General features: G+C 62.1%; 50 protein-coding genes and 1 tRNA gene (1 of these 51 only partly in view). 24 read left to right on the top strand and 27 right to left on the bottom strand.

What is annotated here, in order from left to right; translation table 11 throughout:
* Positions 1–534 carry the 5' end (the start) of a glucan biosynthesis protein gene (locus LBW87_RS08075; protein WP_225200941.1) on the bottom strand. Its footprint begins 1,080 nt before the window's first position, so only the first 534 of its 1,614 coding nucleotides appear in the window; the start codon lies at positions 532–534; the stop codon falls past the left edge of the window.
* A 214-nt stretch (positions 535–748) separates the two neighbouring features.
* Positions 749–1,816, bottom strand: coding sequence for a type II asparaginase (locus LBW87_RS08070; RefSeq protein ID WP_225200940.1), 1,068 nt, complete (start codon positions 1,814–1,816; stop codon positions 749–751).
* A 332-nt stretch (positions 1,817–2,148) separates the two neighbouring features.
* Between LBW87_RS08070 and LBW87_RS08065 the strand changes: the two genes are divergently transcribed.
* Entirely contained in the window at positions 2,149–3,648 is a 1,500-nt protein-coding gene (locus LBW87_RS08065) for an AMP nucleosidase (RefSeq protein WP_225200939.1), read from the top strand.
* A 22-nt stretch (positions 3,649–3,670) separates the two neighbouring features.
* Here the strand turns inward: LBW87_RS08065 and LBW87_RS08060 are convergent, their stop codons facing one another.
* A complete protein-coding gene (locus LBW87_RS08060) occupies positions 3,671–4,876 on the bottom strand; it encodes a YbfB/YjiJ family MFS transporter (RefSeq protein WP_225200938.1) in 1,206 nt (401 codons plus the stop codon).
* Positions 4,877–4,976: 100 nt separating this feature from the next.
* On the opposite strand from LBW87_RS08060, the gene LBW87_RS08055 reads away from it, so the two are divergent.
* A complete protein-coding gene (locus LBW87_RS08055; RefSeq protein WP_225200937.1) occupies positions 4,977–5,840 on the top strand; it encodes a LysR substrate-binding domain-containing protein in 864 nt (287 codons plus the stop codon).
* A 410-nt stretch (positions 5,841–6,250) separates the two neighbouring features.
* Here the strand turns inward: LBW87_RS08055 and nhaR are convergent, their stop codons facing one another.
* The gene (gene nhaR / locus LBW87_RS08050) at positions 6,251–7,180 is read right to left on the bottom strand and encodes a transcriptional activator NhaR (RefSeq protein WP_225200936.1); all 930 of its coding nucleotides are present in this window, start codon (positions 7,178–7,180) and stop codon (positions 6,251–6,253) included.
* Between the two features lie 140 nt (positions 7,181–7,320).
* Between nhaR and LBW87_RS08045 the strand changes: the two genes are divergently transcribed.
* From LBW87_RS08045 to LBW87_RS08015, 7 genes are all read left to right on the top strand, one after another.
* Positions 7,321–7,659, top strand: a complete 339-nt coding sequence (locus LBW87_RS08045) for a zf-TFIIB domain-containing protein (protein ID WP_225200935.1) — start codon at positions 7,321–7,323, stop codon at positions 7,657–7,659.
* A gap of 41 nt (positions 7,660–7,700) precedes the next feature.
* Positions 7,701–8,666: a TerC family protein gene (locus LBW87_RS08040; RefSeq protein ID WP_225200934.1), complete on the top strand. Its 966-nt coding sequence runs from the start codon at positions 7,701–7,703 to the stop codon at positions 8,664–8,666.
* Between the two features lie 162 nt (positions 8,667–8,828).
* Positions 8,829–9,557: a transposase gene (locus LBW87_RS08035; RefSeq protein ID WP_225200933.1), complete on the top strand. Its 729-nt coding sequence runs from the start codon at positions 8,829–8,831 to the stop codon at positions 9,555–9,557.
* Positions 9,558–9,745: 188 nt separating this feature from the next.
* The gene (locus LBW87_RS08030; RefSeq protein ID WP_225200932.1) at positions 9,746–14,422 is read left to right on the top strand and encodes a glutamate synthase-related protein; all 4,677 of its coding nucleotides are present in this window, start codon (positions 9,746–9,748) and stop codon (positions 14,420–14,422) included.
* 116 nt (positions 14,423–14,538) lie between these two features.
* A complete protein-coding gene (locus LBW87_RS08025) occupies positions 14,539–16,002 on the top strand; it encodes a glutamate synthase subunit beta (protein ID WP_225200931.1) in 1,464 nt (487 codons plus the stop codon).
* Positions 16,003–16,379: 377 nt separating this feature from the next.
* Positions 16,380–18,182, top strand: a complete 1,803-nt coding sequence (locus LBW87_RS08020; RefSeq protein WP_225200930.1) for a M61 family metallopeptidase — start codon at positions 16,380–16,382, stop codon at positions 18,180–18,182.
* A 217-nt stretch (positions 18,183–18,399) separates the two neighbouring features.
* Entirely contained in the window at positions 18,400–19,494 is a 1,095-nt protein-coding gene (locus LBW87_RS08015; protein WP_225200929.1) for a helix-turn-helix domain-containing protein, read from the top strand.
* A 47-nt stretch (positions 19,495–19,541) separates the two neighbouring features.
* Here LBW87_RS08015 and LBW87_RS08010 read toward each other — a convergent pair whose 3' ends face one another.
* The 6 genes from LBW87_RS08010 to LBW87_RS07985 form a co-directional block, all read right to left on the bottom strand.
* Positions 19,542–20,147: a 50S ribosomal protein L25/general stress protein Ctc gene (locus LBW87_RS08010; protein ID WP_225200928.1), complete on the bottom strand. Its 606-nt coding sequence runs from the start codon at positions 20,145–20,147 to the stop codon at positions 19,542–19,544.
* 123 nt (positions 20,148–20,270) lie between these two features.
* A complete protein-coding gene (locus LBW87_RS08005) occupies positions 20,271–21,221 on the bottom strand; it encodes a ribose-phosphate pyrophosphokinase (protein WP_008110854.1) in 951 nt (316 codons plus the stop codon).
* Between the two features lie 123 nt (positions 21,222–21,344).
* Positions 21,345–21,421: transfer RNA gene (locus LBW87_RS08000), tRNA-Gln, on the bottom strand.
* A gap of 70 nt (positions 21,422–21,491) precedes the next feature.
* Complete coding sequence (gene ispE, locus LBW87_RS07995; RefSeq protein WP_225200927.1) at positions 21,492–22,355, bottom strand: 4-(cytidine 5'-diphospho)-2-C-methyl-D-erythritol kinase; 864 nt, start codon at positions 22,353–22,355, stop codon at positions 21,492–21,494.
* A gap of 18 nt (positions 22,356–22,373) precedes the next feature.
* A complete protein-coding gene (lolB, locus tag LBW87_RS07990; RefSeq protein WP_225200926.1) occupies positions 22,374–23,024 on the bottom strand; it encodes a lipoprotein insertase outer membrane protein LolB in 651 nt (216 codons plus the stop codon).
* On the bottom strand, positions 23,021–24,829 hold the full coding sequence (locus LBW87_RS07985; RefSeq protein WP_225200925.1) for a tetratricopeptide repeat protein: 1,809 nt from the start codon (positions 24,827–24,829) through the stop codon (positions 23,021–23,023). Before LBW87_RS07985 ends, lolB begins: the two co-directional genes overlap by 4 nt.
* 192 nt (positions 24,830–25,021) lie before the next feature.
* Here LBW87_RS07985 and mutM point away from each other — a divergent pair, with 192 nt between their 5' ends.
* Positions 25,022–25,843, top strand: a complete 822-nt coding sequence (gene mutM / locus LBW87_RS07980; RefSeq protein ID WP_225200924.1) for a bifunctional DNA-formamidopyrimidine glycosylase/DNA-(apurinic or apyrimidinic site) lyase — start codon at positions 25,022–25,024, stop codon at positions 25,841–25,843.
* Entirely contained in the window at positions 25,840–26,976 is a 1,137-nt protein-coding gene (mutY, locus tag LBW87_RS07975) for an A/G-specific adenine glycosylase (RefSeq protein ID WP_225200923.1), read from the top strand. Before mutM ends, mutY begins: the two co-directional genes overlap by 4 nt.
* A gap of 5 nt (positions 26,977–26,981) precedes the next feature.
* Here mutY and rapZ read toward each other — a convergent pair whose 3' ends face one another.
* The 6 genes from rapZ to ilvA form a co-directional block, all read right to left on the bottom strand.
* Positions 26,982–27,845 carry an RNase adapter RapZ gene (rapZ, locus tag LBW87_RS07970; protein WP_225200922.1) on the bottom strand — a complete coding sequence of 288 codons (864 nt, stop codon included), beginning with the start codon at positions 27,843–27,845 and terminating at the stop codon, positions 26,982–26,984.
* Between the two features lie 81 nt (positions 27,846–27,926).
* Positions 27,927–28,865: an HPr(Ser) kinase/phosphatase gene (gene hprK, locus LBW87_RS07965; RefSeq protein ID WP_225200921.1), complete on the bottom strand. Its 939-nt coding sequence runs from the start codon at positions 28,863–28,865 to the stop codon at positions 27,927–27,929.
* A gap of 90 nt (positions 28,866–28,955) precedes the next feature.
* Entirely contained in the window at positions 28,956–29,429 is a 474-nt protein-coding gene (locus tag LBW87_RS07960; protein ID WP_225200920.1) for a PTS sugar transporter subunit IIA, read from the bottom strand.
* Positions 29,430–29,643: 214 nt separating this feature from the next.
* Entirely contained in the window at positions 29,644–30,204 is a 561-nt protein-coding gene (locus LBW87_RS07955) for a hypothetical protein (RefSeq protein WP_225201401.1), read from the bottom strand.
* Positions 30,205–30,627: 423 nt separating this feature from the next.
* Complete coding sequence (gene queF / locus LBW87_RS07950; RefSeq protein ID WP_225200919.1) at positions 30,628–31,485, bottom strand: NADPH-dependent 7-cyano-7-deazaguanine reductase QueF; 858 nt, start codon at positions 31,483–31,485, stop codon at positions 30,628–30,630.
* Between the two features lie 27 nt (positions 31,486–31,512).
* Positions 31,513–33,039, bottom strand: a complete 1,527-nt coding sequence (gene ilvA / locus LBW87_RS07945) for a threonine ammonia-lyase, biosynthetic (protein ID WP_225200918.1) — start codon at positions 33,037–33,039, stop codon at positions 31,513–31,515.
* Positions 33,040–33,191: 152 nt separating this feature from the next.
* Here ilvA and LBW87_RS07940 point away from each other — a divergent pair, with 152 nt between their 5' ends.
* On the top strand, positions 33,192–33,683 hold the full coding sequence (locus LBW87_RS07940; RefSeq protein ID WP_225201400.1) for a YqaA family protein: 492 nt from the start codon (positions 33,192–33,194) through the stop codon (positions 33,681–33,683).
* On the opposite strand, the gene LBW87_RS07935 is transcribed toward LBW87_RS07940, so the two are convergent.
* Positions 33,680–34,681, bottom strand: coding sequence for a ZIP family metal transporter (locus LBW87_RS07935; RefSeq protein ID WP_225200917.1), 1,002 nt, complete (start codon positions 34,679–34,681; stop codon positions 33,680–33,682). The genes LBW87_RS07940 and LBW87_RS07935 overlap by 4 nt on opposite strands.
* A gap of 523 nt (positions 34,682–35,204) precedes the next feature.
* Between LBW87_RS07935 and LBW87_RS07930 the strand changes: the two genes are divergently transcribed.
* From LBW87_RS07930 to LBW87_RS07895, 8 genes are all read left to right on the top strand, one after another.
* On the top strand, positions 35,205–39,206 hold the full coding sequence (locus LBW87_RS07930; protein WP_225200916.1) for a DUF3683 domain-containing protein: 4,002 nt from the start codon (positions 35,205–35,207) through the stop codon (positions 39,204–39,206).
* Between the two features lies 1 nt (position 39,207).
* Positions 39,208–39,648 (top strand): HIT family protein, encoded by a 441-nt coding sequence (locus LBW87_RS07925; RefSeq protein ID WP_225200915.1) that lies wholly within the window; start codon positions 39,208–39,210, stop codon positions 39,646–39,648.
* Positions 39,649–39,702: 54 nt separating this feature from the next.
* Positions 39,703–40,134, top strand: a complete 432-nt coding sequence (locus tag LBW87_RS07920) for a gamma-butyrobetaine hydroxylase-like domain-containing protein (RefSeq protein WP_225200914.1) — start codon at positions 39,703–39,705, stop codon at positions 40,132–40,134.
* 84 nt (positions 40,135–40,218) lie between these two features.
* The gene (gene ubiE / locus LBW87_RS07915) at positions 40,219–40,953 is read left to right on the top strand and encodes a bifunctional demethylmenaquinone methyltransferase/2-methoxy-6-polyprenyl-1,4-benzoquinol methylase UbiE (protein ID WP_225200913.1); all 735 of its coding nucleotides are present in this window, start codon (positions 40,219–40,221) and stop codon (positions 40,951–40,953) included.
* A gap of 102 nt (positions 40,954–41,055) precedes the next feature.
* Complete coding sequence (locus tag LBW87_RS07910; RefSeq protein ID WP_225200912.1) at positions 41,056–42,021, top strand: Tim44 domain-containing protein; 966 nt, start codon at positions 41,056–41,058, stop codon at positions 42,019–42,021.
* An 82-nt stretch (positions 42,022–42,103) separates the two neighbouring features.
* Positions 42,104–42,706, top strand: a complete 603-nt coding sequence (locus tag LBW87_RS07905) for an SCP2 domain-containing protein (protein ID WP_225200911.1) — start codon at positions 42,104–42,106, stop codon at positions 42,704–42,706.
* A complete protein-coding gene (ubiB, locus tag LBW87_RS07900) occupies positions 42,706–44,277 on the top strand; it encodes a ubiquinone biosynthesis regulatory protein kinase UbiB (protein ID WP_225200910.1) in 1,572 nt (523 codons plus the stop codon). The genes LBW87_RS07905 and ubiB overlap by 1 nt, the downstream gene beginning before the upstream one ends.
* Positions 44,278–44,360: 83 nt before the next feature.
* A complete protein-coding gene (locus LBW87_RS07895) occupies positions 44,361–45,806 on the top strand; it encodes an MFS transporter (RefSeq protein WP_225200909.1) in 1,446 nt (481 codons plus the stop codon).
* A gap of 4 nt (positions 45,807–45,810) precedes the next feature.
* Here LBW87_RS07895 and LBW87_RS07890 read toward each other — a convergent pair whose 3' ends face one another.
* Positions 45,811–46,737 (bottom strand): LysR family transcriptional regulator, encoded by a 927-nt coding sequence (locus LBW87_RS07890; RefSeq protein ID WP_225200908.1) that lies wholly within the window; start codon positions 46,735–46,737, stop codon positions 45,811–45,813.
* Between the two features lie 125 nt (positions 46,738–46,862).
* On the opposite strand from LBW87_RS07890, the gene LBW87_RS07885 reads away from it, so the two are divergent.
* The gene (locus LBW87_RS07885) at positions 46,863–47,621 is read left to right on the top strand and encodes a 3-oxoacyl-ACP reductase family protein (RefSeq protein ID WP_225200907.1); all 759 of its coding nucleotides are present in this window, start codon (positions 46,863–46,865) and stop codon (positions 47,619–47,621) included.
* Between the two features lie 118 nt (positions 47,622–47,739).
* On the opposite strand, the gene trpC is transcribed toward LBW87_RS07885, so the two are convergent.
* The 6 genes from trpC to rpe form a co-directional block, all read right to left on the bottom strand.
* Entirely contained in the window at positions 47,740–48,540 is an 801-nt protein-coding gene (gene trpC / locus LBW87_RS07880; RefSeq protein ID WP_225200906.1) for an indole-3-glycerol phosphate synthase TrpC, read from the bottom strand.
* A 16-nt stretch (positions 48,541–48,556) separates the two neighbouring features.
* Positions 48,557–49,594 carry an anthranilate phosphoribosyltransferase gene (trpD, locus tag LBW87_RS07875; RefSeq protein ID WP_225200905.1) on the bottom strand — a complete coding sequence of 346 codons (1,038 nt, stop codon included), beginning with the start codon at positions 49,592–49,594 and terminating at the stop codon, positions 48,557–48,559.
* A 26-nt stretch (positions 49,595–49,620) separates the two neighbouring features.
* The gene (locus tag LBW87_RS07870) at positions 49,621–50,196 is read right to left on the bottom strand and encodes an aminodeoxychorismate/anthranilate synthase component II (protein WP_225200904.1); all 576 of its coding nucleotides are present in this window, start codon (positions 50,194–50,196) and stop codon (positions 49,621–49,623) included.
* Complete coding sequence (gene trpE, locus LBW87_RS07865; protein WP_225200903.1) at positions 50,197–51,693, bottom strand: anthranilate synthase component I; 1,497 nt, start codon at positions 51,691–51,693, stop codon at positions 50,197–50,199.
* Between the two features lie 333 nt (positions 51,694–52,026).
* The gene (locus LBW87_RS07860) at positions 52,027–52,707 is read right to left on the bottom strand and encodes a phosphoglycolate phosphatase (RefSeq protein WP_225200902.1); all 681 of its coding nucleotides are present in this window, start codon (positions 52,705–52,707) and stop codon (positions 52,027–52,029) included.
* A 17-nt stretch (positions 52,708–52,724) separates the two neighbouring features.
* Positions 52,725–53,390, bottom strand: coding sequence for a ribulose-phosphate 3-epimerase (gene rpe / locus LBW87_RS07855; RefSeq protein ID WP_225200901.1), 666 nt, complete (start codon positions 53,388–53,390; stop codon positions 52,725–52,727).
* A 216-nt stretch (positions 53,391–53,606) separates the two neighbouring features.
* Between rpe and apaG the strand changes: the two genes are divergently transcribed.
* Positions 53,607–53,981, top strand: a complete 375-nt coding sequence (gene apaG / locus LBW87_RS07850) for a Co2+/Mg2+ efflux protein ApaG (protein WP_225200900.1) — start codon at positions 53,607–53,609, stop codon at positions 53,979–53,981.
* Positions 53,982–54,019: 38 nt separating this feature from the next.
* Here apaG and LBW87_RS07845 read toward each other — a convergent pair whose 3' ends face one another.
* Positions 54,020–54,163 (bottom strand): hypothetical protein, encoded by a 144-nt coding sequence (locus LBW87_RS07845; RefSeq protein ID WP_225200899.1) that lies wholly within the window; start codon positions 54,161–54,163, stop codon positions 54,020–54,022.
* Positions 54,164–54,178: 15 nt separating this feature from the next.
* Between LBW87_RS07845 and LBW87_RS07840 the strand changes: the two genes are divergently transcribed.
* On the top strand, positions 54,179–55,420 hold the full coding sequence (locus LBW87_RS07840; RefSeq protein ID WP_225200898.1) for a murein transglycosylase A: 1,242 nt from the start codon (positions 54,179–54,181) through the stop codon (positions 55,418–55,420).
* A gap of 105 nt (positions 55,421–55,525) precedes the next feature.
* On the opposite strand, the gene LBW87_RS07835 is transcribed toward LBW87_RS07840, so the two are convergent.
* On the bottom strand, positions 55,526–55,963 hold the full coding sequence (locus LBW87_RS07835; RefSeq protein ID WP_225200897.1) for a universal stress protein: 438 nt from the start codon (positions 55,961–55,963) through the stop codon (positions 55,526–55,528).
* A gap of 184 nt (positions 55,964–56,147) precedes the next feature.
* On the opposite strand from LBW87_RS07835, the gene LBW87_RS07830 reads away from it, so the two are divergent.
* Positions 56,148–56,924, top strand: a complete 777-nt coding sequence (locus LBW87_RS07830; RefSeq protein WP_225200896.1) for an enoyl-CoA hydratase — start codon at positions 56,148–56,150, stop codon at positions 56,922–56,924.
* Positions 56,925–57,280: 356 nt separating this feature from the next.
* Here the strand turns inward: LBW87_RS07830 and LBW87_RS07825 are convergent.
* The coding region (locus LBW87_RS07825; protein WP_225200895.1) for a hypothetical protein at positions 57,281–57,465 on the bottom strand (185 nt) is incomplete at its 5' end.

The raw sequence follows: 57,465 nt of genomic DNA, 5'->3' as shown, positions 1-57,465 counted from the left end.
CAGAAAAGCCACCCAGTCGTTGTTGTGCCAGTCTTTCTTCTGCTGGTCGGCCAGGCGGCTTTCCTGGAACCGGAAACCGGCAAAGCCGCTACCGGCCGGCAGGCGATGCGCCGGGCTGTCGGCGGGCATGTCGAAGTAGTCGTCGCTATAGACGATTTCACGCGCGCGGCGCCGGTCGGCTTCGCCTTCCAGCAGATACATGCGTACCGGCACCAGGAAGAACTTGCCCAGGTGGAAGAAGGTCAGCGGGAAGGCGCCCGGGCCATCGGCAAACGGCGCATAGCCGGTCTTGAACTTGATCTTGCCGTGCGCTTCGTAGTCGATCTGGTCGAGCACTTCGCGCGGGATCCTGCTCTGCGGCTGGTAGGCCTTGCTGGCCAGCTCGCGCGCCCGCGCCGTCAGCGCGTCGAACGAAAAGGCTTGCGCCGTGCCCAGCTTGAGTCGCGCCGCGGCCAATGCCTGCGGGCTGATGCCGAGCGCCGACAGCGCGGCGGCGGCGGTGGTGGAAGCGAGGAAGCGGCGTCGATTCAACATAGGGAGACCTGTAGTTTCTTGTTGGAATGGTGGCGGCCAGAACTCAGCCATGCGAACTACAGAGTGGTCGCCTCGCTGATGGTTCCTATGAGCACGGCGCGGTGGTGCGAGGGGAGGCTGGCAAGTGGCGGGGCGGCAGCATTCCCGCTCTTCCATAGAAAAAGCCCGCTGCATCTGCATGCAGCGGGCTTTTTTCAGTGGTACTGAACGCGGATCAATATTCCCAGAAGATCTTCTGGATTTCCTTGGTATCGGTAGTCTTGGTCAGTGCCAGCATCAGCAGGATGCGGGCCTTCTGCGCGTTCAGGGTGTCGGACACGACGAAGTCCAGCTTGTCATCGTCGGCTTCGCCGTTGCGCGCCACGATGCCTTGACCAACGCGGCTGCTGCGCACGATGACCACGCCCTTCTTGCGGGCTTCGACCAGGGATGGCACGACCGTGTTGTTCAGGCTGCCATCACCCACGCCGGCGTGGATGATGCCCTTGGCGCCAGCGGCCACGAAGGCATTCAGGGCGATCGGGTTCATGTTGGCATAGCCGTAGACGATGTCGACTTGCGGCAGTTGGTCCAGCTTGGAGACGTCGAACTGCGAATCGGCGGTGTGCTTGCGGGTCGACTGGCGATAGAAGAACGGCTTGCTGCCCTGGATGTAGCCCAGGTAGCCCAGTTCCGGCGTCTTGAAGGTGTCCAGGGTTGAGGTGTTGGTCTTGGTCACTTCACGCGCAGCGTTGATCTGGTCGTTCAGTGTCACCAGCACGCCCTTGCCGATGGCTTCCTTGCTGCCGGCCAGCAGGACCGCGTTGTACAGGTTGATCGGGCCGTCGGCGCTGATGGCGGTCGACGGACGCATCGCGCCCACGATCACGACCGGCTTCTTGCTCTTGACGACCAGGTCCAGGAAGTAGGCGGTTTCTTCGATGGTGTCGGTACCGTGGGTGATCACGATGCCATCCACATCGCTTTGCGCCAGCAGCGTGTTGACCCGCTTGGCCAGCTTCAGCCAGTACTCATTGTTCATGTTCTCGCTGGCGATCTGGAAAACCTGCTCGCCTTTTACATTGGCGACCTTCTTCAGTTCAGGAACGGCATCGATCAGCGCTTCCACGCCGATCTTGGCGGCGGTATAGCCGACCGTGGTGGTGCTGGTGGCGCCGGTGCCGGCGATCGTGCCGCCAGTTGCCAGAATGGTCACATTCGGGAGTGTCTGCGCTTGCGCAGCGGTCGCTGCCGCCAGGCAGAACAGGATAAGGATTTGGCTGAAGATTTTTCTTGCGAGCATGTGTGCCTCTGTATGTGTGGAATGATTTTTTGGCTCCGCCCCGCTGCCGTGGAGAAAGACTGCGACGGGGCGTGCGCACGTCAGTGCCCCGCAAAGATAGCATCGGCTCGCTTTGCCATCAAAGGTTTTTTTATCCCATGGGAATTGCGCACCTCAAGTGGGAAGAGGTGCACCTGGTGGATGCAGGTTAGCGTCGAATTGGCACCAAAGTGGCGCATCTGTGGCCTCGGGGAAATTCGTGGAGACGGGCCGACTCGGGTAAGATCGAATTGCCCCATGAGTGAGGATGAGCTCGATGGTCCATCGGGGACTTTCATGAACTGGAGAAGAAAATGTTTGCCACGCAGAGTTTTACCGATCCCGAAGCCGCCCTGGCGCGCGTTATCGACATCTACGACCACAACACCGCCATTCTGCGTGATGGCTTTCGCCGTTTTTCAGATGGAGAAGTGCTGTCGCAACGCATACGGGCGCATTATCCGTTCGTCCGCATCACCACCGAAAAGGCGACCCACGCCGACACCCGGCAATCGTTCGGTTTCGTGGCCGGCCCCGGCAGCTACGAAACCACGCTGACCCGCCCGGCGTTGTATCGCCAGTACCTGCTGGCGCAGTTCAAGCTGGTGCTGGAGAACCACCAGGTGCCGCTGGAGATCGGCGAAAGCAGCATGCCGATACCGGTGCACTTCGCTTTTCCCGAAGGGATCCACGTCGAGGGCAGTCTCGATCCCGATCATCTGCGCTCGCTGCCGGATGTGTTCGACCTGCCGGACCTGGCCACCATGGACGACCGCATCGCCAATGGCACCTACGAGGCCGACAACGGCGCCTGGCGCGATGGCCTGCATCCGCTGGCCTTGTTTACGGGGCCTCGCATCGATTATTCGCTGCACCGCCTGCGCCATTACACGGCCACCTCGCCCGACCAGTTCCAGCGCTACGTGCTGTTCACCAACTATGCGTTCTATGTGGATGAATTCATCCGCCTGGGCCGGCAGTTGATGCAGGCAAGCGATGATCCGGAGGTGCGCAAGTATCGCCAGCAGTACACCGCCTTCGTCGAGCCCGGCAATGTGGTCACCTGGAGCGGCAACCAGGATCAACCGGCCGCCGCCGCCAGTGGCGTGGCGCCGGCGCGGCAGCCGCAGATGCCGGCGTTTCACCTGCAGCGCGCCGACGGCAGCGGTATCACCCTGATCAACATCGGAGTCGGTCCGTCCAACGCCAAGACCGTCACCGATCACGTGGCGGTGTTGCGGCCGCACGGCTGGCTGATGCTGGGGCATTGCGCGGGACTGTCGGCGTCGCAGCGCATGGGGGACTATGTGCTGGCGCATGCCTATGTGCGCGACGACCATGTGCTGGATGACGACCTGCCGCTGTGGGTGCCGATTCCGGCGCTGGCTGAAGTGCAGCTGGCGCTGCAGGAGGCGGTGGCCGGCATCACCCGGCTGGAGGGCTACGAGCTCAAGCGCATCATGCGCACCGGCACCGTGGCCTCGGTGGATGATCGCAACTGGGAGCTTCGCGACCATCGCACGCCGATGCTGCGTTTTTCGCAGAGTCGCGCCATCGCGCTGGACATGGAGAGCGCAACGGTAGCGGCCAACGGTTTCCGCTTCCGGGTGCCGTATGGCACGCTGCTGTGCGTCTCGGACAAGCCCCTGCACGGCGAGATCAAGCTGCCCGGCATGGCCAATACCTTCTATGAGCAACGGGTGGCGCAGCATCTGCAGATCGGCATCCGCGCCCTGGAATTGTTGCGCAATCACGGCATCGAGCAGTTGCACAGCCGCAAGCTGCGCAGTTTCGCGGAGCCAGCCTTCCGCTGACATGCCTCATCAGGCTCGGGATTCAAGCCCGCTTCAGGCCCGCTACCGATTCCGGTAGCGGGTTTTTTATTGTCAGCCGATAGTACAGCCCGGCGCCCGCCACCAGCGACAGGGCGGCCACAATCAGGGAGGGCGTGAAGGAACCGCCTTCGGCCAGCGTCGTGGCCAATGGCGGGCCGGCGATCTGGCCGATGCCATAGGCGGCAGTCATCGAACCCATCAGCTTGCTGGCGTGGATGCCGCGCAGGCGGCGCGCCTCGCGCATGCCGAACAAGGTGATGGCGGTGAAGGGAAGCCCTAAAAGCAGGCAGCCAAGCGCGAAGCCGATGGCGTTGGGCAAGATGATGCACAGCATGATCCCGAGCGCCTGCATCAGGTAGGACCAGCACAGCAGCATGCGCTGGTCGCCCTGCACCGGCAGGCGGGTGGCGCCAAACGCGCCGATGGCCACGCCGGCGCCGAAGATGGGCCAGAAGAAGTCGGGCCAGGCCGAGCCGGGCAGGGCCTGGCGCGCAATCACCGGCAAGAAGGTGGCGGTGATGATGTAGCCGAAGCCGGCGATGCCATAACCGATGGTCTGCTGGCGGATCTCGCTCTTCAGTGCAGCGCCGGGTGCGCTGTCGGCCTGCTGGTCTTCATGGGCCGTATGGGCGCTTTCGGGTGCGGCGCCGAAGGTGGTCCAGGTCACTGCGGTCAAGCCCAGTGCCAGCAACGCAAACAGGATCCAGCCGGCGGCGGCATGCCAGTTGGCCGCCACCATGGCGCCGGTCGACAACCCGGTCAGGGCGATGCCGAGGCCGGGGCCGCAGAAAATCACCCCACCCAGTTCCGGGCGCTGCAATTGGGTCAATCGCTGCAGGCACCAGCCGGCGGTGTAGACGAACACATAGGCGCTGATGACACCCGACAGCACGCGCAACGCCAGCCACCACGACGGTGAGTGCAGCAGCCCCATGCCCAGGGTCAATACGACAGTGGCCACCAGGCCGGTGCGAATCATGGCGGTCGTGCGCGCGCTGCGGTGGATGGCACACAGCAAGGCGCCGATGAAATATCCCACGTAATTGGCGGTGGCCAGCCAGCCGCCCATCTGCAGGTCGAGGCTGCCTTCATGCAACATCATCGGCAGGAGCGGCGTGAAGGCGAAGCGGCCGATGCCCATGGCCGCCGACAGGGCCAGCATGCCGGCCAGGCAGGTTTTCCAGGCGGCGCGGCTGTTTGCATCCATGGCGGTTGATTTTTTGTTTGATCGGGAAGCAATCCTAGCTTGTTTTTGCCATCCTAAAAAATGAATAATAAGGATGAATTCATCGCTTTTGGAGATTTTCATGGATCTGGCAGAGCTGGAGATATTTCGTGCCGTGGTCGCGGAAGGCGGGGTCACGCGCGCCGCCGAGCGGCTCAACCGGGTGCAATCCAATGTCACCACCCGCATCAAGCAGCTCGAGCAATCGATCGGCGTGCCGCTGTTCGTGCGGGACCGCCGGCGCATGGTGTTGACCTCCGCCGGCGAAGCCTTGCTGGATTACGCCGAGCGCATCCTCGACCTGGTGCAGGAGGCGCGCCAGGTCGTGGCGCCGCAAAGCCCACGCGGCAGGTTGCGCATCGGGTCCATGGAGAGCGCCGCTGCCAGTCGCCTGCCAGGGCCGTTGTCCGAATTCCATCGGCGCTGGCCCGAGGTGCGGCTGGAGCTGTCCACCGGGCCCAGCGAGAACCTGGTGACCCAGGTGCGCGAAGCCAGGCTCGATGCTGCCGTGGTCTCGGGCGTGATCGATGACGCGATGCTCGAATCGACGCCCTTGTTCAAGGAAGAGCTGTTGCTGGTCACGCCGCGTCTTCATCGGCGGGTGCGCGCGCCGCAGGACGTCACGCTCGATACGCTCATCGTCTTCGAGCAGGGTTGTACCTATCGCCGGCATGCCGAGCAGTGGTTCTCACGCGGTGGTGTCGGCAAGCGGCCGGCGCGGATCCTGGAGCTGGCTTCCTATCATGCGATCCTGGCCTGTGTCGCCGCCGGTGCCGGGGTGGCGGTGGTGCCACGCTCGGTGGTGGCGATGCAGATAGAGCCGCACGGGTTTGCGACCCACTCGCTGGGCCGCGAAGGGCGCGTGGTGACCTGCCTTGTCAGTCGTCGCGAACAGTCTTCGGCAGCCTTGCTCGCCTTGCGCTCTTTACTTCTCGCGAGCGTTTGATATATTGGTTTTCATCAGTCGCAACTATGAAGGCCGCGTAACAATTTGTAAAAAAGACTGCAGCGCTGCAGTGATTTTTTTATATTGAAGTTCCCCCTCCATTCTCCCCCCCGAGAATGGGATTTACCCCACGGACTGCAAAGCCCGTGGGGTTTTTCTTTTGCCGAATCGATTGTGCCGAAACGCATGTTTGATGCGCGTTTGCGGCCTTCTTTCATCGATTTTGATGATGTGCGCGAGTACATCGCAGCGGAATCGTCATCCTCGCAAAAACAACCTCGCCACATGAGAACCCTCAGGTGCTGCCGCCGCCGTGCATGGATGGCGCAAAGGGCGCATCGAGTTAGTGTTTTTGCATCCTTGTTATCGCAGCAGTCAGTTGTAACAGCGTCGATTCAGTCAGCAAGTTGTCAGTTCTCCGGGCGGGTATTTTTCGCGGTGTTACCGATCAGGTTGGCGCGTGCCGCGGATTGAATGGCCAGGACGGCAGGATGGGTCAGGCGGCGTTCGACGGAGATGGCATAGAACTGTTCGCGTACGGCCTCCGTGCGCCCGATCTCGACCAGGCCATATTGCTTCTTGATCTGCGCGGCGATGGCGCTGGGGGCGGCAAAGATACCGGCACCGGCGTCGCCGAACGCCAGCAGCAGGGCGCCATCGTCGAATTCGCCGGCGATCTGCGGGCGCACCTTTTCTTTTTCGAACCAGCGCAGCAGCCGGGGCCGCACGGCGGCATCGTCGCCAGGCATCAGGAATGGCGCGTCGTCCAGGCTGCGTGGAAAATCCTTCTTGTAGCGTCGTGCCAGGGCCGGGGTGGCGAAGAAGCTGGTGTCGCTTTCCCCCAGCAGGTGGTGAAATCCCCTGACCTCGACATTGGCCGGCATCGGACTGTCGGCGATGACGATATCGAGCCGGTGGATCGCCAACTCGGCCAGCAGCACATCGAGTTTGCCCTCGCGGCACACGATGCGAATCGGTTCGTCCATGGCCAGGGCCGCCTCCAGCAGCAGGTAGGCAATCGCCTTGGGCACCGCATCGGCCACGCCCACGCGCAGCTGCAGCGCCCGTCCGCCGGGTCGGAAGCGCAGCGCCTCTTCGAGTTCTTCGCCGATGGTGAAGAGCCGGTCGGCATAGTCGAACACCATGCGGCCGGTGTCATTGAGTTCAAGCCGGCGTCCCACGCGTTTGAAGAGCTTGTAGCCCAGGCTTTCCTCGAACAGGGCGATCTGCCCGCTGACCGTCTGTGCCGTCAGGTGCAGTCGCTCGCTGGCGCGGGCGATGCCCCCGGTCTTGGCGACGGTCCAGAAATAATGCAGGTGCTTGTAGTTGAGGGCGGCCATAGCAAGAAGTCGAATAGTTCGGTTTTTCCGATGTGATATTTCAGTATATTCGAATTTTCAATTGTTTCAGTTTCTCTTAAAGTGGCGCTGTTCCGGGTCGTTCGGCCCGTGATTCTTCGATACTTTCAAGGAGAGATCAGATGAAATGTCCCGTTTGCAGTACCACCGACCTGTTGATATCGGAACGGCAAGGTATCGAAATCGACTACTGCGGGCAGTGTCGCGGCGTATGGCTGGATCGTGGTGAGCTCGACAAGCTCATCGAGCGCTCGGCGGCCGCTGCCGCGCCACCTGCGCTCACGCCGGCACCCGCGCCTCGCGCGGCGCCGCCGCAATATTCCAATGACCAGCGTTTCGGTCATGGTGGTCACAGTGGTCACAGCGGTCACAGTGGTCATGGCCACAGTCATGGTTCGTACGGCTATGATCACAAGCGCAAGAAAAAAGGTTTTCTGGGCGAGATCTTCGATTTCGACTGAACACCAACGCTTTTCAACAATAACGCCAAAGAGGCAAACAAATGAGCGCAGTGGAAAGCTTCGCAACCGGCCCGATGTGGGCTGGATTCATCGTATTCGTACTGGGCATGCTGGCCCTGGACATGTTCGTGCTGGGCGGGCGTCATTCGCACCGCGTCACCCCGCGTGAGGCGCTGGGCTGGTCGCTGGTGTGGATTGCGCTGGCATTGGCCTTTGGCGGCCTGATGTGGTGGTATCTGGATGCCAACGTCGGGCGCGAGATCGCCAACCAGAAGAGTGCCGAGTTCCTCTCGGGGTACATGATCGAGAAGGCGCTGTCGGTCGATAACATCTTCGTGTTCCTGATGATCTTCAGCTACTTCGCGGTGCCGCCGGAGTTGCAGCGCCGGGTGCTGCTGTACGGTGTGATCGGCGCCATCGTGCTGCGGGCGGTGATGATCCTGCTGGGCGCCTGGCTGATCGCGCAGTTCAGCTGGATCCTGTACATCTTCGGCGCGTTCCTCGTATTTACCGGTGTGAAGATGCTGATCTTTGCTGATCATGAAGGCGATCTTGGCAACAACGCGTTGCTGCGCTGGTTACGCGGTCACCTGAAGATCAGCGACAACTACGACGGCGAGAAATTCTTCACGATGCAGAATGGCGTGCGTTATTTCACGCCGCTGATGCTGGTGCTGCTGCTCATCGAGTTGTCCGACCTGGTGTTTGCGGTCGATAGCATCCCGGCCATCTTTGCCATCACCAAGGACCCGTTCATCGTGTTCACGTCGAACATGTTTGCGATCATGGGCTTGCGGGCGCTGTACTTCCTGCTGGCGGATTCGGCCGAGCGCTTCCACTTCCTCAAGTACGGCCTGGCGCTGGTGCTGCTGTTCGTGGGGAGCAAGATGCTGCTGGCGTACTGGTATCACATCCCCGTGATGTGGTCGCTGGCGACGGTGGGGGCGATCCTGCTGGTGTCGATCCTGCTCAGCCTGGTGCTGACGCGCGACAAGAAGACCGTCTGACTGAGCTAGCTTGATGTCAGGTGTAGAGGCCGACCGGCGCAATCCGGTCGGCCTTTTTCATTGCCCCTGGCGATGCGCCGAAGGGCACGGGTGCGAATCTGCTTGAAATTGGGGACGGAGTAATCTAGCCTGCTTGCTTTGTCGCCCGCCTTCCCTGATCTCATGGCCCGTCTTCCCCGTCTCGTCGTTCCCCACCAGCCGCATCACATCATCCAGCGCGGGCATGATGGCCTGACCATTTTTCGCGATGCCGACGACTACCTCCATTTCCTGGCGTGGCTCAAGGAGGCGGCGCGCCAGTTCAAGGTTGCCATCCATGCCTATGTCCTGATGCCGGACCATCTGCACCTGCTCGCCACGCCGGTCGACGACCAGGGGCTGGCACGGATGATGCAATGGATAGGGCGCCACTATGTGCCCTATTTCAACCAGAAGGTCGGGCGCAGCGGGACGCTTTGGCAGGGCCGCTACCGCGCTACCGTGGTGGACCCGGAGCTGCACCTGCTGGCGGTGTGCCATTACATCGAGCTCAATCCGGTGCGCAGCGGGCTGGTGGCGTCGCCGGCCGACTATCCGTGGTCCAGCGCGATGCACCATATCGGCGCCAAGCAGGACGGACTGGTCACCGATCATCCGCGTTATTGGGATATTGGCAACACGCCCTTTGATCGCGAGATCGCCTATCGCCAGTCGCTGGAAGAGGGGCTGTCGCAGGCCCATATCGACAGTATTACCGCCGCCACGCTCAAGGGCTGGGCGCTGGGCTCGGATGCCTTCAAGCAGGAACTCGAACGGCAGACCCGGCGCCGCGTGAGCCCGGCCAAGCGTGGCCGACCGCTGGCGGCGCGTGCAGAAGTCGCCGATGCGGACGATAGCGAAGTGTCGAAGTGAAAACGCTTAAATAAAAATGAGTATCAATATCAATGACTTGGCGCGGATTCCATTACTCTGTCCCCAATAATAAAAACCGAGAATTTTCAGGGTTTTAATTATTACTCCGACCCTATTTATTCTTATTGAACTATTGGGTGCACTGCACTATTCTTAATATCCTTACTGACAAAGTGGTGGAGTACCGTATGCAATCGCAAGGCCTTTACGACCCAGCAAACGAACATGACGCCTGTGGCGTCGGTTTTATCGCTCACATCAAGGGCAAGAAAACCCACTCCATCGTTGATCAGGGCTTGCTCATCCTGAAGAATCTGGACCACCGCGGCGCGGTTGGAGCCGATCCGCTCATGGGTGACGGCGCCGGTATCCTCATCCAGATTCCAGACCAGTACTATCGCGAAGAAATGGCGCGCCAGGGCGTCGACCTGCCGCCGCCAGGCGAGTACGGCGTCGGCATGGTGTTCCTGCCGAAAGAGAACGCCTCGCGCATCGCCTGCGAGCAGGAGATCGAACGCGCGGTGCTGGCCGAAGGCCAGCGCGTGCTGGGCTGGCGCGATGTGCCGGTCGACCGCGACATGCCGATGTCGCCCACCGTGCGCGAAAAAGAACCGGTGATCCGCCAGATCTTCATCGGCCGCGGCCCGGACGTGATGGTCACCGATGCGCTCGAGCGCAAGCTGTACGTGATCCGCAAGTCGTCCGGTCACGCCATCCAGGCGCTGAACCTGCTGCACGGCAAGGAATTCTTCGTGCCGTCGATGTCGGCCCGTACCGTGGTCTACAAGGGCCTGCTGCTGGCCGACCAGGTCGGCGTCTACTACAAGGACCTGCAGGACGAGCGCTGTGTCTCGGCGCTGGCGCTGGTGCACCAGCGTTTCTCTACCAATACCTTCCCCGAGTGGCCGCTGGCCCACCCGTACCGCCTGATCGCCCACAACGGCGAAATCAACACCGTCAAGGGCAACTTCAACTGGATGCGCGCGCGCGAAGGCGTGATGCAGTCGGCCGTGCTGGGCGACGACCTGAAGAAACTGTTCCCGCTGATCTATGAAGGCCAGTCCGACACCGCCAGCTTCGACAATGCGCTCGAGCTGCTGGTGATGGCCGGTTACCCATTGCCACAGGCGATGATGATGATGGTCCCCGAAGCCTGGGAAAACCATACCCTGATGGACGACAACCGTCGCGCCTTCTACGAATACCACGCGGCCATGATGGAACCGTGGGACGGCCCGGCTGCGCTGGCCTTCACCGACGGTCGCCACATCGGCGGCACGCTCGACCGCAACGGCCTGCGTCCGGCGCGCTACATCGTCACCGACGACGACCTGGTGGTGATGGCATCCGAATCGGGCGTGCTGCCGATTCCCGAATCCAAGATCATCCAGAAGTGGCGCCTGCAACCGGGCAAGATGTTCCTGATCGACCTCGACGCCGGCCGCATCATCGACGACAAGGAACTCAAGGACACCTACGCCAACGCCAAGCCCTACAAGCAGTGGATCAACTCGGTGCGGGTCAAGTTGGACGAGCTCAAGGACGAGCCGCGCGAGCCCTCCTCGATCCTGCCGCTGCTCGATCTGCAGCAGGTGTTCGGCTATACCCAGGAAGACATCAAGTTCCTGATGGCGCCGATGGCCACGGGCGGTGAAGAAGCCATCGGTTCGATGGGCAACGACTCGCCACTGGCGGTCATGTCCAACAAGAACAAGACCCTCTATCACTACTTCCGCCAGTTGTTTGCGCAGGTGACCAACCCGCCGATCGATCCGATCCGCGAGGCGATGGTGATGTCGCTGGTGTCGTTCATCGGCCCCAAGCCCAACCTGCTCGACACCAACAACATCAACCCGCCGATGCGCCTGGAAGTGACGCAGCCGGTGCTGGACTACGCCGACATCGCCAAGCTGCGCAACATCAGCGCGCATAGCGGTGGCAAGTTCAAGTCCTACGAGTTGAACATCTGCTATCCGGTGGCCTGGGGCAAGGAAGGCATCGAAGCGCGCCTGGCCTCGCTGTGCGCCAAGGCCGTCGATGCGGTCAAGTCGGGCCATAACATCCTGATCATCTCGGACCGCAAGGTCGACGCCGACCAGTTGCCGATCCCGGCGCTGCTGGCGACCTCGGCGATCCACCAGCACCTGGTCAGCAAGGGCCTGCGTACTTCCACCGGCCTGGTGGTCGAGACCGGCTCGGCCCGCGAGACGCACCACTTCGCGCTGCTGGCAGGCTACGGCGCCGAAGCGATCCACCCGTACCTGGCCATGGACACCCTGTGCGAAATGGCACGCGGCCTGCCGGGCGACCTGTCGCCTGAAAAGGCGGTGTACAACTTCCAGAAGGCGGTTGGCAAGGGCTTGTTGAAGGTGATGTCCAAGATGGGCATCTCGACCTACATGTCGTATTGCGGCGCGCAGATCTTCGAGGTGATCGGCCTGTCGCGCGCGCTGGTCGACAAGTATTTCAAGGGCACGGCCTCCAACGTCGAAGGTATCGGCGTGTTCGAAGTGGCCGATGAAGCGCTGCGCCTGCACACCGCCGCCTTCGGCAGCGATCCGGTGCTGGCCAATGCGCTCGACGCCGGTGGCGAGTATGCCTTCCGCATCCGTGGCGAAGAGCACATGTGGACCCCCGACGCGATCGCCAAGCTGCAGCACTCGACCCGCTCCAACAGCTTCAACACCTACAAGGAATACGCGCAGATCATCAACGATCAGTCCAAGCGCCACATGACCTTGCGCGGCCTGTTCGAATTCAAGATCGACCCGTCCAAGGCGATCTCGATCGACGAAGTCGAACCGGTCAAGGAAATCGTCAAGCGCTTTGCCACCGGCGCCATGTCGCTGGGCTCGATCTCGACCGAGGCGCACGCCACGCTGGCCATCGCCATGAACCGTATCGGCGGCAAGTCCAACACCGGCGAAGGCGGCGAAGACGTCAATCGCTATCGCAATGAATTGAAGGGCATCCCCATCAAGCAGGGCGAGACGCTGGCTTCGGTGATCGGTCGTGAGCACATCGAAGTCGACATTCCGCTGCAGGATGGTGATTCGCTGCGCTCGCGCATCAAGCAGGTCGCCTCCGGCCGCTTCGGCGTGTCGGCCGAATACCTGGTGTCGGCCGACCAGATCCAGATCAAGATGGCGCAGGGCGCCAAGCCTGGCGAAGGCGGTCAGCTGCCGGGCCACAAGGTGTCCGAATACATCGCCACGCTGCGCGTGTCGGTGCCGGGCGTGGGCCTGATCTCGCCGCCGCCGCACCACGACATCTATTCGATCGAGGATCTGGCCCAGCTGATCCACGACCTGAAGAACGTCAACCCGCGCGCGTCGATCTCGGTCAAGCTGGTGTCCGAAGTCGGCGTCGGCACGGTCGCCGCCGGCGTGGCCAAGGCCAAGTCGGATCACGTCGTCATCGCCGGTCATGATGGCGGCACCGGCGCTTCGCCGCTGTCGTCGATCAAGCATGCCGGCTCGCCCTGGGAACTGGGCCTGGCCGAAACCCAGCAGACGCTGGTGTTGAACGGCTTGCGCAACCGTATCCGGGTGCAGGCCGATGGCCAGATGAAGACCGGTCGCGACGTCGTCATCGGCGCCATGCTGGGGGCCGACGAATTCGGTTTCGCCACTGCGCCGCTGGTGGTCGAAGGCTGCATCATGATGCGCAAGTGCCACCTCAACACCTGCCCGGTGGGCGTGGCCACGCAAGATCCGGTGCTGCGCGCCAAGTTCTCCGGCAAGCCGGAACACGTGGTCAACTTCTTCTTCTTCATCGCCGAAGAAGCACGCCAGATCATGGCGCAACTGGGTATTCGCAAGTTCGATGACCTGATCGGTCGCGCCGACCTGCTGGACCGTTCCAAGGCGATTGCGCACTGGAAGGCCAAGGGCCTGGACTTCAGCCGCATCTTCCATCAGCCGCAATCGGACCTGCCGGTGTTCCATACCGATCACCAGGATCACGGCCTCGACAAGGCGCTGGACCACAAGCTGATCGCGCAAGCGAAGATCGCGCTGGAAAAGGGCGAGAAGGTCTCGTTCATCTCGCCGATCAAGAACCTGAACCGCACCGTCGGCGCCATGCTGTCGGGCGAGGTCGCCAAGCGTTATGGCCATGACGGCCTGCCGACCGACACCATCCATATCCAGCTGCAAGGCACCGCTGGCCAGTCGGCCGGCGCGTTCCTGGCGCACGGCATCACGCTGGACCTGGTGGGCGAAGGCAACGACTACGTCGGCAAGGGCTTGTCGGGTGGCCGCATCGTGGTGCGCCCCAACACCGAGTTCCGCGGTCGCGCGGTGGACAACATCATCGCGGGTAACACCGTGCTGTACGGTGCGATCAATGGCGAGGCCTTCATCAACGGCGTGGCCGGCGAACGTTTTGCCGTGCGCAATTCGGGCGCCATTACCGTGACCGAAGGCACGGGCGACCACGGTTGCGAATACATGACCGGCGGCACCGTCGTGGTGCTGGGCAACACCGGCCGCAACTTCGCTGCCGGCATGTCGGGCGGCATCGCCTACGTCTACGATCCGGAAGGCGATTTCGCGCCCAAGTGCAATACCTCGATGGTGACGCTGGAGAAGGTCCTGTCGGACACCGAACAGGAGTCCGCGATCGGACGCGAACACTGGCACAGCCTGGAACGTGGCGGTGTGCGTCAGACCGATGAAGCTATCCTGCGTGGCTTGATTGAACGGCACTTCAAGTACACCGGCAGCACGCGTGCGCGCTACCTGCTGGACAACTGGGCGGCATCGCGCGCCAAGTTTGTGAAGGTCTTCCCGACCGAATACAAGCGTGCGCTGGCCGAACTGGCCGCTGCGGCCGAAACCAGGAAGGAAAAGGTCGTCGCCTGAACCAGCGGAGTCCGCTGAATCAGGCAGCAGCCAACGTCAAGTCAATCAAGTAAGCCGACGGGCAGGCGCAATCGAATCGCCGCCCGTCGCATCCTTAGCGAGAATGTGAGAGGAAAATGGGAAAAGCAACCGGTTTCATGGAATACCAGCGCCTCAAGGAGGCCAGCGAAGCGCCAGCCGCACGCACCAAGCACTACAAGGAATTCGTCCTGCACCTGAGCGACGGCGATGCCAAGATCCAGGGCGCGCGCTGCATGGATTGCGGCATTCCATTCTGTAACAACGGCTGCCCGGTCAACAACATCATTCCCGACTGGAATGACCTGGTCTATCGCGGCGACTACAAGGAAGCGCTGGACACCCTGCACCAGACCAACAACTTCCCCGAATTCACCGGCCGCATCTGTCCGGCGCCATGCGAATCGGCCTGCACGCTGGGCATCAACAGCGACGCCGTGGGCATCAAGTCGATCGAGCACTTCATCATCGACAAGGGTTGGGAAAACGGCTGGGTGGTGCCGCAACCGGCCGCCATCAAGACCGGCAAGAAGGTCGCCGTGGTCGGTGGCGGGCCCGCCGGCATGGCGGCAGCCCAGCAGCTGGCGCGCGCCGGTCATGACGTGACGGTGTTCGAGAAGAGCGATCGCATCGGTGGTTTGCTGCGTTACGGCATTCCCGACTTCAAGATGGAAAAGCAGCACATCGACCTGCGCGTGAAGCAGATGGAAGCCGAAGGCGTGGTGTTCCGCACCAGCGTCTTCGTGGGCAAGGATTTCCCCGAGAACGTCAATAACTGGGCCAAGGAAACCATCTCCCCGGACGAGCTCAAGAAAGACTTCGACGCCGTCATCATCTCGGGCGGCGCCGAGCAGCCGCGCGATCTGCCGGTGCCGGGGCGTGAATTGAAGGGCGTGCATTTCGCGATGGACTTCCTGCCGTTCCAGAACAAGGTCAATGCCGGCGACAAGCTGAAGAACCAGTTGCTGGCGACCGGCAAGCACGTGGTGGTGATCGGCGGCGGCGATACCGGTTCCGATTGCGTCGGCACCTCGAACCGTCATGGCGCCGAATCGGTGATCCAGTTCGAACTGATGCCGCAACCGCCGGAAGCCGAAAACAAGCCGCTGGTCTGGCCTTACTGGCCGACCAAGCTGCGCACCTCGTCATCGCATGAAGAAGGTTGCGACCGCGACTGGGCCGTGGCCACCAAGCGCCTGGAAGGCAAGAATGGAAAGGTCGAGAAGCTGATCGCCGCGCGCGTCGAATGGAAGGACGGCAAGATGCAGGAAGTGCCTGATTCCGAATTCGAGATGAAGGCCGACCTGGTCTTGCTGGCAATGGGCTTCGTGTCGCCGGTGCAGCAGGTGCTGGACGCCTTCGGCGTCGACAAGGATGCACGCGGCAATGCCAAGGCAGCCACCGACGGCGAAGGTTGCTACAAGACCTCGGTCGACAAGGTGTTTGCCGCTGGCGATATGCGTCGTGGTCAGTCGCTGGTGGTGTGGGCCATTCGCGAAGGCCGCCAATGCGCGCGTGCGGTCGACGAATACCTGATGGGCGCCTCGCTGCTGCCACGCTGATCGATCGCACAGGACCGGCAATGTAACGCTTGCTTCATTTGACCCTGGAACCGGAGAGACGAAAGTCTTTCCGGTTTTTTTTCGCGTGTTTTTGTTATTCGTCCGGCATCGATGTGGAGTTAACGACGCTGGGTCCCGGCCTTCGCCGGGACGACGGGGGAGGGGGGGCTAACTCCATGGGGTGTTCCATCGGTATCGCTCACCCTAGCACCGTCGTTCTGACGAACGTCAGAACCCAGCGTCTTGTTTTTATGCACTCCAATGCTTCACCAGCCTGACGCTCAGGAAGCGCGCAACGCTAACGGATAACTCCAGCACCGCCCTGCGGCTCAAGTAAAATAAGCCATCGCCGCACGCCGGCATCTTCGCTCACGCACATGGCCACTCCGATCCGCTACACCATCACTTCCCGCGATCCCGCATCCCACGTCTATGAAGTCACCGTGACGGTTGATCGGCCTGCCGCCGATGGCCAGGTGTTTTCGCTACCGGCCTGGATTCCGGGGAGTTACATGATTCGCGAATTCGCCAAGAATATCGTGCAGATCAAGGGCGAGTCGGGCGGGCGCAAGGTAACGCTCAAGAAGCGCGACAAGCATACCTGGCAGGCAGCGCCCTGCAACGGAGCGCTGACGCTGTCGTACCAGGTCTATGCCTGGGACCTGTCGGTGCGCACTGCGCACCTGGACCAGACGCACGGTTTCTTCAATGGCACCAGCGTGTTCCTGGCGGTGCATGGCTTTGAAGAGGGGCAGCATGTGGTCGAGATCGTCCGTCCCGAAGGCGAGGCCTTCAAGCGCTGGCGCGTGGCCACTTCGTTGCCCGAGTTGAAGGCCCGGCGCTATGGTTTCGGTTCCTACGTGGCGCAGAACTACGACGAGCTGATCGATCATCCGGTCGAAATCGGCAGCTTCGCCCTGGCCACCTTCGACGCCCACGGCACGCAGCATGACGTGGTCATTACCGGGCAGGTCCCCAACCTTGACCTGCCGCGCCTGTGCGCCGACCTGAAGAAGATCTGCGAAGCCCAGATTGCGTTCTTCGAACCCAAGACCCGTCGCGCACCGATGGCGCGCTATGTGTTCATGACCATGGCGGTGGGGGATGGCTACGGCGGCCTCGAGCATCGCGCCTCGACCGCCCTGATCTGCGCGCGCGCCGACCTGCCGGTCAAGGGGCGGGCCGAACAGACCGATGGCTATCGGACCTACCTGGGCCTGTGCAGTCACGAATATTTCCATACCTGGAACGTCAAGCGCATCAAGCCCGCCGTGTTCGCGCCGTATGACCTGCGCCAGGAGGGATATACCTCGCTGTTATGGTTGTTCGAAGGCTTCACCAGCTATTACGACGACCTGTTCCTGGTGCGCACCGGCGTCATCGATACCGACAATTACCTCAAGTTGCTGGCCAAGACGGTCAATGGCGTGCTGCGCGGCAGCGGTCGCAAGAAGCAGAGCGTGGCCGAGTCGAGCTTCGATGCCTGGGTCAAGTATTACCGCCAGGACGAAAACGCGCCCAATGCCATCGTCAGTTACTACACCAAGGGTTCGCTGGTGGCGCTGGGGCTGGATTTGACCATCCGCACCCAGACCCGTGGCCGTCGCTCGCTTGACGATGTCATGCGCGGACTCTGGCTGCGCTATGGTCGTGATTTCTTCGAGGGCGACGCCATCGGCGCCGGGGTGCCGGAAGACCAGATGCTGGCCCTGATGGAAGAGTTGAGCGGCGCCAGTCTCAAGCGGTTTTATGATCGCCACATTGTCGGCACCGACGATGTCCCGCTGGCCGAGCTGCTGCCGGCCTTCGGTGTCGGTCATGATGATGAAAGCGGTCGTGACCTCAAGCCATGGTTGGGCGCGCGCATCGTCAAGGATGGCGCCGATGCCAAGCTGGCCAGCGTCTATGAAGGCGGACCGGCGGCACTGGCCGGCCTGTCGGCCGGCGACAAGCTGGTGGCGATGGATGGACTCAGGGTGGTGGCGGGTGGCTTCGAGGGCCTGCTGGCGCGTTATCGCGTCAACGATACCGTGCGGGTCCACGTCTTCCGTCGTGACGAGTTGCTCGACGTCGGGGTCAGGCTCAAGGCCGATGGCCTGGTGCCGGTGAAGTTGAGCGCACTCGGCAAGCCTGCCGCCACGGTGCGCCAGCGTGAATCCTGGCTGAAGAAGTCGGGCTGAAAAAAATGCCTGCCGCGAGGCAGGCACTAGTGAGGGAGTCTTCTTGCATCGGGTGTGGCGCGGGGGCTCTGGTTGTCGATTGGCCCGATGGTATTTATTACTCCATGGCCATGCAGTCTTACCAACAAGACAATCATAGCGCCGGTTTTTTAGTCGACTTGACCGCCAGTCTCACTTTTTCAAAATAAAATGCGATATCGGTAGAACGGGGCTGGGTATGGCGGGGGCTTACACAACGACAGTCGGTCTGGAGCGGTCGCGCTCGCGCGAACGCTATGCCATTCCCCAGTCAAGCGCCGCACATGAGTTGCGGGCAACGCTGCTGGCGCACGAGCATTTCAGCGTGGCCGGCGAAGCCCGCAGCCAGCAGGCGCAGGCCTGGTCCGACCGTGTCGGCCGGCTGGTCGATACGCCCGTCTCGCGCGCGCAAGCGCAGACCGGCTTCCATGGTGAGCTCGACAGCTACGTGCTGCCCGACATGATCTATCTCGAGAGCCGCACCGATCCGCTGCTGCAGATGCGCACCCTGGGCCAGATATCACGCGACAACGTGCGCAACTTCGTTTTTCATGTGGCCGTCGAAGGGATCATGGAAACCGTGGTGGACCCGACCCGTCAGCGCAAGGCCGAGCAGTTCGTGCCCGGCATCCTGGCGCTCGACATGGGCCAGCCGATGCGCATGCACCGTCCCACGCGGGCACGGGTGCTGGCCTTCTTCATGCCGCGCGACCGGGTCACGCAGGTCATCGACGATCCCGAGGCGCTGCATGGCAAGGTCATTTCCTATACCTCGCCCATGGCCCGGTTGCTGCTGCCGCAGTTGCAGGCATTGTGCGCGGGCCTGCCGCAGCTGGCGCAAACGGCGCCGCAGCAAGCCGGCATGGCGATTCACCAGTGCGCCGAGTTGATTCTGGCGGCATTCGCGCGTCACGACCGGCTCTCCGGTGGCGGCCGCGCCGCAGCCCGTCATGCGCTCAAGGAGCAGATCCGGCGTCATATCGGCGCCAATCTGCATCGCGGCGAGCTGGCGCCGGAAGATATTCTCGTCACCTTCGGCTTGCCGCGCGCAACGCTGTACCGGATGTTCGAAGCCGACGGCGGATTGTTGGCCTACATCCGGCAGTGCCGCCTGTCAGCGGCCGCCATCGAGCTGGTCGAGATGCCGAATGCCCCGGTCGCCGAAATCGCCTATGGCCTGGGATTTTCCAGCGCGTCCGATTTCACGCGGGCGTTTCGTCGCAGTTATGGAATGGCGCCGCAGGAGTTTCGCGCCGGCGGGGCGCATTGGTTGCGCGGCGCCGTGCGGGCATAAAAAAACCCGCCACGAAGGCGGGTTTTCAGTGATCCGTAGAAAACGGATTACTTGGCTTCTGCGTCGCCGGCGGCAGCTTCGCCTTCGGCAGACACCTGGCCAGCCGGCACGCTTGCGGTGGCGATGGTCAGGTTTTCTTGCGACACGGCAGTCACGCCAACTGGCAGCTTCAGGTCAGCCAGGTGGACCGATTGACCGACTTGCAGGTTGGCCAGGTCGACTTCGATGAACTCAGGCAGGTTCTTCGGCAGGCACTGGATGTCCAGGTCCGATTGAACGTGGCTGATGATGCCCGACGACAGCTTCACGGCTGGCGACACTTCAGCGTTCACGAAGTGCAGTGGCACCTTGGTGTGCAGCTTTTGCGATGCATCGACGCGTTGGAAGTCGACGTGCAGGACCAGTTGCTTGAACGCGTGGACCTGGAAGTCGCGCAGCAGGACCTGCTCGACCTTGCCTTCGATCTCCAGATCGAGAATCGATGCGTGGAAGGTCTCTTTCTTCAGCGCGTGGTACAGCGCGTTGTGATCCAGAGCGATATTGACCGGGGCGGCAGTGCCACCGTAGACGATACCTGGGGTTTGGCCAGCAATACGCAGGCGGCGGCTCGCTCCGGTCCCCTGTTCCTTGCGTGGAAATCCGATAATCTTCATGAAAATACTCCAATGTGTGCCAGACGCGTCGATCAACCGACGTTAGCCTGACGTTGCATATTCCCCGCGACCAGGGAATATAAAAAACCTCGCTACAGGATTGCAGCGAGGCGAATTCGAATCTTATTCGGCAAACAGCGACATCACCGAATCACCCTTGGTGATGCGCTTGAACGTCTCGGCCAGCAGATCGGCGCAGGTCAACTGGCGAATCTTCGGGCAGGCGCGCGCCGCAGGCGACAACGGGATAGTGTCGGTCACCACCAGCTCGTCCAGCGGCGAATTGCCGATGCGGTCGATGGCCGGACCCGACAGCACCGGGTGCGTACAGTAGGCGACGACCTTCTTGGCGCCACGTTCCTTGAGCACTTCGGCAGCCTTGGTCAGGGTGCCGGCGGTGTCGACCATGTCATCCATGATCACGCAGTTGCGGCCTTCGACTTCGCCGATGATGTTCATCACTTCCGAGACATTGGCCTTGGGACGGCGCTTGTCGATGATCGCCAGGTCGCAGCCCAGGCGCTTGGCCAGCGCACGTGCGCGCACCACGCCACCGACGTCGGGCGAAACCACCAGCAGGTCTTCGTAGTTCTTGGCCACCAGGTCGCTCAGCAGGATCGGCGAGGCGTAGATGTTGTCGACCGGAATGTCGAAGAAGCCCTGGATCTGGTCGGCATGCAGATCCATGATCAGGACGCGTTCGACACCGGCTTCCTGCAGCATGTTGGCCACGACCTTGGCCGAGATTGCCACGCGCGCCGAACGCGGACGACGGTCCTGGCGGGCGTAACCATAATAGGGGATGGCAGCAGTGATACGACCGGCAGATGCGCGCTTCAAGGCATCCACCATGATCATGATTTCCATCAGGTTGTCATTGGTCGGCGCACAGGTCGATTGCAGCACGAAGACGTCCTTGCCGCGAACGTTCTCATTGATCTCGACCATGACTTCGCCGTCCGAGAACTTGGAGACGTTGGCTTTACCGAGCGGAATGCCGAGCTTCTCGGCGACGCCGCGCGCCAGTTCTGGATTGGCGCTGCCGGTAAAGACCATCAGGTTCTCAAGTGCCATATGGGTATCCCTGAATGCAATCGTTATAAAGTCGAAAAGCCGACAATGCTTGACTTGAAGGTCTCACATTGACGGCTTATTCTTTTTGACTGAAGGTCGGTCTGCGACCGCCTCCGAATTTAATGGCAGGGGAACAAGGATTCGAACCTTGGAATGCTGGAATCAAAATCCAGTGCCTTAACCAGCTTGGCGATTCCCCTACGCAACTTGCTGTCTGCCGTTTTGCGACGCCTGGGGCGTCGCGCATCGTCAGACTAATTCTTTTTACGATCACACCAAATGGGCGAGAGGATGTTCCTGCATCGCTTTGGCTTTCCAGCCGATCCAGCGCGAAGGCATTTGCTGCAGCACTTCGTCTGCCTGATGTTCGTGTTCGAAGGCACAAAACACACAGGCGCCAGATCCGGTCATTCGGGATTTTCCAAAATTGCCCAGCCATTCGATGGCTTCTGCAATCTGCGGAAAGTGCCGTTTTGCCACCATTTCCAGATCGTTTTTTCCGAAGCCAGAAGCAACTTGTTTCTGTGCATCAGGAAAGTCCGTTATTCTGACGACATTTGTATCCCTCGTCAATAGCGGAGATGAAAAAATTATTGGGGTCGGCACCAAAACGCCCGGCTCGATCACCACAAACCAGCAATTTGCCGTCTTGAGCGGGCGCAATGCTTCTCCGACGCCTTCGGCAAACGCATTCTGGCCGAACAGGAAGAACGGGACGTCCGCCCCCAGTTGCAAGCCCAAGGCCATCAATTGCGCGCGCGTCATCCCGGTTTGCCACAGATGATTCAACGCCAGCAGGGTGGTCGCCGCGTCGGAAGACCCGCCGCCCAGCCCGCCACCCATCGGCAGGCGCTTGCGCACCGTGATCGATGCGCCAAGCGCTGCCTGCCCGCTGGCCTCGCGCAGCAGGCGTGCCGCGCGCACCACCAGGTCGGACTCGGCCGGTACCCCCGCCACCTCGTTGGTGCGTACGATCTGGCCATCGTCGCGCTGTGAAAAATCGAGGCTGTCGCTGCGGTCGATCAGCTGGAATGCGGTTTGCAGCAAATGGTAGCCATCGGCGCGTCGCCCCGTCACATGCAGGAACAGGTTGAGCTTGGCCGGGGCCGGGCAGTCGAGAAGGGTGTCGGTCATGATGAATGCGGCAGGGCCTCAGGGCTGGTTCCAATGATCGATCACGATACGGATCGACACCGGGCCGGCCTGCTCGGTATTGCGGGTGAGATCGATACGGCGCGGACGCAGGCGGTCGCCGTCGGTCGCGGCCTGCCAGGTCGGATAGGCCACCCGCCAGCCATCGGCGGTGACGAAACTGGCATTGTCGTCGCCAGGCACTGCCTGGAATGGCTTGCCGGCGCGATCGACGCCGCGCCCCTGCAGCCAGTGGCGCATGCCCGACACCGGCAACGGCCAGCCCAGCGCCCGTGCGGCCAACTGGTCGATATCGGGCGCTATCTGCGGCGCCCGGCCCGATTGCACCAGCGTGGCCACGCCCGGCCGCACGTCGATGGTCGCCACCGTCTGTCCCAGCGGTGACAGCAGCTCAAGCCCGGTCCGCCCGGGCGCCTGCGACCAGTTGAAGCTACCGTGCAGGGACTGCGGCTGGTCGTTCTGGGCATACTGGACCGAGATGCGGCCGTCGATGGCGATGCTTTCCTGGTAGGGCGAGAGGGTCTGCACGGCGGCGCCCGGCGCGGCTTGCTGCGACAGGCCAGCGCAACCCGCCAGCAAGGCCGCCAGCGTCAGGTAGCCGGCGGCGGCCAGTGGGCGCCACCGGCCTGTCATCGATGCGACTGCGTTCATGGCTTGACGTTGAGGCGCGCCAGTGTGCTCTTGAGGACGTCGTTCTCGGGGTCCTTGGCCTGCACTTCACGGAATACCTTGCGCGCTTCGTCCTGCTTGCCACGGACCCACAGCACTTCGCCCAGGTGCACCCCGATCTCCGGGTCCGGGCGCAGGGCATAGGCGCGGCGCATCTGGGTCTCGGCTTCGCTCAACTGGCCCATGCGAAACTGGATCCAGCCCAGGCTGTCGGCGATGAAGGCGTCTTGCGGCGCCATCTCGGCCGCTTTCTTGATCAGTTCCAGCGCTTCCGGCAGGCGGATGTTGCGGTCTGCCAGCGAATAACCCAGGGCGTTATAGGCGTGCTGGTTGCCGGGGGCCAGCTGGATCACCCGGCGCAACGATTTTTCCATGGCGTCGAAGTTGCCCAGTTTTTCGAGCACCATCGCATGGTCGTACAGCAGGTCGGTATTGTTAGGGAAACGCTCCAGCGCGCCCTTGAGCACGTCGGAGGCTTCCTGGGTGCGATTGGCGTCGCGCAGCAGCATCGATTCGGCCTGGAGCAGTTGCAGCTGCTCGGCGTCATTGCTCGATTCGGACTGGGCCGCTTCCAGCGCCTTGCGGGCGCCGTCGATGTCATTCTTGCGCGCCAGCAATTGCGCCCGGCGCACCTGGATGTTGACGTAGCCGTCCGCGCCCGGCTCGGACTGGTCGAGATAGCGCAGGGCGGCGTCGAAATCACGCCGCTCTTCTGCGATGCGCGACAGCAGCAGGATGGCCTGGCTCGGATCGCGGTCGTCCTCGGGTTGCGCGGCGAGCACCTGCAGGTAACGCTGCAGATAACTTTCGGCATCCTTGAGCTGGTCGGTCTGGGCCGACAGCACGCCCAGCGCAAACAGGGTGGTCGGGTCTTCGCCGTCTTCCTTGAGCAGCGCCTCGAACTGCGAGCGCGCTTCCTTGAAGGCCTTTTGATCGACCAGGCTGCGGGCATAGGCGATGCGCACTTCACGCGCATCGGGGTACTTGCGCAGGAAGTCGACCATCAGGCGCGTGGCTTCCTGCTGATCGCTGGCCACTTGCGCCGACGTCAGCAGCGCCAGTTCCGAGTCGGGCTTGATCTTGAGTGCGGCGGCGGCCTCGCGCTGGGCAGTGGCGCCATCGCCCACGCTGAAGGCGCCTTGCGCCAGCGCCAGGTGGGTTTCGGGCAGGTCGCCATAGGGCTGGACCACCTTTTGCAGGATCGCGTAGCCGCCTTGCTTGTCGCGGGCGCGCGCCAGCAGGCGCTGGAATTGCAGGATCATCGGGCCGCGCGCCTGCGGGGCGGCTTCTTTCAGGCGTTGCGACAGCAGCGGCTCGATCTCGTCGACGCTATCGCCCAGCATGATCAGGCCCAGGTAGTTCTGCAGCGCCTCGTCCGAGTGCGGCGCCAGCTCGGTCCACAAGCGTACCGCCACCAGGGCTTCGTTGGGTTGCCGTGCGGTGACGGCGATCTCGGCGGCGCGCTTGGCCAGGCGCGGATCGCGCGTCTGCTGGGCGGCGGCCAGCATGGTGACATAGGCGGCTTGCCATTGACCGCGCTGGAAAGCGATCTCGGCAGTCAGGACCTTGTAGAGAATATCTTCGCTCAACTCGACCGCGGGCAGCGCATCTTCCTGCGGCTGGACCTTGGCCTTGGGCGACTTCTTGCGGTTGGCGGCTGCCGACTTGGACGGGGCGGCCTTCTTGTCCGGTGTCGCTTCGGCATTAGCCTTGTCGCCTGGCTGCTGGAAGCTGGCGCACGCGCTCAGCAGCAGGGAACTGGTAAGGAGGGCAAGCGTTTTTTTCAAGGTCTGATCCTGACTATTCGGGAAGTTTAGATTTTACGCTCAACGGCTGATGCATTGCTGTAAGGGGAGTGTAATCGATCCATCGACCTCCGGCCGCCGCCGGCAACGGCCAAGGTCTTGTTTTATACATCTGGATTATCATATGGGTCTTCCTCCAGCCATTTCCATCGTTGCTTTCAACGACGCCGCCAGATGCCAGAATTACCAGAAGTCGAAGTTACCCGGCGCGGCGTCGCGCCGCATCTCGAAGGACAGCCGGTGACCGGCGTGGTACTGCGCCATAGCGGCCTGCGCTGGCCGTTTCCGGTCGGGCTCGAGGCGCTGGTGGCCGGCCACACCGTGCGCAGCACCGGGCGTCGCGGCAAGTATCTCCTGATCAACTTCGACCATGGCACGCTGATCGTGCATCTGGGCATGTCGGGTCACCTGCGCATCCTGCCGCCGGGCATCGCCCCGCAAAAGCACGATCACTTCGACCTGCTGGTGGGCGGCCAGGTGATGCGTATGACCGATCCCCGGCGTTTTGGTGCCATCCTGTGGCATGACTCGGCCGATGGTTCGATCGAAGAACACATGCTGCTGCGCAGCCTGGGCCTGGAGCCGCTGGAAGATCGCTTCTCGGCGCTGGAGCTGTTTCGCCAGACCCGCAACCGCAGCGCGCCGATCAAGCAGGTGCTGCTGGCGGGAGACATCGTGGTGGGGGTGGGCAACATCTATGCCTCCGAAAGCCTGTTCAAGGCCCGCATCAATCCCAAGACCCCGGCCCAGCGAATCAGCCTGGCGCGCCTGGAGCGACTGGTCGTGGCGATCCGCGAGACGCTGGCCGCGGCCATCGAGCAGGGTGGCAGTTCGCTGCGCGACTTCATCGCGGTCAATGGGCAGTCGGGCTACTTCCAGCAGAGTTATTTTGTCTACAACCGTACCGGGCAGCCATGCCGGGTATGCAGCACGCCGATCCGCCAGATCAAGCAGGGTCAGCGCTCTACCTTCTATTGCGTGAATTGCCAGAAATGAAAGTGTTAGTCGACAAGCCAGCAAGGCGGGCGCCGCCAGCCGATGGCGCGCACTATGCCGATCCCTCGTTCTCGGCCGATGTGATCGCCTGGCAGAAGCGGCATGGGCGGCACACCTTGCCGTGGCAGAACACGCGCGACGCCTATCGCGTGTGGCTCTCCGAAATCATGTTGCAGCAGACCCAGGTGGCGGCGGTGATCCCGTATTACCAGCGCTTCCTCGAACGCTGCCCGGATGTCTTCAGCCTGGCGGCGGCGCCGTCCGAGGATGTGATGTCGCTGTGGGCGGGCCTGGGTTATTACACCCGGGCACGCAATCTGCACAAATGCGCGCAGCGGGTGGTCAACGAATATGGCGGTCGCTTTCCGGATGACCCCGTACTGCTGGCTGACCTGCCCGGCATCGGTCGCTCGACCGCCGCCGCCATTGCCGCTTTTTCTTATGGCCGCCGTGCCGCCATCCTCGACGGTAACGTCAAGCGGGTGTTTGCGCGGGTGTTCGGCGTCGACGGTTATCCCGGCGCCAAGCCGGTCGAAGACAAGCTGTGGTTGCGCGCCGTGGCGCTGCTGCCCGAAGAGGGCATCGAGGCTTATACCCAGGGCTTGATGGACCTGGGCGCAACCTTGTGCGTGCGCGGCACGCCCGGCTGCGCACGCTGCCCGCTGGCGGGTCGCTGCGTGGCGCTGACGCAGGACCGGATCTCGGAACTGCCCGTGAGCAAGCCGAAAAAAGCGGTGCCCGAGCGCGAGACGGTGATGCTGGTGGTGACCAATGGCGATGATGTTCTGCTGGAGCAGCGGCCCGACAGCGGTATCTGGGGCGGCTTGTTATCGTTGCCCGAAATCGCGATGGGCGATGCGACGCAGTTCGACGTCGCGGTGCACGCCTTGCTGGCGCCGTATGGCGAAATCGCCGGATGTCGCAAGTTGCAACCGTTCTCGCACGTCTTCACCCATTTCAAGTTGCACGTCGCGCCGTATCAACTGGCGCTTGACGCGCGGGCCGCGATGACGGCGCAGCAGGCGTTGCTCTGGTATCCGGTGCAGCGGCTGGCCGACGCACCCTTGCCGGCGCCGGTCAAGAAGCTGCTGCTGGGCGCCTTGCTGCGCGACGACCTGCTGGCGACGATCTGATTGGCTTAGTCGAGTTGGCGGTGACGGCAGACCACTTGCTCGGTCGCCCGGAAGTGGCGTGCCAGCTGTTCGGCCATATACACCGAGCGATGCTGGCCGCCGGTACAGCCGATGGCCACCGTCAGGTAGCTACGGTTGTCGGCCTTGAAGGCGGGCAGCCACTTCTCGACGAAGCCGCGGATGTCGGCGAGCATGTCCGCTACCTCGTCATAACCGGACAGAAATTCGATCACCGGGTCGTCGCGCCCGGTCAGTGGGCGTAGCGTGGCGTCGTAATGCGGGTTGGGCAACATGCGCACGTCGAATACCAGGTCGGCATCCAGCGGTAAGCCGTGCTTGAACGCAAACGACTGGAACAGCAGCGTCAGCGGCGAGCGTTCGATATCGACCAGGCCCTTGATCCAGCGGCGCAGCTTGTTCGAGCTCAGTTGCGAGGTGTCGATCACGTGGGCGATTTCCTGCACCTCGGAGAGCATTTCACGTTCGACCGCGATGCATTCGGACAGCGTCATGCTGTCGGTGGGATTGCGCCCCGGCAGCAGTCGGTGCGACAGCGGATGGCTGCGGCGGGTCTCCGAAAAGCGGGTGATCAGCGCTTCGTTGGAGGCAGTCAGGAAGAATACCTTGACGTCATGGCCATCGGCGCGCAGGCGATCGATGTCGGTGCGCAGCGTGACCAGCGAGTCGGCGCTGCGGGCATCGGTGGCCACCGCCAGGATGCTGGCCCCTTCCCGGATGCGGGTCTCGACCAGGTCGCACAACAGCGCCGGCGGCAGGTTGTCGACGCAGAAATAGCCGGCATCCTCGAGCACGTGTAGCGCCACCGATTTGCCGGACCCTGAAATGCCTGTGATCAGAACGATTTTCATGTCGCCAATGATAACGCAAGCTACAAGCAGACCCACGCGCCGGGGCCGGTGGCATCGAACGAATTGGTGTCGGGCAGGTGTTTATTCGCCGTTCATGGCGCGCCGCTGGCGTTCGATGAATTCCTTGAGCGTATCGATGCCGCGCAGTTGCAGGATGGTGTTGCGCACCGCCGCCTCCAGCAGCACCGCGATGTTGCGCCCGGCCGCGACGGGAATGACCACCTTGCGAATCGGCAGGCCCAGCACTTCCTCGTATTGGGCATCCAGCGGCAGGCGCTCGTAGTTTTCTTCGAGGGTGCTGCGGCGAACCAGGTGCACGATCAGCTTCAGGCGCATCTTGCGACGCACGGCGGTCTCGCCGAATATCGCCTTGATGTCGAGCAGCCCCAGGCCACGCACTTCCAGCAGGTTGGCCAGCAGCGGCGGGCAGCGGCCTTCGATCATGTTGGGTGCGATGCGGGCGAATTCGACGGCATCATCGGCCACCAGGCCGTGACTGCGCGAGATCAGTTCCAGGCCCAGTTCGCTCTTGCCCAATCCCGATTCGCCGGTGATCAGTACCCCCACGCCCAGCACGTCCATGAAGACGCCGTGCATGGTGATCTGCTGCGCCAGCTTCTTGGACAGGTAGACCCGCAGGTAATCGATGACCTGCGCCGCCGGCAGCGGCGTCGAAAACAGGGGGATATTTTTTTCGTCGCAGATCGCCAGGATGTCCGGCGGCGTCGACAAGCCCTGGGCAATGATGAATGCGGGTGGTTCGCCGGCGACCAGTTCGGCGGTCTGGTAGGCGCGCGAGGTATTGGACAGCCGTTCGTAGTACTCGATTTCCTGGTGGCCGAAGACCTGGATGCGACCCGGGTGAATCAGGTTCAGGTGACCCACCTGGTCGGCTGCCGAGACGGCATCGCCGGAGATCAGGCGCTCGCCGCCGGGGAAGCCGGCGAACCAGCCAAGTTGCAGGGATTCCCTGTTTTCTTCGTAGAGCTGCTGGATCGACAACGCGGAATAGTTGGGCATGAGGCTTTCGGATCGGCGGACGGTACGGTTGGGGGGGGCGTTGCCATGTGATGCGCTGCCATGCAATGCAGCGGCCTGCGACAAACGACTTCAGCCGGTCTTTTCCAGGCTGGTCTGCCAGGTGACCAGGCGCGAATACACCACGGCAGGGTCGGACTCGGCGGCCAGTTGGGTGCGGAAGGCGTCGTCTGAAAACATCTCGGCGATCTCCGACAGGATTTCCAGATGTTGCTGCGTCACATGATCGGGAATCAACAGAAACACCAGCAGCTTGACCGGTTGTCCATCGGGCGACTCGAACGGGATCGGGTCTGCCAGGCGCATGAACAACGCCAGTGGCGCCTTCAATCCCTTGATGCGGCCATGTGGCACGGCCACGCCGTGGCCAAGTCCGGTGGAACCCAGGCGCTCACGCGCAAACAGGTTTTCGGAAACGGTGGAGCGGGCGATGCCGCTATTGTTTTCGAAGGTCAGGCCGGCTTGTTCGAAAGCTCTTTTTTTGCTGGACACTTCCAGATCCAGGACGACATTTTCTGGAGAAAGGATTTTTGCAAGATTTGTCATGACGCTCAAGGGATCGCAACGAGGTGAAACTGTGAAACTTTGAGCAGGATTATAGGCCTGTTTGAGCGCCTGGTAGCGCTTTGGAAAGCCGGAACAGCGCCCGAATTGCCGGCGAGATGATGGATTTGGCTTGAATCACGGGCTGCGGCGCACGCAGGCCCGTGTTGTTAGAAAACAATGTCCGCACGAGTTGTCGCGCGGCATGTAGCGTTCTTTACATCTCGATGCGGCCGAAAATCAGCAGCACGTCGCCATTGTTCTTGTTGGAGCTCAGGCGTGGCACATAGGCAAACATTACCTTGCCCTTGGCGGTGCCGATCGAGGCCAGCGGCAGCGGCACAGGAAACGGCACGCCGCCGAAATAATCCTGGCGGCTCATCAGCATGGCGGTGCCGCCCACGCCGACCTCAAGCCCGGTCTTTGCCACCGGGAACACCCATTCGTAGGCATAGCCGGCCATGTACTGGGGATGGCGGTGCGAATCCTTCAGCACGAAACCGAACAGCGATTCGTCATTGCCATCGGCATTGCGCAAGGTCTTGCCGTAGCCCAGGCCCCAGGCGTGCTCGTTGAGTTCGTTGAGTTTTTCCTTGGTATAGGTGCTGCGTCCGTGGTGGGCGATGCCGGACAGGTAAATGGCGTCGTCGCCCTGGTCCCAGATGTTGCCCAGATGACTTTTGGTGTCTTGCCAGAGACTGGTGTCTTCGGCATGGGCCGCAGGCGTCAATGCAGCCACGCACGCCAGTGCCGCCAGCCAGTGCTGGTAGCGGCGCATGGAGTTGGTCAGGGGGGAGGGTGCCCGCAGGCGTTGGAGATCGAATTTCATGGTGCAATATTTTTTTTCTGATGCCGGTTGAAAGATGAGAGCAACATTCATCGGCCAAAAGGCGCTGAACTTGTACAACAGACCGGAAGTTTGAATGGAAATATCCCGCGGTGCTTTTTTTCAGCCCACGAAAATGTTACGTAGTCATGTCCGGCAGGCAGTGCGCAGGGACATCCGGCGACCGGCGGGAATAGGCATCATGGCAACATGAAACCCAGCAAACACAAGGGTTTCAGCTGATCAGGGGGGATGTGTGGGCGAGCATCGATGGCATCGACAATCACCGGCCCGACAAAATTTGTAACAATTTATAAGCAGCTGTTAACGAAGTGATGTCGCGGGCCGATCGGTGGCGAGCCAGGCCGGAGCGGATTACTGGCGTGCGTTGCGATCCAGCGAAGGCAGTCTGGCGCTCGAGAAATTGCTGCGCCATGGATTGATGTCGAGCCCGCCGCGTCGGGTGTAACGCGCATACACCGCCAGTTTCTGGGGCCGGCAGTATTGCAGGATGTCACTGAAGATGCGCTCGACGCACTGCTCGTGAAACTCGTTATGGTCGCGGAAGCCGATGATGTATTTCAGCAGCTGTTCCTGGTCGATCGGCGCGCCGACATAGTGGATTTGCACGCTCCCCCAGTCAGGCTGGCTGGTGACCGGGCAGTTCGACTTGAGCAGATGCGACACGAAGGTTTCTTCGACGGTGGCCTGTTCATGATCGGCGCGCAGGATGCTGCCGTCGGGATGGGCGCTGGCTTCGATCTCGATATCGAGTCGGTCCAGCGAAAGGCCGCCCAGTTCATTGAAGCGCAATTGGCCGAACTGGGTCGCTTCGGTCAGCGTGACCTGCACCGGCGCACCGGCGGCGGCCGACAGGTCGAGCCGCATGCGCTCGACCAGCGCTGCACTGCTGTCGAGACGCGCCTGGTTGAACGAATTCAGATACAGCTTGAACGACTTCGATTCGATGATATTGGGCGAATCGGCCGGCACCATGAAGGTGGCGATGGCGATCTGTGGCTTGCCACGCAGGTTCAGCCACGAGATTTCGTAGGCGGTCCAGATGTCGACGCCGAAGAAGGGCAGGGTGCCGGTGATCTGCAGCTCGGCCCGCTTGGGCGCGCGCGGGATCGGAAACAGCAGCGCCGGGTCGTACGCGGCCGGGTAGGCCGAGTGCTTGCCCAGCGGCGAGGTTTCGGGCGAGTGGCCCATATCGGTGGCGGCGTGGTTCATGTGATGCTCCTGCGATGCTGCCGGGCGTTAGCCCAGGAACAGCTTGTACAACGGGTTCTTGGTTTCGTCCCAGTGACGGTAGCCGAGTTGGGCCAGGAAAGTGCGGAACTGTTTCATTTCCTTCTTCGGCACTTGCAGCCCGATCAGGATGCGACCGACATCGCCGCCCTGGTTGCGGTAGTGGAACAGGCTGATGTTCCAGCCCGGGTTCATGCTGGAGAGGAACTTCATCAGCGCACCCGGCCGCTCGGGGAATTCGAAACGGTACAACAGCTCGTCGTCGGCCAGCGAACTCTTGCCGCCTACCAGGTGGCGGATATGGACCTTGGCCAGTTCGTCATGGGTCAGGTCCAGCACGCCGAAGCCGGCTTTCTCGAAATTGCGGGCGATCTTGCCCGACTCGTCGGCGTTGGCGATCTGCACGCCCACGAACACATGGGCGGCACGGGCATCGCTGATGCGATAGTTGAATTCGGTCACGTTGCGCGGACCGACGGTCTCGCAGAAGCGGCGGAAGCTGCCGCGTTCCTCGGGAATGGTCACCGCAAACACGGCCTCGCGCGCCTCGCCCACGTCGGCCATCTCGGCCACGAAACGCAGGCGGTCGAAATTCATGTTGGCGCCACAGGCGATGGTGATGAGCGATTGCCCCTTGATCGGTTGCCGGCTGTTCTTGGCGCGCTCCACATACGCCTTGGCGCCGGCCACGGCCAGGGCGCCGGCCGGTTCGACGATGCTGCGGGTGTCCTGGAAGATGTCCTTGATGGCGGTGCAGACGGCATCGGTGTCGACGATGATGATGTCATCCACGTACTTGCGGGCCAGGCGGAAGGTCTCTTCGCCCACCAGCTTGACGGCGGTGCCGTCCGAGAACAGGCCGACGTCCGACAGCGTCACCCGGCGGCCAGCCTTGAGGCTGCGCGCCATGGCGTCCGAGTCGGTGGTCTGCACGCCGATGATCTTGATGTCCGGGCGTACCGCCTTGACGTAGGCCGCCACGCCGGCGATCAGGCCGCCGCCGCCGATGGCCACGAAGATGGCGTGAATCGGATCCGAGTGCTGGCGCAGGATTTCCATGCCGACCGTGCCCTGGCCTGCGATCACGTGCGGGTCGTCGAACGGATGCACGAAGGTCAGCTTGTGTTTTTTCTCGAGCGTCAGCGCATGGTTATAAGCATCGGTGAACGAGTCGCCCGACAGCACCACCTCGGCGCCGCGCGCCTTGACCGCCTCGATCTTTACCTGCGGGGTGGTGGTCGGCATGACCACCACCGCACGGCAGCCCAGGCGCGCCGCCGACAGCGCCACGCCCTGTGCGTGATTGCCGGCCGAGGCGCAGATCACGCCGCGCTTCAGTTGCGCCGGTGTCAGGTGCGCCATTTTGTTATAGGCGCCACGCAACTTGAAGCTGAACACGCTCTGCATGTCTTCGCGCTTGAAGTAAATTCGATTATCCATCCGCTGCGACAGCGTGTTGGCCAGTTCCAATGGCGTTTCCTGGGCGACGTCGTAGACGCGGGCGGTCAGGATCTTCTGCAGATAATCGTTACTCATAGTGGTCTTCAGTGTGGTGCCAGGCAGCAAGGGAACTGATCATTATAAATGAGCAGCGCGCTTCGGCTAGAATGCGAGCCTCGTCCGTGAGGCAGCGTGCCTGAACCAGGCGCCGCTTGTTCGGCCACATCCAACCACTTTTCCTGCTGCGCATGATCGAATCCGCCGTTCTCTGGCTCCTCAATATCCTCGCCGTGCCCACGGTTGGCTTGACCTCGGTCTTCCTGATCAGTTTTGTGTCGGCAACCCTGCTGCCGCTAGGGTCCGAGCCCGCCGTGTTTGCCGTCATCAAGGCCAATCCCGAGATGTTCTGGCCGGTGATCCTGGTGGCGACGCTGGGCAATACCCTGGGTGGGATGGTGGATTACTGGATGGGTTATGGCGCCAAGCAGGCGTTTTCGAAGGAACGTTCGTCGCGCTGGTTTCACTGGCTTGAACGGTTCGGACCCAAGACCATGCTGCTGGCCTGGCTGCCCGGCATTGGCGACCCGATCTGTACCCTGGCCGGCTGGTTGCGCCTGCCGTTCTGGCCATCGGTGTTCTACATGGCCATCGGCAAGTTCCTGCGCTACCTGTTCATGACCTGGGTGCTGCTGAACGTGCCAGACGGGTTCTGGCATCGCATCGCCGACCTGCTCGGCTAGCCCAGGATCACGTCCAGCAGCATCATCGTCACGAAGCCCGCCAACAGGCCCAGCGTGGCCTGTGATTCGTGACCCTGGCGGTGCGATTCGGGAATCACTTCGTGGCTGATGACGAACAGCATCGCGCCACCGGCGCCGGCCAGCGCCCAGGGCAGGGCGGTCGCCGATACCCCGGTGGCCAGCGCGCCCAGCACGCCGCCGATCGGCTCGACCAGTCCCGACAGGATGCCGGCGGCCGCCGATTTGGCCGCCGAATAGCCCAGCGAACGCAGTGCCAGCGCCACCACCAGCCCCTCTGGAATGTCCTGTATGCCGATGCCGGTGGCCAGCGCCACCGCCTTGCCGAAGTCTTCGCCGCCGAAACCGACGCCGATGGCCAGGCCTTCGGGGAAGTTGTGGATCGTCACCGCCATCACGAACAGCCAGATGCGCGAGGTGCGCGCGGCGCTGTTGCGGTCGCTGGCCATCGCCAGGAAATGCTGGTGCGGGATCAGGTGATTGAGCGCCAGCACGAACAGGCCGCCCAGCATGATGCCGGTCGCCGCCAGGAACACCGAGGCATTCTTGGCATAGCCGATGGCCTGGGCCGCATCCATGGCGGGGATGATCAACGAAAACACGCTGGCGGCCAGCATCACGCCGCCGCCATAGCCCAGCATCACGTCTTGCGCCTTGACCGACAGCCGCCGCGTGAAAAACACGCCCATGGCGCCCAGCGCGGTCAGGCCGGCGGCCGCCGATGAACCCAGCAGCGCCGCCCATACATGGGGATTGGCCGTGAAGTAGCCGTGCAAGGTCTCGTAGGACTTGATCAGCACGAACACCAGCGCCACCAGCAGTGTGACGATGTGGCGTGGCTTGAGATTGAGCGTCAGGCTGTCGCCGAGATCGGTTTTGGCGCCGATGGCAGGCCGGGGCGATTCACCATCGAACGCGGTGGCGTCGTCGGAAGTATTTGATTTTGCTGGAAAATTTTTATTCAACGGTGCCGGTATCATGGCAGTCTCCCTGGCGGTAACGATGAGTCGGACATCGGTGTTGCGGGCTATGCCTTGCCATGCGCATAGTCGGCCAGGGTGATGGCTAGATTTTCCAAGATTTCGGTAATGAGAATGCGAACCATAACACCTCCATGGTTTTTTTAGTGGAAACACCCCTGTTGTTGGTATGGATTATAGATTTTAAGAATTGATTATATAAAATTGATTGTTTTTATTAATTGAATTGCCATTGCCTATTGCCCTGGGCCGAACCGGCGTCAACTAGTGTGGGTAGCAACTTAAGCAGGCTTGTCGCTTGGTTGTCGCTTTAATGCGGCAAATTGTCGAGTTTTCTGTCGACACCTGGACCTCGACAATCAAATTTGCCGCAATGCAGCATCGATGGCTGCTCAGTTGTGGCAGGTCATTCGCTCGAAAAGAGAATCATTTTCATTGCGTCCGCGAAACTGGGCTCCAGCCATCGCGACTTTTGGCAATAGGCTAAAATGCACATCCGGCAGCAGACTTATTTTCTACATTGATGAACGCCCCCGCCCACATTCAAGCCTTGCTCACTGATGCGCCCCATGGCGCTACGCCCACGCGCCTGCGCGAAATTCCGTACAACTACACCTCGTTCTCGGATCGCGAGATCGTGATCCGGTTGTTGGGCGAAGCATCCTGGTCGCTGCTCGACGAGCTGCGCGGCAAGCGCCAGACCGGCCGTTCGGCGCGCATGCTGTATGAGGTCCTGGGCGACATTTGGGTCGTGCGTCGCAATCCCTATCTGCAGGACGACCTGCTGGATAACCCCAAGCGTCGCGCAGCGTTGATCGAAGCGCTCAACCATCGCCTGGGCGAAGTCGACAAGCGTCGCATCGATGTCGGCCAGAACGCCATCGGCGACGCCGATGCGGCACGTCGCAGCGAGAGCGTCGAGGCCTTGATCAAGGCGGCCCGCAAGGCGATTGCCGATTTTGCCGAAGAATTCCGCCGTACCTACGACCTGCGCCGTCGCGCCACCAAGGTGCTGGGTCGCTATACCGCGCGCGACAATATCAAGTTCGATGGCCTCTCGCGCGTATCGCACGTCACCGACGCCACCGACTGGCGCGTCGAGTACCCGTTCGTGGTGCTCACCCCCGATAGCGAAGACGAGATGGCCGGGCTGGTCAAGGCCTGCATCGAGTTGGGTCTGACCATCATCCCGCGCGGCGGCGGCACCGGCTACACCGGCGGCGCCATTCCGCTCACGCCCATGTCGGCCGTGATCAACACCGAAAAGCTGGAGCAACTGGGCGCCGTCGAGATGACCGTGCTGCCCGGCCTGACCCAACCCTACGCCACGATCTATTCGGGCGCCGGCGTGGTGACCAAGCGCGTCTCGGACGCAGCCGAGCGCGCCGGTTTCGTGTTCGCGGTCGATCCGACCTCGGCCGAAGCCTCGTGCATCGGCGGCAACGTCGCCATGAATGCCGGCGGCAAGAAGGCCGTGCTGTGGGGTACTGCACTGGATAACCTGGCCAGCTGGCGCATGGTCGATCCGCAGGGCGACTGGCTCGAAGTCACCCGCCTGGACCACAACCTGGGCAAGATCCACGATGTCGAGTCGGCCCGCTTCAAGCTGGAGTGGTCGCACCCGGGCGAGCGCGGCCAGAAGACCGAAGTCTTCAAGACCGAGATACTCGAGATCGCCGGCCGCAAGTTCCGCAAGGAAGGCCTGGGCAAGGACGTGACCGACAAGTTCCTGTCGGGCCTGCCGGGCGTGCAGAAGGAAGGTTGCGATGGCTTGATCACGTCGGCCCGCTGGATCCTGCACAAGATGCCCAAGCAGACCCGCACCGTGTGCCTCGAATTCTTTGGCCAGGCGCGTGATGCGATTCCATCGATCGTCGAGATCAAGGATTTCCTGGACGCCGAGACCCGGCGTGGCGGCGCCATCCTGGCCGGCCTGGAACACCTGGACGAGCGTTATTTGCGCGCGGTGGGTTATGCCACCAAGTCCAAGCGCGGCGTGCTGCCCAAGATGGTGCTGATCGGCGACATCGTCGGTGACGACGAAAACGCCGTGGCCGCCGCCGCTTCGGAAGTGATCCGCATGGCCAACAACCGCGTGGGCGAAGGCTTCGTCGCGGTCAGCCCCGAGGCGCGCAAGAAGTTCTGGCTCGACCGTTCGCGCACGGCCGCCATCGCCAAGCACACCAACGCCTTCAAGATCAATGAAGACGTGGTGATCCCGCTGAACCGGATGGGCGAGTACACCGACGGCATCGAACGCATCAACATCGAGCTGTCGATCAAGAACAAGCTGCAACTGCTGGCTGAACTGGAAACCTTCTTCGTCAAGGGCAACCTGCCGCTGGGCAAGAGCGACGACGGCGAGGGTGAAGATATTCCCGCCGCCGAAATGCTGGAAGACCGCGTGCACCAGGCCGAGGATCTGCTCAATCGCACCCACGACCGCTGGTCGTATCTGCTGACCCATCTTGACCGCTCGCTGGTCGATGCGCGTGACGAGATGATTGCGCTGGGCATGGAGAAGCTGACCGCCGCGTTCGATCAGCGTCTGCGCGACCAGCCGGGCGCGACCGTGTTCGACGTGGTGCAGGATCGCACCGTGCGCGTGTCCTGGAAGCAGGAAGTGCGGGCCCAGTTGCGTCAGATCTTCAGCGGCGCCGCCTTCAAGCCGATCCTTGAAGAAACCACCGTCATTCACAAGCGCGTGCTGCGTGGTCGCGTGTTCGTGGCGCTGCACATGCACGCCGGTGACGGTAACGTGCACACCAACCTGCCGGTCAATTCCGATCACTACGAAATGTTGCAGGACGCCCATGTGGCGGTGGCCCGCATCATGGCGCTGGCGCGTTCGCTGGACGGCGTGATTTCGGGCGAGCACGGCATCGGCATCACCAAGCTCGAGTTCCTGACCGAAGACGAAATCGTCGAGTTCCGCGACTACAAGTTGCGGGTCGATCCCGAAGGTCGCTTCAACAAGGGCAAGTTGCTCAACCTGCCCGGCATGGAAGCCGACCTCAGCAACGCCTATACGCCTTCGTTCGGGTTGATGGGGCACGAATCGCTGATCATGCAGCAAAGCGATATCGGCGCCATCGCCAACAGCGTCAAGGACTGCCTGCGCTGCGGCAAGTGCAAGCCGGTGTGCTCGACCCACGTGCCGCGCGCCAACCTGCTGTATTCGCCGCGCAACAAGATCCTGGCGACCTCGCTGCTGGTCGAAGCCTTCCTGTACGAAGAGCAGACCCGCCGCGGCGTATCGATCAAGCACTGGGAAGAGTTCGAGGACGTGGCCGACCATTGCACGGTGTGCCACAAGTGCGTCACGCCCTGCCCGGTGGATATCGACTTCGGCGATGTCTCGATGAACATGCGCAACCTGCTGCGCAAGATGGGCAAGAAGTCGTTCAACGCCGGCACCACCACGGCGATGTTCTTCCTCAACGCCACCGATCCGGCCACCATCAACGCCACCCGCAAGATGATGACCGGCTGGGGCTTCAAGGCGCAGCGCCTGGGCAACGACATCCTCAAGAAATTTGCCCGCAAGCAGACCCAGAAGCCGCCCGCCACCGTCGGCAAGCCACCGGTGAAAGAGCAGGTGATCCACTTCATCAACAAGAAGATGCCGGGCAACCTGCCCAAGAAGACCGCGCGCGCGCTGCTCGATATCGAAGACGACAAGATCGTGCCGATCATCCGCAACCCGAAGACCACCACGGCCGATACCGAGGCGGTGTTCTACTTCCCCGGCTGCGGTTCGGAGCGCCTGTTCTCGCAGGTCGGCCTGGCCACCCAGGCGATGCTGTGGAATGTCGGGGTGCAGACGGTGCTGCCGCCGGGCTATCTGTGCTGCGGTTATCCGCAACGCGGCTCCGGCGACTTCGACAAGGCCGACAAGATCATCACCGACAACCGGGTGCTGTTCCATCGCATGGCCAACACCTTGAACTACCTCGATATCAAGACCGTGGTGGTGTCGTGCGGCACCTGCTACGACCAGTTGCAGGGGTATGAATTCGAGAAGATATTCCCGGGCTGCCGCATCATCGACATCCACGAGTTCCTGCTCGAGAAGGGCGTCAAGCTGGAAGGCGTCACCGGTACCCGCTACATGTATCACGATCCTTGCCACTCGCCGATGAAGTTGCAGGACCCGATGAAGACCGTCAATTCGCTCATCACTACGGTGGACGCGCAGAAGATCGAGAAGAACGATCGCTGCTGCGGCGAGTCGGGCACCTTTGGCGTGTCGCGTCCGGATGTGTCGACCCAGGTGCGCTTCCGCAAGGAAGAAGAAATGCGCAAGGGCGCCGACAAGGTGCGCGCCGACGGCTTCACCGGCGACGTCAAGATCCTGACGTCGTGCCCGTCGTGCTTCCAGGGCCTGTCGCGCTACAACGAGGACTCGGGCACCACCGCCGACTACATCGTGGTCGAGATGGCGCGCCACCTGCTGGGCGAGAACTGGATGCCGGAATACGTCGCGCGCGCCAACAACGGCGGCATCGAACGCGTTCTGGTGTGACATGAGCGCCACCTGTGATCTGTGCGCCGGCGATGGCGGCGAGGTGCTGTGGCAGCATCCGTCGTTTCGCGTGGTGCTGGTCGACGAACCGGATTACCCGGGTTTCTGCCGGGTGGTCTGGAACAGCCATGTCAAGGAAATGACCGACCTGGCGCCGTCCGACCGGACCCTGGTGGCCAACGCCGTGTGGGCGGTCGAGGCCGCAGTGCGGGCCACGATGGCGCCGGAGAAGGTCAATCTGGCCACGCTGGGCAACATGACGCCCCACGTGCATTGGCACGTCATTCCGCGCTATCCGGATGACTGTCACTTTCCCGCGCCGGTATGGGCCGCGCCACAGCGCGCTGCCGATCCGGCGGCGCTCGAAGCGCGTCGTGCCCGGTTGCCGCAACTGCGTCTGGCGATCCAGCAGCAATTGCAGGCCGCTGCCCTTGACGCCTGATGTTGCCGGGTTTGTCCCGGTGCCCGCTTTCTCTTATTGAATCGTGAGTCCTGCATGAGCTCTTCATCGTCGCCGGTTCCGCTGTCGTTCAAGGTCCGCAAGCTGTCGCGCGTGGTCGAGGTCGAGTTCGACGATGGCGCCAGCTTTGCCTTGCCCTTCGAACTGATGCGCGTATATTCGCCTTCGGCCGAGGTGCGCGGCCATGGTCCCGGCCAGGAAGTGCTGCAGATCGGCAAGCGCGAGGTTGGCATCGACGGTATCGAACCGGTCGGCAATTACGGCGTCAAACCGCTGTTCTCGGATGGCCACGTCAGCGGCATCTACACCTGGGATTTCCTGTACCAGCTGGGCCGTGACCAGGCCCCGATGTGGGAAACCTACCTGCAGAAGCTGGAAGCCGCCGGCTTTACCCGCGACGGCGGACGTGATCCGCAGGCCGTGCCGCTGGAGCAGGGCGGTGGACACGGTTGCGGTCACAAGCACTAAGGCGGCAAAGCGCCGATTTATAATGCGCTCTTCACGCTGTCGCGTGTCATTGCGCTCATCACCAATTCCAGTCACATACCAGCCATGACCAACACCACTCATTTCGGTTACGAAACAGTTGCAGAAGAAGACAAGGTCCGCAAGGTCGGCGAAGTGTTCCACTCGGTGGCCGCCAAGTACGACGTCATGAATGACTTCATGTCGGCCGGCCTGCATCGCATCTGGAAAGCCTTCACCATCGCCCAGGCCGGCGTGCGGCCGGGCTTTAAGGTGCTCGATATTGCCGGTGGCACCGGCGACCTGTCGAAGGCCTTCGCCAAGCAGGCCGGCCCCTCCGGCGAAGTGTGGCTGACCGATATCAACGAATCGATGCTGCGCGTCGGTCGTGATCGCCTTCTCAACAAGGGCGTCGTGACGCCCACCATGCTGTGTGACGCCGAGAAACTGCCGTTCCCCGATAATTACTTCGACCGCGTGTCGGTCGCCTTCGGCCTGCGCAACATGACCCACAAGGATGCCGCGCTGGCCGAGATGCGGCGAGTGCTCAAGCCCGGCGGCAAGTTGCTGGTGCTGGAATTCTCGAAGGTCTGGGAGCCACTCAAGAAGCCCTACGACGTGTACTCGTTCTCGGTGCTGCCGTGGCTGGGCAAGAAGGTCGCCAATGATGCCGACAGCTACCGCTACCTGGCCGAATCGATCCGCATGCACCCCGACCAGGAAACGCTCAAGCAGATGATGGAGCAGGTCGGGCTGGAGCGCGTCCAGTATTTCAACCTGACCGCCGGCGTTGCCGCATTGCATACCGGCATCAAGATGTAGTTGAGAAGTTAGAGGTTAGAACTTAGAAGTCAGAGGTTAAGGGTGGCTTAAGTTTTTGCGGCAACAATGCACCACCCGAGGCTCTTTTGAAGAGGTCCCCCCATGAAAAAAACTCTATTGTTCCTGATGCTGGCGTTGACCTCGTTGACGCTGGTGATGTCGCCGGCTGATGCCAAGCGTCTCGGCGGCGGCGGTTCGTTCGGCAAGCAATCCTCGAATTACTCGCGCCAGGCGCCGGCCAGCCCATCGTACGGACAATCGTACTCGGCGCCTGCGCGTCCGGCAGCGCCTGCTGCTGCCCCCGCGCCGCAGAATATCCCGGCCAAGCCGGCCAGCCCATGGCGCAATATCGTCGGTGGCGCCCTGGTCGGCCTGGGGTTGGGCGCGTTGATGTCGCACTTCGGCATGGGCGGCGCCGGTGGCGGCATGTTCGGCTCGATCATCACCTTGCTGCTGCTGGGTGGCGTCGCCTTCTTCCTGTTTCGCATGTTCTCGCGGGCGCGCCAGGAGCAAAGCACTAACCCGGCCTATGCCGCGCCGATGCCGGGCGTAAGCCCGATCGGCAGCGCCGCCGGCGCCACGCCCGAGATCGGCTCCGGCCTGCGCGACATCAATCCACCTCCGGCCGCGTTGCAAGGCAATGCCTACGGCACGTCGTCGGCCCCGCCGGCCACGCCTGTGGCCATCGAGAAGTGGGGTATCCCGGCCGACTTCGATGCGCCCGGTTTCGTGCGCAACGCCAAGACTTACTTCATCCGCTTGCAGGCGGCATGGGATCGCGCCGATATCAACGATATCCGCGAATTCACCACGCCCGAGATGTTTGCCGAACTGCGCCTGCAATTGCAGGAACGCGGCGCCTCGGCCAACGCCACCGATGTGGTGCAGCTCGACGCTGAGCTGCTGGGCATCGAAACCCAGGCCTACGATTACCTGGCGACCGTTCGCTTCCAGGGCCTGATCAAGGAAGCGCCGGAACTGTCGGCCGAGCCGTTCGCCGAGATCTGGAACCTGTCCAAGCCGCAAAACGGTGGCGGTTGGGTATTGGCTGGCATTCAACAGGTCTGAGCCCGCCAAGCTGTTAAACTTGAACCGCCCGCAATCCGGGCGGTTTTATTTTGTCGATTCCCTGGACGTCATTCACTAACACATGCCCTCGCTGCCCGACCTGACCTCGATCAACCCGATGAAGCCCGCTGCCGCCGTGGTCAACCACCTGCTGGCGCAAGAGCCCTGGGCGCGCCAGAAGCTGGTGGCCCATGCCGGCAAGCTGGCCTGCATCGACACCGGCGCGGTGCAGTTGCGCCTGAAGGTGGCCGCCGACGGCTATGTGCAGGACGCCGCTGCCGATCAGGCCGCCAACGTCACTATCCGCATCAAGCTGTCGGACCTGCCCCTGATCGCGGCCAATCGCGAACGCGCAGTGTCGTATGTGAAGCTGGAAGGCGACGCCGATTTTGCCAACGCCATTTCGCAACTGAGCCAGAACCTGCGCTGGGACGCCGAAGATGACCTGGCGCGCGTGATTGGTGACGTCGCCGCCACCCGTGTGGTGTCGGGCGCGCGCGGCCTGGTCGATACCCTGGTGGCCACGCATCGCAAGGTGACCGAGAATGTCGCCGAATATTTCCTTGAAGAGCAACCCATGTTGATACGGCCCCGCATGCTGCAAGACTTTTCTTCCGACGTGGTGCGCCTGCGTGACGATGTCGAACGGCTGGTCAAGCGTCTCGAGAAGCTGGAGCGTCGCTGATGTTCTTGCGTTCCCTGCGCCTGCTCAAGATCATCCGCGTCGCCATCCGCTACGGACTGGACGAAATCATCGCCACCGAATTCGCGCCGCCCCGTATCGCGCGCATTGCCAACGCCATCTTCTTCTGGCGCGACCTGTCGGCGCCGCGCGGCGAGCGGCTGCGTCGCGCGCTGGAAGACCTGGGACCGATCTTCATCAAGTTCGGCCAGGTGCTGTCGACCCGGCGCGACCTGATGCCGCCCGATATCGCCAACGAACTGACCCGCCTGCAAGACCGCGTGCCACCGTTCGATTCCGACCTGGCCGCGCTGCAGATCCAGAAGTCGCTGGGCGCGCATCCCAATGAACTGTTCGCCACCTTCGAGCGCGACCCGGTGGCCTCGGCCTCGATCGCCCAGGTGCATTTCGCCACGCTCAAGGATGGCAAGGAAGTCGCCATCAAGGTGCTGCGTCCCGGCATGCGCGCCATCATCGATCACGATATCGGCTTGATGCATGTCGCCGCCGACTGGTTCGAGCGATTGTGGGCGGATGGTCGTCGCCTGAAGGCCAAGGAAGTCGTGGGCGAATTCGACAAGTACCTGCACGACGAGCTCGACCTGATGCGCGAGGCCGCCAACGCCAGCCAGTTGCGCCGCAACTTTGCCGGCTCGACCTTGCTGATGGTGCCGGAGATGTACTGGGACTATTGCTCGCCGTCGGTGATCGTGATGGAACGCATGCACGGCATCCCGATCTCGCAGACCGAGCGCCTGGCGCAGGAAGGCGTCGACCTGGCCAAGCTCTCGCGCGATGGCGTCGAGATCTTCTTCACCCAGGTGTTTCGTGATGGCTTCTTCCACGCCGACATGCACCCCGGCAATATCCTGGTGTCGGTCGCGCCCGAGACCTTCGGTCGCTACATCGCGCTCGACTTCGGCATCGTCGGTACGCTCAACGATTTCGACAAGGATTACCTGTCGCAGAATTTCCTGGCCTTCTTCCAGCGCGACTATAAGCGCGTGGCCGAAGCGCACATCGAATCCGGCTGGGCGCCCAAGGAAACCCGGGTCGACGAGCTCGAGGCGGCGGTGCGCGCCTGCTGCGAACCGATCTTCGATCGCCCGCTGAAAGATATCTCGTTCGGCCAGGTACTGCTGCGGCTGTTCCAGACTTCACGCCGTTTCAACGTTGAAGTGCAGCCGCAGCTGGTGCTGCTGCAGAAGACCTTGCTCAACGTCGAAGGACTGGGGCGCCAGCTCGATCCCGACCTGGACCTGTGGAAGACCGCCAAGCCCTACCTGGAGCGCTGGATGAGCGAGCAGATCGGCTGGCGCGGTTTCGTCGAGCAACTGAAGGTCGAGGTGCCGCGCTACAGCCGCTTGCTGCCGCAGATTCCGCGCCTGGTGCACCAGGCGCTGACGCATTACACCGAAGGTGACAGCCATTCGCAGAATGCCGACCTGCTCAAGAAACTGGTGGCCGAGCAGCGTCGTACCAACATGCTGCTGGGCGTGGTGGTGTATTTCGGTGGCGGACTGGTGGGTGGCATCGTCGTGATCCAGCTGCTGCTGCACTTCCTGCGCTTCTGAACCTGCGCGTGCAATGATTTAACGTTGAGCCCCCCGAAACGCCGGCGCCCGCCGGCGTTTCGCATACAAGAACAGGAACGCCAATGGCCGAGACCGAACCGCAAGCAGAACGTGATCTGCGCGTGCGCCTGTTGCCCTACATCGTAGCGGCAACCTTCTTCATGGAATACCTCGATACCACCATCATCGCCACGGCCTTGCCGCAGATGGCGCAGTCGTTCGGTGTCGGGCCCAATGAACTGAGCCTGGGCATGACCGCCTACATGCTGACGCTGGCGGTGTTTATCCCCATCAGCGGCTGGGTCGCCGATCGCCTCGGGTCGCGCACGGTGTTCGGCGCGGCGATCGTCATTTTCACGTTCGCATCGATCCTGTGCGGCTACTCGCAGACCGTATTTGAATTCACCGCCGCGCGTGTGCTGCAAGGGCTGGGCGGCGCCATGATGGTGCCGGTCGGGCGCATGATCGTGGTTCGCAGCACCAGCCGCGAACACCTGATGAAGGCGATCGCCACCATCACCTGGCCGGCCATCGTGGCGCCGGTGGTAGGGCCATCGGTGGGCGGTTTCATCACCACCTATGCCTCGTGGCACTGGATCTTCCTGATGAACGTGCCATTCGGCATCGCCGCCTTCATCGCCGTCATGGCGCTGGTCAACAACGAGCAGGGCGGGGCGCGCCGACCGCTGGATGTGCTGGGTTTCATCCTCTCCGGGGCGGCCTTGACCTCGCTGCTGTATGGCACCGAGATCGCCAGCCATACCGGATCCAATGTGCTCGAAGCGCTGGGCTTCATCGCTGGCGGCATCGCGCTGGGCTGGCTGGCCTGGCGCCACATGCGCCGCACCGAGCATCCGTTGCTGGATTTTTCCAATCTCGGCACGCCGACCTATTCGGTGACGGTGATCACCGGTTCGCTGACCCGCATCGGTATCGATGCCGTGCCGTATCTGATGCCCCTGATGTTCCAGATCGGGTTCGGCCTGTCGGCCTTCCAGTCGGGTCTGCTGTTGCTGGCCACCGCCCTGGGCAACCTGGGCATGAAGGCTTTCACGACCCGCATCCTGCGACGCTTCGGTTTTCGCCGGGTGGCGGTGACCAATGCCGCCATCGCCGGCTGCGCCATCATCGCCTGCGGCTGGCTCACGCCCGGCACGCCCTTGCTGCTGACCCTGGCGGTGGTGTTCTGCTATGGCTTGTCGCGCTCGATGCAATTTACCACCCTGGCCACGCTGGCCTATGCCGACATCAGCGAAGCCCGCAAGGGATCGGCCAGCACCTTGTGGAGCGTGGCCCAGCAGATGACGATCGGCATGGGCATCGCCTTCGGCGCGCTGGCCTTGCGCATCGCCGCCTATGTGCGCGGCGAGGCCGTCGACGGCAGCGCGCACTTCGTGCTTGGCGACTTCCAGTGGGCGTTTGCCCTGGCCGGGCTGGTGACGTTGATTTCGGTGCAGGGTTATCGCGGCCTGGCGCGTGACGCCGGCAACAATATCGGCGGCGGCGCGCGCCGTGCCGCCGGCCGCTGAACGCTTAGCGAACCGCTGAAAAGCGTTCCGCCAGCGCCTGCCGGCGGAACTGCTCCACCATGAAGTCGACGAACACCCGGGTCTTGGCGGGCATCAGCCGCGCCGCCGTGAAATAGAGCGACAGCGTGCCGCTGTCGACATACCAGTCGGGCAAGACCCGCATCAGCGTGCCACGCTCCAGGTAGAGCACCGCATGTGGCATCGACACCAGCGTCACGCCCAGTCCCATTTCGGCGATTTCACAGGCGGCGTTGGGGTCGCTCATGGTCATTCTTACCTTCAATGTCACCGGCGCCTGCGCCCCGGCACGGTCGCGCAAGGTCCATGGCCGCACGCGACCGGTCTGCGGCGAACGGATCAGGATGCCATCGTGCAGCGCCAGGTCTTGCGGCGAGCGCAGCGGGGCGTGGTCGGCCAGATAGGCGGGCGAGGCCAGCAGCACCCGGTGCGCCGGCGCCAGTTCGCGCGCCACCACCCCGGGCGACAGGTCGATGCCGCCGCCGATGGCGGCATCGAAGCCTTCCGCGATCAGGTCGACCGGGCGGTTGTCGAAATGCCAGTCGGGCGAAATGGCCGGGTAGCGCTGCAAGAAATCGCCCAGCAGCGGCACCACGTATTGGCGCCCGAACCCGGTGCCCATGCTGACCTTGAGCGTACCGGCCGGGTGCCCGTCGGCGGTGGCCAGGTTATTGACCGCATTACGAATGGTGCCCAGCGCGCCGCCCACTTCCTGCAGGAAGCGTTCGCCGGCCTCGGTCAGCGTCAGCTTGCGGGTGCTGCGCTGGAACAGACGCACGCCCAGGTTGGATTCGAGCCGCGCGACATTCTTGCCGACTGCCGCCGAGGTCAGTCCCATGCGACGCGCGGCCGCCGAGAAGCTGCCGGTGTCGGCCGCGTTGACGAAGCATTCGATGCTGATCATGGATTCCATGACGGCGATTTTAAACCAATGGTTTAAAAAGAAGATAGTGATTGCTATCTAGTCGAACCATAATCAAAAAACGATACTTGCTTCACCCCATCCGGGTTTTCCCTCAACTGAACAGGAGCAAGATCATGTCGAACCAACAAACCACCCCATCCCTGGCCAACAAGGTTGCTTTCGTGCAAGGCGGCTCGCGCGGCATCGGCGCGGCCATCGTCAAGCGCCTCGCAGCCGACGGCGCCACCGTCGCCTTTACCTACGTGACATCGCCCCAGCCGGCACAGGAACTGGTCACCCAGATCGAAGCCGCCGGTGGCCGCGCCCTGGCGATCCAGGCCGACAGTGCCGACGCCGCTGCCCTCAAGCAAGCCATCAGCATTACCGCCGAGACTTTCGGCCGCCTCGATATCCTGGTCAACAATGCTGGCGTGCTGGCATTGGGTCCGATTGATGATTTCAAACTGGAAGACCTGGACCGCACCCTGGACGTGAATGTGCGCAGCGTCTTCGTGGCGACCCAGGAAGCAGTGCGGTTCATGAAAGAGGGCGGTCGCGTTATCAGCATCGGCAGCACCAATGCCGAGCGCATGCCGTTCGAAGGCGGCGCGGCCTATGCGATGAGCAAGGCGGCACTGGTCGGCCTGACCAAGGGACTGGCGCGTGACCTGGGCAAGCGCGGCATTACCGTCAACAACCTGCAGCCAGGCCCGGTCGATACCGACATGAATCCGGCCAGCGGCGATTTTGCCGAGACATTGAAGGGGCTGATGGCCTTGCCGCGCTACGGCAAGGTAGAAGAGATCGCCAGTTTCGTGGCGTATCTGGCCGGTCCTGAAGCCGGTTACATCACCGGCGCCAGCCTGACCATCGATGGTGGTTTCTCGGCTTGAGTGCGCAGCAGTCCCGGGCAGTGTCTGTTGCCCGGGATGTTTTGAATGCGATGAAAAAACGGGGCCCTGACGTTCATCAGGGCCCCGGTGCTTTTGATTGCTACTGCTGATATCTGGCTTATGCAAACAACCGGGCCAGTTCCTCGCCCGGTTCCTTGGCCCGCATGAACGCTTCGCCCACCAGGAAGCCATGCACATTGGCGTCACGCATGCGCTTCACATCTTCCGGGGTGGCGATGGCCGACTCGGTGATCACCAGCTTATCGTCTGGAATGCGCGGCAGCAGGTTGAGCGTGGTGTCGAGGGTGGTCTCGAAGGTGCGCAGGTTGCGATTGTTCACACCCAGCAGTCGCGTCTTCAGCTTCAATGCCGCGTCCAGCTCGGCGCCGTCGTGCACTTCCACCAGCACCGCCATGCCCAGCTCGTGGGCGCAGGCTTCCAGCTCGGCCATCAGGCCGTGGTCCAGCGCGGCCACGATCAGCAGGACGGCATCGGCGCCCCACGAGCGGGCCTGGTACAACTGATAGATATCGACCATGAAATCCTTGCGGATGACCGGCAGGGAGCATGCCGCGCGGGCCTGCTTCAGATAGTCGGGCGCGCCCTGGAAGAACTGCTCGTCGGTCAGCACCGACAGGCAGGCCGCGCCATGCGTGGCATAGCTGACCGCAATCTCGGCGGGCCGGAAATCGGGGCGGATCACGCCCTTGGAGGGCGAGGCCTTCTTGATCTCGGCGATCACGCCAGCCTGGCCGGCGGCAATTTTCTCGCGCAGGGACGCCTCGAAGCCGCGCAGTTCAGAGCGCGCTTCGCTGTCGGATTCGACGTCGCGTCGCAGGCTGGCGAGGTCTTGCTGCTTCTTGGCAAGGCGAACTTCTTCGGCCTTGACGTCAAGGATCTTGTTGAGGATGTCGGACATGATGTTCCCGTCTGGATTAGTGTTTGCCGCCCAACTGGCGGGTAACTTGCACGAACTGGTCGAGCTTGGCGCGGGCCGCGCCGCTGGCGATGGCTTCGCGCGCCTGCGCGAGGCCTTCGGCAATCGACTTGGCGCGACCGGCCGCATACAGCGCGGTGCCGGCGTTGATCAGCACGATATCGTGCACCGGGCCGGGTTCGCCTTGCAGCGCTTCAAAGATCTTCTGCTTCGATTCGGCCGCGTTGGCCACTTGCAGGTTACGGCTGGCGAACATCGACAGGCCGTAATCTTCCGGATGGATCTCGTATTCGCGGATCTCGCCATCGACCAGCTCGCCGACCATGGTGGCGCCACCGAGCGTGACTTCGTCGAGGTTATCACGGCCCCACACCACGATGGCATGCTGCGCGCCCAGGCGCTGCAATACCCGCACCTGGATGCCGACCAGGTCGCCGTGAAACACGCCCATCAGGATATTGGGCGCGCCGGCCGGGTTGGTCAGCGGCCCGAGGATGTTGAAGATGGTGCGCACGCCCAGCTCCTTGCGCACCGGCGCGGCGTGCTTCATCGCCGCATGGTGGTTGGGCGCGAACATGAAGCCGATGCCGGTCTGGGCAATCGATTGCGCCACCTGCTCGGGTTGCAGGTTGATGTCGGCGCCCAGGGCTTCGAGCACATCGGCGCTGCCCGAGGACGACGACACGCTGCGTCCGCCATGCTTGGCCACGCGGGCGCCGGCGGCGGCGGCCACGAACATCGAGGCGGTGGAAATGTTGAAGGTATGGGCGCCGTCGCCGCCGGTGCCGACGATGTCGAGCAGGCCGGTGGTGTCGGCCATCGGCACCTTGGTGGCGAACTCGCGCATCACCTGGGCGGCGGCAGCGATCTCGCCGATGCTTTCCTTCTTGACGCGCAGGCCCATGGTGAGGGCCGCGATCATGACCGGCGACATCTCGCCACTCATGATCTGACGAAACAGCGTCAGCATCTCGTCGTGAAAGATTTCGCGGTGTTCGATACAGCGCAGCAGCGCTTCTTGCGGGGTGATGGCCATGACTTGGGTTCCGTTGGTTGCAGGCATTACGCGTGGGCGCTGCCAGTCAGGAAATTCTTGAGCAATGCGTGTCCGTGTTCGGACAGGATCGATTCGGGGTGGAACTGCACGCCCTGCAGGTCGAACTGCTTGTGGCGCACGCCCATGATTTCGCCGTCGTCGGTCCAGGCGGTCACTTCCAGGCAATCGGGCAGGGTCGCGCGCTCGATGGCCAGCGAGTGATAGCGGATCACGGTATAGGGCGAAGGCAGGTCCTTGAAGACGCCCACGCCGGTGTGCGCGATCTTCGACGTCTTGCCATGCATGACCTGCTTGGCGCGCACGATATTGCCGCCGAATGCCTCGCCGATCGCCTGGTGGCCCAGGCACACGCCAAGGATCGGCAGCTTGCCCGTGAAATGCTTGAGCAGGTCGACGCAGATGCCGGCTTCCTTCGGACTGCAAGGGCCGGGCGAGAGGCAGATGCGTTCCGGCTTGAGGGCGGCGATCTCGTCCAGCGTGATCTCGTCGTTGCGGATGGTCAGCACCTCTTCACCCAGTTCGCCGAAATACTGGACCAGGTTGTAGGTGAACGAATCGTAGTTGTCGATCATCAGCAGCATTTAGATTTCTCCATCCAGGCCATCTTGAACTTGTTCGGCGGCGCGCAGCACGGCACGCGCCTTGTTTTCGGTTTCTTCCCATTCCATCTCAGGCACCGAGTCGGCCACGATGCCGGCGGCGGCCTGCACGTAGAGCGTGCCATCCTTGATGACGCCGGTGCGGATCGCTATGGCCACATCCATCTCGCCGCCAAACGACAGGTAGCCGCAGGCGCCGCCGTAGATGCCGCGCTTGGACGGTTCCAGTTCGTCGATGACTTCCATGGCGCGCACCTTGGGCGCACCCGACAGCGTGCCGGCCGGGAAGGTCGCCTTGAGCACGTCCAGGTTGGACATGCCGGGCTTGAGGATGCCTTCGACATTGGAGACGATGTGCTGCACGTGGGAATATTTTTCGATCACCATCTGGTCGGTGACCTTGACGCTGCCGGTAGCGGCGATGCGGCCGATATCGTTGCGGGCCAGGTCGATCAGCATCACGTGCTCGGCGATTTCCTTGGGGTCGGCCAGCAGCTCGCGCGCCAGTTGCTCGTCGCGTTCGATGGTCGAGCCGCGCGGACGGGTGCCGGCCAGCGGGCGAATGGTGATTTTCTTCTGGTCGGGACCGATGGCTTCATTGCGCACCAGGATCTCGGGCGACGAGCCGACGATCTGCATGTCGCCGAAGTTATAGAAGTACATGTAGGGCGACGGGTTGATCGAGCGCAGCGCGCGATACAGCATCAGCGGCGAATCGACATACGACTTGCGCAGGCGCTGGCCGATCTGCACCTGCATCAGGTCGCCGGCCATCACGTATTCTTTGGCACGCGCGACGGCCTTGAGGTATTGCTCCTTGGGGAATTCGCGGATGGTCTCGGTGCGCACCGAACCGGTGGTGACCGGCGCATCGGCGGCACGGCGCAGCATGGCGCGCAGATCCCTGAGACGCTGGCGCGCCTTGGAATAGGCTTCCGGCTGGGTCGGGTCGGCGTAGACGATCAGGTACAGCTTGCCGGACAGGTTGTCGATCACCGCCAGTTCCTCGGTGAGCAGCAACTGGATGTCGGGCAGGCCGAGGGTGTCGGGCGGGGCGGTCTTTTCGAGGCGCTTCTCGATATAGCGTACGGCATCGTAGCCGAAGTAACCGGCCAGGCCACCGCAGAAGCGCGGCATGCCGGGACGAATCGCGACCTTGAAGCGCGACTGGTATTGCGCGATGAATTCCAGCGCGTTGCCTTCTGCAGTCTCGATGACCGTTTCATTCTTGAGCACTTCGATGCGATTGCCGGTGCAGCGGATCTTGGTCGAGGCCGGCAAGCCGATGAAGGAATAGCGACCGAAGCGCTCGCCGCCCACCACCGACTCCAGCAAAAAGGTATTGCGACCGGTCTGCTGGCTCTGCGCCAGCTTGAGATACAGGGTCAGTGGCGTCTCGAGGTCGGCGAAAGCTTCCGTGATGAGGGGAATGCGGTTGTAGCCTTCGGTGGCCAGCGATTTGAATTCGAGTTCTGTCATGTGGGCTCCTGAGCGTCATTGTAGAGCACGCTGCAAGCCCCTTCCGCCGGCGGCATGCGCGAGCGGACAGGGCGAAAGCGGACTCTCGTCGACGGTGTCGTTGATGGCTTTACCGGCGTCGACCGGCTTTATTTTCTGAAACTGGGGATACGGTGTTGCAACAACTTCCGGCGCGCAGGCGCGGCCGGAGGCAAGGCTTCTTATTGAGCCTGGAATTGCCAGCGTCGCCACAGCCAGGCCTCAGGGGCGGCTGTATGTTGGGCGGTGCGTTTGTTGTTGCGAAACATTGATGTGTGGTCGCGATCTGGAGTGTTAGTCGATCGATGACAGGTGTCAGTCGGTCGAAATTTGCTGCGCTGCTTCGAGAAGCGTCTGAACTATACCATCCGAATCGACGTCGTGTATAGATTCGCCGTGGTTGTAGCCATACGGCACATTGAGCACCCGGCAACCCGCCGCGCGCGCGGCCTGGGCGTCGTTGGACGAGTCGCCGATGGCCACCACCTGCGCCGGCGCCAGGCCGAAATCGTGGCAAACCTGCAGCAGCGGCATCGGATCGGGCTTCTTGCGGGGCAATGAATCACCGCCATACACCACGTCGAAAAAGCCGCGCAGGCCTTTCTTCTCGAGCAACGGCAGCGTAAAGGCAATCGGCTTGTTGGTCACGCAGGCCAGGCGCAAGCCCTTCTTTGCCATCGCCTCCAGGCCTTCCTTGACGTCCGGATAGAGGTCGGCGAAGTCGCCATTGATGGCCAGGTAGTGCTCGGTGTAGGACGCCAGGGCCTGGTCGAAATACTGCTCGGCCTCGTCTTCGCCATAATCCACCGCCAGCACCCGGCGCATCAGGTTTTCAGTGCCCTTGCCGACGAAATTGACGATGGTTTCCTGCGCCAGCGGCGACAGGCCAAGCTCGGCGCGCATGCGATTGACGGCCACATGGAAATCGCCGGCGGTGTCGAGCATGGTGCCGTCGAGGTCGATGATGGCAGCCTTGATGTTGACGAGCTTGGTCATGGGTTTGATTTATTTAGTCAGAGTGCGGCCAGCTCGGCGCGCATGGCGTCGATCACGGCCTTGTAGTCGGGCTTGCCGAAGATGGCCGAGCCGGCCACGAAGGTGTCTGCGCCGGCACGGGCGGCTGCGGCGATGTTCTCGACCTTGATGCCGCCATCGACTTCGAGCAGGATGTCGCGGCCCGACTCATCAATGCGGCGCCGCACCTCGGCGATCTTCTTGAGCGCCTCGGGAATGAACGACTGGCCGCCGAAGCCGGGGTTGACCGACATGATCAGGATCATGTCGATCTTGTCCATGACATGGTCGAGGTAATGCAGCGGCGTGCCGGGATTGAACACCAGGCCCGACTTGCAGCCGTTGTCGCGGATCAGCTGCAGCGAGCGGTCGATGTGTTCGGACGCTTCGGGGTGGAAGGTGATCAGGTTGGCGCCTGCACGGGCGAAATCGGGAATGATGCGGTCCACCGGCTTGACCATCAGGTGCACGTCGATCGGCACCTGCACATGCGGACGGATCGCCTCGCACACCAGCGGGCCGATGGTCAGATTGGGGACGTAATGATTGTCCATCACATCGAAATGGATGAAGTCGGCGCCGGCGGCGACGACATTGCGTACTTCTTCGCCCAGGCGGGCAAAGTCTGCGGAAAGGATGCTGGGAGCGATACGGTAGGTCGGCATGGCTGAAAAAATGATGGCTTGATCGACGGCAGCCAGCCTGTTCCGGCACTTTCGGCAGGCGGCGGGAGGCTGCAAAAGGCGTTATTCTACTCCCTCGCACCGCTGCGATGCGCCTGCCTTGCTTGCGCTGCGTGCTGAATTGGTGTGCAATCCGGGTGGCGGCGCGCCTGCGCTTGCCTCCGCATCCATAACCGTACGACAACACAGGATATCCAAATGGCAGTGTATGAGCTGACGGTGACGGTCAAGACCCAGTATCTGGAAGAGCAGTCGGATCCGTCCCGCTCGCACTACGTGTTCGCCTACGCGATCAGTATCGTCAACAGCGGCAACATTGCCGCGCAACTGATCTCGCGCCACTGGATCATCACCGATGCCAATAATCATGTCGAGGAAGTGCGCGGCCTGGGCGTGGTCGGCCACCAGCCTTTCCTGCAGCCGGGGGAGCAGTTCGAGTACACCAGCGGCACTGCCATGAAGACGCCCCAGGGCTCGATGCACGGCGAATACTTCTGCGTGGCCGAAGATGGCGAGCAGTTCGACGTGCGCATTCCCGAGTTCGTGCTGTCGCTGCCGCGCACGCTGCATTGAGCCGGGCGGTCGCCATCGCGGGTTGAGCGACGGATTTTTTATCGCTTGTCGCTGTCTTCTGGTTTGTCCGGCGCTTTGGCCTGGTGCTCGTCGAGCCCCTTGCGGCCCGAGAACATGGTCCACCATACGATGAAGACCAGGAGCAGCAAGGCGCCGCAGGCTTCCAAGATCAACCATAACATTTGAATCAATCCCCGATGTCATTGAACCGTTTGCCGACCAACCGTTTTATCAAGCGTCTTAGTGTAACCATATCGACCGTATCGGTCGCCGTCCTGCTGGCAGCCTGCCAGACCACGCCTACTACCTCGACTGGTTCACCCTCCGGCCCCGCCGTCACGCCCACGCCGTCGAAGCCGTCCGCGCAACCGGGCCCGGCCATGCGCGCGGCCAGCTTTGCGCAACTGCCTGGCTGGAACCGCGATGACCTGCGCGAAGCCTGGCCGGCATTGCAATCGTCCTGCTCGGTGATGATCCGCAAGCCCGAATGGCGCGCCGCCTGCAGCGCGGCCCAGCAGGTCAACGCCGCCGACGCTGGTCTGTTGCGGGCTTATTTTGAAAGTTATTTCACTCCCTATCAGTTATTCAATGCCGATGGCAGCGACAGTGGCCTGGTGACCGGTTACTACGAACCATTGCTGAAGGGCTCGCGCCGTCGCGGCGGGGCATACCAGACGCCGTTGTACCAGGCGCCGGACGACCTGCTGACGATCGACATGGCGTCGGCCTATCCCGAGCTGAAGAACCTGCGCCTGCGCGGCAAGGTGGTGGGGCGCAAGGTCGTGCCCTATCCCAGCCGGGCCGAGCTGATGCAGTCCAACGCGTTGGTCGGTAGCGAGCTGGTATGGGTGGACGACCCGGTCGAGGCGTTCTTCCTGCAGGTGCAGGGCTCGGGCCGGGTCTATCTGCCCGAAACCCGCGAAACCATCCGCATGGCCTATGCCGATCAGAACGGACGCCCCTACAAGTCGATCGGGCGCTATCTGGTAGACAAGGGCGAAATGGACCTGTCGCAAGCCTCGGCGCAGAACATCAAGGCCTGGGTCAAGGCAAATCCGGCGCGCAAGGAAGAGTTGCTCAACAGTAATCCAAGTTATGTTTTCTTCAAGGAAGAAAAACTGCCGGATCCCTCCAAGGGGCCCAAGGGGGCGCAGGGCATCCCGCTGACGCCGCAGCGATCGATTGCCATCGATCCGCAGCATGTGCCGCTGGGCGCGCCGGTATTCTTGTCTACCACCCTGCCTAACAGCGACAAGCCGTTGCAACGGCTGGTAGTGGCCCAGGATACGGGCGGTGCGATTCGCGGTGTGGTGCGAGCCGATTACTTCTGGGGCTTTGGTGACGAGGCCGAAGACATGGCCGGCTCGATGAAGCAGCGCGGCGCGATGTGGGTGTTGCTGCCCAAGACGATGAGTGTGCCGGCCACCGCAGGTAACTAATCAGTCCAATGGACTAAACAACAAGAAGCCTGGCCCCAGTGATGGGCGCCAGGCTTTTGTTCTTTGGCGGCGCGCTATATATAGTTGACGCAGTTGACGCGTCAACTAGCGCAGGACCAGTACCGGAATGGTCGAATTGGCCAGTACCTTCTGTGTCTTGCTGCCGAGAAACATGCGCGAGATCCCGCTGCGGCCATGCGAGGCCATGAAGATCACGTCGCAGCCGTAGGTCTTGGCTGCGGTAATGATTTCTTCATCCGGTGAAAAGGACAGGACGGTAGCGGTCTGGCAGGGTACGCCCGCCACGGCGGCCGCATCGCTGATCTTCTTGACGTGCTGTTCGGCCAGGGTGCGCACGTTTTCCTCGTACAGGCTCGGGTCGATCGCCATCGAACTCTCGGCCAATGGCGAAAAAGGATAGGGCTCGGCTACCGAGATGCCGATGATGCTGGCGCCACAATTGCGGGCATAGTCCACGGCAGTGTTGATCGCCTTGTCTGAACGGTCGGAGCCGTCCGTGGGAACCAGAATAGTCTTGAACATAAGAACCTCCTTATAGATATGGGGGGAAGAGGTGCTTCCAATATATGCTGAGACTGCCTTGCTTGCATGGAATTCCAGCTACGCGTTGCGCCAAGTCAGATTTCTTGATTATTCTGGTGCCCGGCGCACGGTTGTTATTGCTTACTTTCTGCTGCTTACCTGTATCTATATATAAGGAGACTCCATGAGCTATCAAAATATCCTGGTGGAAACCCAGGGCCGGGTCGGCGTGATCCGCCTGCATCGCCCCAAGGCGCTCAATGCGCTCGACGACACGCTCATGACTGAACTGGGCCAGGCATTGCTGGCCTACGATGCCGACGACGAGATCGGTTGCGTGATCGTCACCGGTAGCGAAAAGGCGTTTGCCGCTGGCGCCGATATCGTTGCCATGGCCGATTTCACCTATATGGACGTGTTCAACGGTGAGTTCATTACCCGCAACTGGGAAACCATCCGCCGCGTGCGCAAGCCGGTGATTGCGGCGGTGGCCGGGTTTGCCCTGGGCGGCGGGTGTGAATTGGCAATGATGTGCGATTTCATCATCGCCGCAGACAACGCCCGCTTCGGCCAGCCCGAGATCAAGATCGGGATCGTGCCGGGTGCCGGTGGCACCCAGCGCCTGCCGCGCGCGGTGTCCAAGGCCAAGGCGATGGACATGGCACTGACCGCCCGCATGATGGATGCGCAGGAAGCCGAGCGGGCCGGGTTGGTCTCGCGCGTGGTGCCTGCCGATAAACTGATGGAAGAAGCGCTGGCTGCCGCCAATACCATCTGTGACATGCCGCGCCAGGTCGCCATGATGGTCAAGGACTCAGTAAACCGCGCCTTCGAGTCGACCCTGACCGACGGTCTCAGGTATGAACGGGCGCTGTTTTATAGTTGCTTTGCAACCGAAGACCAGAAGGAGGGCATGAAAGCCTTCATCGAGAAGCGCGCGCCGACCTTCAAGAACGGCTGATGGGAAAAAACCGCCCAATTGCCAGGTGATTTACTTAGACAAATGCCCGCCCCGCGAGGGGCGGGCATTTGTTTTATAACAGCGCCGGATCGGCGAAATCGCCCGAAAGGCAGGCCGGTATTGGAGGAGGACGTTTCTGTTAGTCGTGAGAGCCGGTGCACGGTAAATTATTTTGCATAATTCTTTAAAAAGCACTTGCGCGACAGTTAGGCCGTTGCTATAGTTCGCCCCCTGCTGAAGCAACGCAGAAAGCGGAGTGAAGAACGAAGCGAAAGTTGCGAGCTGAGGCGGGTGAGAAGTAAAAGGTTTTGAATGATTTATCCAGGCGAGCAACGACAAGCGCCGAGATAAAAAGTTTAAAGAAAAGCGAAAAAAGTAGTTGACGCGATTCGATAAAAACCACATAATCTCATCTCTCTGCTGCTGACAAACAAAACGATTTGTTGGCGACGCAAGCGAAGCGAAAGCGACGCGGTGCGACAGAAAAGATCTTTAAAAATTAACAGCCGATAAGCGTGGGCGTTTAATGGAAGCGACAGAC

Origin of the sequence: Herbaspirillum sp. alder98 (assembly GCF_020179755.1) — a bacterium.
Taxonomy (GTDB): domain Bacteria; phylum Pseudomonadota; class Gammaproteobacteria; order Burkholderiales; family Burkholderiaceae_D; genus Herbaspirillum.
The sequence above is the reverse complement of the archived record's forward strand: the minus strand, read 5'-3'. Positions and strand labels throughout refer to the sequence as shown.

Coding starts and splice junctions, on each gene's coding strand:
- LBW87_RS08040 (WP_225200934.1), top strand. CDS start 7,701: ATGAGCGCAGTGGAAAGCTTCGCAACCGGCCCGATGTGGGCTGGATTC.
- LBW87_RS08030 (WP_225200932.1), top strand. CDS start 9,746: ATGCAATCGCAAGGCCTTTACGACCCAGCAAACGAACATGACGCCTGT.
- LBW87_RS07955 (WP_225201401.1), bottom strand. CDS start 30,204: ATGCGCCGCTACCAGCACTGGCTGGCGGCACTGGCGTGCGTGGCTGCA.
- LBW87_RS08045 (WP_225200935.1), top strand. CDS start 7,321: ATGAAATGTCCCGTTTGCAGTACCACCGACCTGTTGATATCGGAACGG.
- LBW87_RS07870 (WP_225200904.1), bottom strand. CDS start 50,196: ATGCTGCTGATGATCGACAACTACGATTCGTTCACCTACAACCTGGTC.
- apaG (WP_225200900.1), top strand. CDS start 53,607: ATGGCAGTGTATGAGCTGACGGTGACGGTCAAGACCCAGTATCTGGAA.
- nhaR (WP_225200936.1), bottom strand. CDS start 7,180: ATGGCCGCCCTCAACTACAAGCACCTGCATTATTTCTGGACCGTCGCC.
- LBW87_RS07925 (WP_225200915.1), top strand. CDS start 39,208: ATGAGCGCCACCTGTGATCTGTGCGCCGGCGATGGCGGCGAGGTGCTG.
- mutM (WP_225200924.1), top strand. CDS start 25,022: ATGCCAGAATTACCAGAAGTCGAAGTTACCCGGCGCGGCGTCGCGCCG.
- LBW87_RS07835 (WP_225200897.1), bottom strand. CDS start 55,963: ATGTTCAAGACTATTCTGGTTCCCACGGACGGCTCCGACCGTTCAGAC.
- LBW87_RS07910 (WP_225200912.1), top strand. CDS start 41,056: ATGAAAAAAACTCTATTGTTCCTGATGCTGGCGTTGACCTCGTTGACG.
- ubiB (WP_225200910.1), top strand. CDS start 42,706: ATGTTCTTGCGTTCCCTGCGCCTGCTCAAGATCATCCGCGTCGCCATC.
- LBW87_RS08020 (WP_225200930.1), top strand. CDS start 16,380: ATGGCCACTCCGATCCGCTACACCATCACTTCCCGCGATCCCGCATCC.
- LBW87_RS07930 (WP_225200916.1), top strand. CDS start 35,205: ATGAACGCCCCCGCCCACATTCAAGCCTTGCTCACTGATGCGCCCCAT.
- LBW87_RS07960 (WP_225200920.1), bottom strand. CDS start 29,429: ATGACAAATCTTGCAAAAATCCTTTCTCCAGAAAATGTCGTCCTGGAT.
- queF (WP_225200919.1), bottom strand. CDS start 31,485: ATGAACCACGCCGCCACCGATATGGGCCACTCGCCCGAAACCTCGCCG.
- trpE (WP_225200903.1), bottom strand. CDS start 51,693: ATGACAGAACTCGAATTCAAATCGCTGGCCACCGAAGGCTACAACCGC.
- LBW87_RS07860 (WP_225200902.1), bottom strand. CDS start 52,707: ATGACCAAGCTCGTCAACATCAAGGCTGCCATCATCGACCTCGACGGC.
- LBW87_RS07920 (WP_225200914.1), top strand. CDS start 39,703: ATGAGCTCTTCATCGTCGCCGGTTCCGCTGTCGTTCAAGGTCCGCAAG.
- trpC (WP_225200906.1), bottom strand. CDS start 48,540: ATGTCCGACATCCTCAACAAGATCCTTGACGTCAAGGCCGAAGAAGTT.
- LBW87_RS07905 (WP_225200911.1), top strand. CDS start 42,104: ATGCCCTCGCTGCCCGACCTGACCTCGATCAACCCGATGAAGCCCGCT.
- mutY (WP_225200923.1), top strand. CDS start 25,840: ATGAAAGTGTTAGTCGACAAGCCAGCAAGGCGGGCGCCGCCAGCCGAT.
- lolB (WP_225200926.1), bottom strand. CDS start 23,024: ATGAACGCAGTCGCATCGATGACAGGCCGGTGGCGCCCACTGGCCGCC.
- rapZ (WP_225200922.1), bottom strand. CDS start 27,845: ATGAAAATCGTTCTGATCACAGGCATTTCAGGGTCCGGCAAATCGGTG.
- LBW87_RS08035 (WP_225200933.1), top strand. CDS start 8,829: ATGGCCCGTCTTCCCCGTCTCGTCGTTCCCCACCAGCCGCATCACATC.
- LBW87_RS07840 (WP_225200898.1), top strand. CDS start 54,179: ATGTCATTGAACCGTTTGCCGACCAACCGTTTTATCAAGCGTCTTAGT.
- LBW87_RS08060 (WP_225200938.1), bottom strand. CDS start 4,876: ATGGATGCAAACAGCCGCGCCGCCTGGAAAACCTGCCTGGCCGGCATG.
- LBW87_RS08015 (WP_225200929.1), top strand. CDS start 18,400: ATGGCGGGGGCTTACACAACGACAGTCGGTCTGGAGCGGTCGCGCTCG.
- LBW87_RS08070 (WP_225200940.1), bottom strand. CDS start 1,816: ATGCTCGCAAGAAAAATCTTCAGCCAAATCCTTATCCTGTTCTGCCTG.
- ispE (WP_225200927.1), bottom strand. CDS start 22,355: ATGACCGACACCCTTCTCGACTGCCCGGCCCCGGCCAAGCTCAACCTG.
- LBW87_RS08025 (WP_225200931.1), top strand. CDS start 14,539: ATGGGAAAAGCAACCGGTTTCATGGAATACCAGCGCCTCAAGGAGGCC.
- LBW87_RS07885 (WP_225200907.1), top strand. CDS start 46,863: ATGTCGAACCAACAAACCACCCCATCCCTGGCCAACAAGGTTGCTTTC.
- hprK (WP_225200921.1), bottom strand. CDS start 28,865: ATGCCCAACTATTCCGCGTTGTCGATCCAGCAGCTCTACGAAGAAAAC.
- LBW87_RS07830 (WP_225200896.1), top strand. CDS start 56,148: ATGAGCTATCAAAATATCCTGGTGGAAACCCAGGGCCGGGTCGGCGTG.
- ubiE (WP_225200913.1), top strand. CDS start 40,219: ATGACCAACACCACTCATTTCGGTTACGAAACAGTTGCAGAAGAAGAC.
- LBW87_RS07845 (WP_225200899.1), bottom strand. CDS start 54,163: ATGTTATGGTTGATCTTGGAAGCCTGCGGCGCCTTGCTGCTCCTGGTC.
- ilvA (WP_225200918.1), bottom strand. CDS start 33,039: ATGAGTAACGATTATCTGCAGAAGATCCTGACCGCCCGCGTCTACGAC.
- LBW87_RS08005 (WP_008110854.1), bottom strand. CDS start 21,221: ATGGCACTTGAGAACCTGATGGTCTTTACCGGCAGCGCCAATCCAGAA.
- trpD (WP_225200905.1), bottom strand. CDS start 49,594: ATGGCCATCACCCCGCAAGAAGCGCTGCTGCGCTGTATCGAACACCGC.
- LBW87_RS07890 (WP_225200908.1), bottom strand. CDS start 46,737: ATGGAATCCATGATCAGCATCGAATGCTTCGTCAACGCGGCCGACACC.
- LBW87_RS07895 (WP_225200909.1), top strand. CDS start 44,361: ATGGCCGAGACCGAACCGCAAGCAGAACGTGATCTGCGCGTGCGCCTG.
- LBW87_RS08055 (WP_225200937.1), top strand. CDS start 4,977: ATGGATCTGGCAGAGCTGGAGATATTTCGTGCCGTGGTCGCGGAAGGC.
- LBW87_RS08010 (WP_225200928.1), bottom strand. CDS start 20,147: ATGAAGATTATCGGATTTCCACGCAAGGAACAGGGGACCGGAGCGAGC.
- LBW87_RS08065 (WP_225200939.1), top strand. CDS start 2,149: ATGTTTGCCACGCAGAGTTTTACCGATCCCGAAGCCGCCCTGGCGCGC.
- LBW87_RS07935 (WP_225200917.1), bottom strand. CDS start 34,681: ATGATACCGGCACCGTTGAATAAAAATTTTCCAGCAAAATCAAATACT.
- LBW87_RS07940 (WP_225201400.1), top strand. CDS start 33,192: ATGATCGAATCCGCCGTTCTCTGGCTCCTCAATATCCTCGCCGTGCCC.
- rpe (WP_225200901.1), bottom strand. CDS start 53,390: ATGCCGACCTACCGTATCGCTCCCAGCATCCTTTCCGCAGACTTTGCC.